This window comes from Bartonella alsatica, assembly GCF_013388295.1.
GTDB lineage: Bacteria > Pseudomonadota > Alphaproteobacteria > Rhizobiales > Rhizobiaceae > Bartonella > Bartonella alsatica.
On the sequence record NZ_CP058235.1, the window covers coordinates 1,409,729 to 1,467,399 of the forward strand.

At 35.9% G+C, this 57,671-nt stretch carries 39 protein-coding genes, 1 tRNA gene and 1 pseudogene (1 of these 41 cut by a window edge); 20 read left to right on the top strand and 21 right to left on the bottom strand.

Translation table 11 applies throughout. The annotated features are described in order from the left end of the window. Positions 1-755 precede the first annotated feature (755 nt). Positions 756-830 (top strand) — tRNA-Gln (locus HWV54_RS05780). A 2,518-nt stretch (positions 831-3,348) separates the two neighbouring features. On the opposite strand, the gene HWV54_RS07095 is transcribed toward HWV54_RS05780, so the two are convergent. The 5 genes from HWV54_RS07095 to HWV54_RS05805 all read right to left on the bottom strand — a co-directional run bounded on the left by HWV54_RS07095 (position 3,349) and on the right by HWV54_RS05805 (position 10,762). After that, positions 3,349-3,693, bottom strand: a complete 345-nt coding sequence (locus HWV54_RS07095) for an efflux RND transporter periplasmic adaptor subunit (protein ID WP_246271234.1) — start codon at positions 3,691-3,693, stop codon at positions 3,349-3,351. 2,365 nt (positions 3,694-6,058) lie between these two features. Next, positions 6,059-6,844, bottom strand: a complete 786-nt coding sequence (locus HWV54_RS05790) for a DUF1499 domain-containing protein (protein WP_005865803.1) — start codon at positions 6,842-6,844, stop codon at positions 6,059-6,061. A 621-nt stretch (positions 6,845-7,465) separates the two neighbouring features. Then, positions 7,466-8,005, bottom strand: a complete 540-nt coding sequence (locus HWV54_RS05795; protein ID WP_005865801.1) for a DUF1254 domain-containing protein — start codon at positions 8,003-8,005, stop codon at positions 7,466-7,468. Beyond that, positions 7,998-8,594 carry a DUF1214 domain-containing protein gene (locus HWV54_RS05800; RefSeq protein WP_005865799.1) on the bottom strand — a complete coding sequence of 199 codons (597 nt, stop codon included), beginning with the start codon at positions 8,592-8,594 and terminating at the stop codon, positions 7,998-8,000. The genes HWV54_RS05795 and HWV54_RS05800 overlap by 8 nt, the downstream gene beginning before the upstream one ends. A gap of 17 nt (positions 8,595-8,611) precedes the next feature. Next, a complete protein-coding gene (locus HWV54_RS05805) occupies positions 8,612-10,762 on the bottom strand; it encodes a transglycosylase domain-containing protein (protein WP_005865797.1) in 2,151 nt (716 codons plus the stop codon). 339 nt (positions 10,763-11,101) lie between these two features. Between HWV54_RS05805 and HWV54_RS05810 the strand changes: the two genes are divergently transcribed. The 13 genes and pseudogenes from HWV54_RS05810 (at position 11,102) to HWV54_RS05870 (ending at position 28,056) form a co-directional block, all read left to right on the top strand. After that, a complete protein-coding gene (locus HWV54_RS05810; RefSeq protein ID WP_005865794.1) occupies positions 11,102-11,338 on the top strand; it encodes a hypothetical protein in 237 nt (78 codons plus the stop codon). Between the two features lie 18 nt (positions 11,339-11,356). Then, positions 11,357-12,025 (top strand): response regulator transcription factor, encoded by a 669-nt coding sequence (locus HWV54_RS05815; RefSeq protein WP_005865793.1) that lies wholly within the window; start codon positions 11,357-11,359, stop codon positions 12,023-12,025. After that, the gene (locus HWV54_RS05820) at positions 12,022-13,437 is read left to right on the top strand and encodes an ATP-binding protein (protein ID WP_005865791.1); all 1,416 of its coding nucleotides are present in this window, start codon (positions 12,022-12,024) and stop codon (positions 13,435-13,437) included. The genes HWV54_RS05815 and HWV54_RS05820 overlap by 4 nt, the downstream gene beginning before the upstream one ends. A 288-nt stretch (positions 13,438-13,725) precedes the next feature. Continuing rightward, positions 13,726-14,460: a tetratricopeptide repeat protein gene (locus HWV54_RS05825; RefSeq protein WP_005865790.1), complete on the top strand. Its 735-nt coding sequence runs from the start codon at positions 13,726-13,728 to the stop codon at positions 14,458-14,460. Positions 14,461-14,634: 174 nt separating this feature from the next. Further along, positions 14,635-15,114 (top strand): cytochrome c maturation protein CcmE, encoded by a 480-nt coding sequence (gene ccmE / locus HWV54_RS05830; RefSeq protein ID WP_040296393.1) that lies wholly within the window; start codon positions 14,635-14,637, stop codon positions 15,112-15,114. Between the two features lie 7 nt (positions 15,115-15,121). Further along, positions 15,122-17,101 (top strand): heme lyase CcmF/NrfE family subunit, encoded by a 1,980-nt coding sequence (locus HWV54_RS05835; RefSeq protein WP_005865786.1) that lies wholly within the window; start codon positions 15,122-15,124, stop codon positions 17,099-17,101. 1 nt (position 17,102) lies between these two features. Next, entirely contained in the window at positions 17,103-17,510 is a 408-nt protein-coding gene (locus HWV54_RS05840; protein WP_005865785.1) for a cytochrome c-type biogenesis protein, read from the top strand. Positions 17,511-17,748: 238 nt separating this feature from the next. After that, complete coding sequence (locus tag HWV54_RS05845; protein ID WP_005865783.1) at positions 17,749-19,257, top strand: Do family serine endopeptidase; 1,509 nt, start codon at positions 17,749-17,751, stop codon at positions 19,255-19,257. Between the two features lie 81 nt (positions 19,258-19,338). Beyond that, on the top strand, positions 19,339-20,025 hold the full coding sequence (locus tag HWV54_RS05850) for a response regulator transcription factor (protein ID WP_005865781.1): 687 nt from the start codon (positions 19,339-19,341) through the stop codon (positions 20,023-20,025). Continuing rightward, on the top strand, positions 20,022-21,404 hold the full coding sequence (locus HWV54_RS05855) for a sensor histidine kinase (RefSeq protein ID WP_005865779.1): 1,383 nt from the start codon (positions 20,022-20,024) through the stop codon (positions 21,402-21,404). Before HWV54_RS05850 ends, HWV54_RS05855 begins: the two co-directional genes overlap by 4 nt. 95 nt (positions 21,405-21,499) lie before the next feature. Continuing rightward, a pseudogene (locus HWV54_RS05860) lies at positions 21,500-24,405 on the top strand (bifunctional [glutamine synthetase] adenylyltransferase/[glutamine synthetase]-adenylyl-L-tyrosine phosphorylase). Positions 24,406-25,099: 694 nt separating this feature from the next. Beyond that, positions 25,100-25,948 carry an outer membrane protein gene (locus HWV54_RS05865; protein WP_005865762.1) on the top strand — a complete coding sequence of 283 codons (849 nt, stop codon included), beginning with the start codon at positions 25,100-25,102 and terminating at the stop codon, positions 25,946-25,948. A 1,583-nt stretch (positions 25,949-27,531) separates the two neighbouring features. Further along, positions 27,532-28,056, top strand: coding sequence for a methylated-DNA--[protein]-cysteine S-methyltransferase (locus HWV54_RS05870; RefSeq protein ID WP_005865761.1), 525 nt, complete (start codon positions 27,532-27,534; stop codon positions 28,054-28,056). A gap of 7 nt (positions 28,057-28,063) precedes the next feature. On the opposite strand, the gene HWV54_RS05875 is transcribed toward HWV54_RS05870, so the two are convergent. From HWV54_RS05875 to thiC, 9 genes are all read right to left on the bottom strand, one after another. Further along, the gene (locus tag HWV54_RS05875; RefSeq protein WP_005865759.1) at positions 28,064-30,385 is read right to left on the bottom strand and encodes a sensor histidine kinase; all 2,322 of its coding nucleotides are present in this window, start codon (positions 30,383-30,385) and stop codon (positions 28,064-28,066) included. A gap of 287 nt (positions 30,386-30,672) precedes the next feature. Continuing rightward, the gene (pepN, locus tag HWV54_RS05880; RefSeq protein WP_005865758.1) at positions 30,673-33,300 is read right to left on the bottom strand and encodes an aminopeptidase N; all 2,628 of its coding nucleotides are present in this window, start codon (positions 33,298-33,300) and stop codon (positions 30,673-30,675) included. 69 nt (positions 33,301-33,369) lie between these two features. Beyond that, the gene (locus HWV54_RS05885) at positions 33,370-34,197 is read right to left on the bottom strand and encodes a uracil-DNA glycosylase (RefSeq protein WP_005865757.1); all 828 of its coding nucleotides are present in this window, start codon (positions 34,195-34,197) and stop codon (positions 33,370-33,372) included. Positions 34,198-34,659: 462 nt separating this feature from the next. Beyond that, a complete protein-coding gene (locus HWV54_RS05890; protein WP_005865755.1) occupies positions 34,660-35,418 on the bottom strand; it encodes a hydroxymethylpyrimidine/phosphomethylpyrimidine kinase in 759 nt (252 codons plus the stop codon). Beyond that, positions 35,409-36,014: a thiamine phosphate synthase gene (locus HWV54_RS05895; protein WP_005865753.1), complete on the bottom strand. Its 606-nt coding sequence runs from the start codon at positions 36,012-36,014 to the stop codon at positions 35,409-35,411. Before HWV54_RS05895 ends, HWV54_RS05890 begins: the two co-directional genes overlap by 10 nt. Next, a complete protein-coding gene (locus HWV54_RS05900) occupies positions 36,011-36,784 on the bottom strand; it encodes a thiazole synthase (RefSeq protein ID WP_005865751.1) in 774 nt (257 codons plus the stop codon). Before HWV54_RS05900 ends, HWV54_RS05895 begins: the two co-directional genes overlap by 4 nt. A 4-nt stretch (positions 36,785-36,788) precedes the next feature. Further along, positions 36,789-36,986: a sulfur carrier protein ThiS gene (thiS, locus tag HWV54_RS05905; protein WP_005865750.1), complete on the bottom strand. Its 198-nt coding sequence runs from the start codon at positions 36,984-36,986 to the stop codon at positions 36,789-36,791. Between the two features lie 3 nt (positions 36,987-36,989). Further along, positions 36,990-37,940 carry a glycine oxidase ThiO gene (gene thiO / locus HWV54_RS05910; protein ID WP_040296451.1) on the bottom strand — a complete coding sequence of 317 codons (951 nt, stop codon included), beginning with the start codon at positions 37,938-37,940 and terminating at the stop codon, positions 36,990-36,992. Between the two features lie 4 nt (positions 37,941-37,944). Beyond that, complete coding sequence (gene thiC / locus HWV54_RS05915) at positions 37,945-39,771, bottom strand: phosphomethylpyrimidine synthase ThiC (protein WP_005865746.1); 1,827 nt, start codon at positions 39,769-39,771, stop codon at positions 37,945-37,947. A 1,705-nt stretch (positions 39,772-41,476) separates the two neighbouring features. Here thiC and HWV54_RS05920 point away from each other — a divergent pair. Beyond that, positions 41,477-42,457 (top strand): phage tail protein, encoded by a 981-nt coding sequence (locus HWV54_RS05920; RefSeq protein ID WP_005865744.1) that lies wholly within the window; start codon positions 41,477-41,479, stop codon positions 42,455-42,457. Between the two features lie 1,272 nt (positions 42,458-43,729). Here the strand turns inward: HWV54_RS05920 and HWV54_RS05925 are convergent. The 5 genes from HWV54_RS05925 to HWV54_RS05945 all read right to left on the bottom strand — a co-directional run bounded on the left by HWV54_RS05925 (position 43,730) and on the right by HWV54_RS05945 (position 50,037). Beyond that, positions 43,730-44,524, bottom strand: a complete 795-nt coding sequence (locus HWV54_RS05925) for a heme ABC transporter ATP-binding protein (protein ID WP_005865743.1) — start codon at positions 44,522-44,524, stop codon at positions 43,730-43,732. After that, positions 44,517-45,617, bottom strand: a complete 1,101-nt coding sequence (locus HWV54_RS05930) for a FecCD family ABC transporter permease (RefSeq protein WP_005865741.1) — start codon at positions 45,615-45,617, stop codon at positions 44,517-44,519. Before HWV54_RS05930 ends, HWV54_RS05925 begins: the two co-directional genes overlap by 8 nt. A 10-nt stretch (positions 45,618-45,627) precedes the next feature. After that, complete coding sequence (locus HWV54_RS05935) at positions 45,628-46,530, bottom strand: heme/hemin ABC transporter substrate-binding protein (RefSeq protein WP_005865739.1); 903 nt, start codon at positions 46,528-46,530, stop codon at positions 45,628-45,630. A gap of 17 nt (positions 46,531-46,547) precedes the next feature. Then, complete coding sequence (locus tag HWV54_RS05940; RefSeq protein WP_005865737.1) at positions 46,548-47,591, bottom strand: hemin-degrading factor; 1,044 nt, start codon at positions 47,589-47,591, stop codon at positions 46,548-46,550. 268 nt (positions 47,592-47,859) lie between these two features. Continuing rightward, a complete protein-coding gene (locus tag HWV54_RS05945) occupies positions 47,860-50,037 on the bottom strand; it encodes a TonB-dependent hemoglobin/transferrin/lactoferrin family receptor (protein ID WP_005865735.1) in 2,178 nt (725 codons plus the stop codon). Positions 50,038-50,282: 245 nt separating this feature from the next. On the opposite strand from HWV54_RS05945, the gene HWV54_RS05950 reads away from it, so the two are divergent. Beyond that, positions 50,283-51,065: an energy transducer TonB family protein gene (locus HWV54_RS05950; protein ID WP_005865733.1), complete on the top strand. Its 783-nt coding sequence runs from the start codon at positions 50,283-50,285 to the stop codon at positions 51,063-51,065. Positions 51,066-51,185: 120 nt separating this feature from the next. Here HWV54_RS05950 and HWV54_RS05955 read toward each other — a convergent pair whose 3' ends face one another. Continuing rightward, a complete protein-coding gene (locus HWV54_RS05955) occupies positions 51,186-53,291 on the bottom strand; it encodes a lytic transglycosylase domain-containing protein (RefSeq protein WP_005865731.1) in 2,106 nt (701 codons plus the stop codon). Positions 53,292-53,522: 231 nt separating this feature from the next. Here HWV54_RS05955 and dapA point away from each other — a divergent pair, with 231 nt between their 5' ends. Together dapA and smpB are read left to right on the top strand one after the other, a co-directional pair. Continuing rightward, positions 53,523-54,407: a 4-hydroxy-tetrahydrodipicolinate synthase gene (gene dapA, locus HWV54_RS05960; protein ID WP_005865729.1), complete on the top strand. Its 885-nt coding sequence runs from the start codon at positions 53,523-53,525 to the stop codon at positions 54,405-54,407. A 17-nt stretch (positions 54,408-54,424) separates the two neighbouring features. Next, positions 54,425-54,901, top strand: coding sequence for an SsrA-binding protein SmpB (smpB, locus tag HWV54_RS05965; protein ID WP_005865727.1), 477 nt, complete (start codon positions 54,425-54,427; stop codon positions 54,899-54,901). A 61-nt stretch (positions 54,902-54,962) separates the two neighbouring features. Here smpB and HWV54_RS05970 read toward each other — a convergent pair whose 3' ends face one another. Further along, positions 54,963-55,631: a uracil-DNA glycosylase gene (locus HWV54_RS05970; RefSeq protein WP_005865724.1), complete on the bottom strand. Its 669-nt coding sequence runs from the start codon at positions 55,629-55,631 to the stop codon at positions 54,963-54,965. 483 nt (positions 55,632-56,114) lie between these two features. Between HWV54_RS05970 and rpoZ the strand changes: the two genes are divergently transcribed. Next, positions 56,115-56,513: a DNA-directed RNA polymerase subunit omega gene (gene rpoZ, locus HWV54_RS05975; RefSeq protein ID WP_005865722.1), complete on the top strand. Its 399-nt coding sequence runs from the start codon at positions 56,115-56,117 to the stop codon at positions 56,511-56,513. A 108-nt stretch (positions 56,514-56,621) separates the two neighbouring features. Beyond that, positions 56,622-57,671, top strand: the beginning of a protein-coding gene (locus HWV54_RS05980) for a RelA/SpoT family protein (RefSeq protein ID WP_005865720.1). 1,176 nt of this gene lie beyond the right edge of the window; 1,050 of the gene's 2,226 nt are visible here — the first part of the coding sequence; it begins with the start codon at positions 56,622-56,624; the stop codon falls past the right edge of the window.

Below are 57,671 nucleotides of genomic sequence, written 5' to 3' on the forward strand. Positions count from 1 at the left end.
ATCAATTAAAATGACATGGGTTTATATAAGTTTGTTTCTGCAAAAATTTACAGACTCTTCACTTAACGAAGAACGCAAATATCTTCTTTTAAGGGGTAAAAAGTAATTAACACTCAGTTTATGTAATATATTATTTAAATTTTTTTCAACATCCAATATTATGCAAATGTCTTCACCTATTTTTGCAAAAGTTTTATTAAGTTATTGCGTTACTAGTATACCATTTTTTGAAAATCATAATTTTTTCAAAGAAGTAGAAGCAGTTTTCTTTTGCAGATACCATTGATTTTTTCGCACAAACCTACAATATTTTGTAAGTCAAGTATAATGGGCATTCTACACATATGAGCCAAAAAGAGGATTTTTTACGATGATCATAATACGTTTATGATGTATTATTTCATTTGAGTGGTTTTGGGTTTGAATGCGTTAAAAAAAGACACTATATATAGGCTATAGGCGGTGCTGATTGTTAAATACGTTAAAAATACAAATTCAATTTTTGCTGTCAGTGGAAAATGGAATAAGAAGATAAAATGGCACAATACAAAAAATGTAGAATAACTAATAGGTAATCAGTCCTTGTTTTAGATGTATAAAATACGTACAAGTTTTTGTTACGAATTTTGCATCAATATGACATGAACAAGACTTGAAAACTTTTAAAAAATAAGAGCTTTGATTTTCAGATATTGCACACTCTCACGGGAATCGCTATAAGGTACGCAGGGGGAGATGTGGGCATGTTGTTCTTTTGGGGTATAGCCAAGCGGTAAGGCACCGGTTTTTGGTACCGGCATTCCCTGGTTCGAATCCAGGTACCCCAGCCAGTGTTAGTAAAACATTATGAGGCCAATCATATAAAAGTCCGGGAATTTTAATTTTACTGATTTAATTTACTGAGTCTTTTAACTTATTTTCCATCTATCCTGGGCTTTTTTGTAGTTTTTAAACTGATTTAATTGCTAATCGCTTTATATTTATAATTGACAGAGGACACGCTTTTCGTTTTAGAAGTGCAAATTTAGAAGTGTAAATGAGCACAAGTTTTTGTTATGAATTTTGTTCCTATCAGCTCTTGTAGTAAAAGTGGCGTATTATCCTTGGTTAAGCCAAAAAGTATTTTGAGTGTCAAACTGTTGCTCTTACATTGTTGGACGGAGTGTTACTCGCTTTCTTAATCAATTGCTGTATTGTTTTTTAGTTTCTGCTATATTTGTTATTCACTCCAAGAGGTTTTTATAAAAGGAAACAATTGCACCAATTCAATCTTACTATAGCACAATACCTCTAAGGGTCGTTTACCTATCCTCACCACATTGTTTCTAAACCTTTGTTTTGTTTTCGGTTCTTTAAAATTTTCAGTACCAGTATCATTTTTTCGTTAATATTTTTCGCCCTATCCATATGGTTTAGATTTCAGTATTTAATTATCACTTCTTTTGATCGCTTTGGATGAAGAGATCTATCTTAATACGCACCAATGTCACTTTCAATCTTTTGGGCTGAAAAGGTTTCCTGTATCGTGGTGATATTTATCTGGGCAGCTACTCTACTGCTTAACAACTTTAAGTTGCGATATAACGAGAATTAATTTTACATATAAAATGCTTTAGTCAATGGTTTAAATAGCAGCTAAATCAACGATTAGATGAAAGATAGTGTACATTATGCGGAAATAAAAATAGCTTTAAAACTTGTTGATTTATGAAGCATTATGATAGTTTTCTCCTCGTTTAATAGGGTTGCAGCATTATAGTTTCCAAATTCATTCTTTGGGTTTTAAAAGGCGTGATGTCCGTTTAAGTAAAGCGGCAAGGACAAAGCTTCAAGAGGTTTTAGAAAGCATAATCAATCCGCCAAGCTAACCATAACCCTTCATATCAAGATGTTACGCTAAAAATATCACCCGTAGTAGCGCCTTTAGACAATATAATCAGTTTGATCATAAGAAAATATCCCCTCAATAATTGATTTTCAGAAATTTTATTCATAAGAGTGTATGGGAGAGGGAAGACTCAGATAATTCATTTTCAATTGATTTACAAAAGCTATGCGGATAGATTTTGTACTCTATAGCAACACCAATGGGTGATTTTCTGTGCCTCATCATCTTCATTACGCCGAATAGCATAGTAATACTTCTGGTTGGGAAACATATGCTACTGCATGTCATATACCATACCAGCAGCATGTCCATGGGGCGCTACGCAATCAGTAGACCACATCTATTCTCCATCTCGCTAATTAGTATCAGGCAAAGGCTTGCCCTTCTCAAGTATAGATTGATTGATTTTTCTCGTCTAAAAAAGCTCAAATAACAAAGGCATAAAATTCTTCGCACTCATTTTTATAGAGCTTGTATTACCCAGTTTGTAAGGCTGATCCTATATTGAATTCTATATCCCAAATTCGCCAATGGCGATATAAGGGGGACGTATTAAAACGATAAAATTCTCAAAGCTGTAAGAGAATGGCCGATAATTTTTCATTTACACACATTACCTTTCCTGTAGGGATTATTCTAAAATTTTGGTGATAGGCTCAAAGAATAAGAAATTAAGGCTGTCTTTCTGTAATAACATCAGCTGTCACAGTCATTTTGGGAATAAATTTCAGCTTTTTACCATCCAAGCTGATATGATCTTGATTGATTTTGATCAAAGAAGTGTAGGTACCATTAATTTCTTTATCATGGCGTGCCGTAGCTCACCCACATTAACTACTGTACTGTAAATAGAGCCGAAACATTTAGGTGGAAAGGCAGAAAACTTTACTTAAGCACATTGCTTACTTTCCAAAAAAACAATGTTTTGATTATCAAAAAACGTTTCAACAATAAAGGTCGCCCATGTCAGAACCAATACGTAAAATTTACCTGCCTCTACAAGACCACTCAAAGTGTGGATACTTAAATCATTAATGTGTCTATCAACGAAGGCATAGAGTGATAAGTGGTCACGGCGGTATTGAGTGCTGTCAAGCTTTACTTTTAAATTCTGAAACATTATTCTGTTTCGCACGAAAATTGCTAATAACGAGCAATTTCATCGGAAATGGGGTTTTGTCGTTGCTGGTGGAGAATATCTATTTCGGCGGCGTTTTCTTCCGAACGCTTTTGATTGGTTAAAATTTCATGCTCCACATTTTTAAGGTCATGTAAACGCTCTAAATAAAGTGGCTTGGCTAATGACTTTTGTTTCCATCAAGCTTTTGGCAGCTTTTAGTTTGCCTTGGCTTAATTGATAATCATCTGCTAGTTTATTCAATTACGCATATTGTGTAGCACCACTGAGCACGACGCGATCAGATTGGGCTCATTTATCTTGTAGAGATTGAAGAGTAGCGCTAATGAGTTTTTTTCCCTTCCGTTTTTGCAGTCTTACTGCTGGAGGGAGGAATTTGCAGATAAGCAAACCCTTTACTTACAAAGTCTTTATCCAGAGCATCACGTTCACTCAAAATTGTTAAAATAGCTACTGCGATTTGTGCTTGAAGAGTGTGCGGTGCGATATCCGCTTGAACACTTGCGCGTTCATTGAGTGCTTCGCGTTGATCCAATTGGATAAGGAGATCGCCTTGATGAATAAGTTGTCCTTCTTTGACGAGGATTTTCTCAATACGACCTATATTTGTGCTTGAATCAGTTGAATATAAGCTATGGGAATAACCTTCTTTGCTCTTGTGAAACAATTTCTGTTTTTGTGACAAGATTTCCAATTACAATAAAAAGAAATAAAGCGATCAAAACAGCAACTACCATGTGAAGTGTTGGTGACAAAGGACGTAAGCGAGGAGTCTTATCCACTATTTTTGCTTTCAAATCAGTAAAATTAAATACGGTTGCATGCTGAGGAAAAAGGTCACGTTTGTGAGTACTTACAAGAACGATGTGCTTTTACGAAAGCTTATATAAATGCCCACAATCTGTGCACTGATAGTATCATTTTATGCAGAAATAGGTTCATTTAAGATAAAATGGTGTATTTTATCAGAAAGAACAAGCTAATACTAAGCGTTAACGTTGTTCACCTGATAAAAAATACCTTGCTCGTCCATTTGTGTATTCAAGCCCTTGAGGCAATTAAGCGATTAAATCATAGCAAACACTAACATAAAGTGCAGTGTTGATTTCATCTTTGGTGGCATCAGGTTTTGCAAGACACATATTCTCAAGAATGCTTCTAGAAAGAAGGCACGGATTTTAGGGAAAATACGAGATTTTTTTACACATGCTACGGACATCAAAATTTTATAGGCCTTGGCTCTTAATCAATATTTACTCACTTGTTGGAGAATAGAAACCACAAAATAGCTTTGCTAAAGTTTATTTTCCACAGCTTGAAGAACCAAGTCACATAATGGGATGCCTAAGACGTAAACAGATATCAAGATAGTTAATAATTGGCTTATCTCTATAAGAAAAACAGATATGGTTGGCTTCAAAATAAGGCATTTTGATAAGCTGAAGGGGTAAGTTTCTCCTCTTCCCATCCTCATGGGGAGTTAAGAATATCACCCAAACGAAGACGAAAAATTTTTAGGTGTTGCCATTCTTTCCATAAAGAGGCAAGGCTTAATATAGGACCAGAAATATTAGCTAGCGAAAAGATAAAAGGCAATAAATTGCCCTAGCGTGATTTGATTTTGAAAAACTGCTTGAGCACCAAAAAAATAACAAAAATGGTGAAAAGATCGCTAAAAATGTGACTCATGGCTCCATTTAGAAGATGCAATTTAGCAGTTGTGATGCTTTGATCCAAATTACGAGTTAAAGTTTTTTGCGTACGTGTTGTATCGTCTGGTTCTTTCACATGCACTTTGATAGTTTCAAGATTGATAAAACTTTTGATGAGATGAGATTGATGGGCTACTTGCAGGGAGTGAAGGTATGGCGTAATTGGCGACGTAAAAAAGAACCGACCAATACTAAGACTCCATTTATAAGGGCAAGATGATGAGAACAATAAAGGTCAGTTGCGAACTGATGAAGAAGAGTGCTGCGAGATAAATGATAGAAAAAAGAACATTCAAGACAATTATTGCGATAGTTTCCGTTAAAAATACATATTATATTAAACTCTTCGAGGCGTGTAAATAATTTCCCTACTTGCCAAGTAGGTAAATACAGGTAGTGAGAAGCTTAACACATGGATGTAATACGGTATCCAGATTCTAGAGTTAGCCGATTGGCTAAATAAGTCCTAAAATAGCCTGTGAGAGAGCTAAGAACTGTGCTAAACAGCATGATAGCAATATAAGGACAACGATAGCATAGAAGCTTTTTGCATGCTGGAAGAATAGAATACGGTCAATAATTGCTTGAAAAATAAAATGATTAACCAAGCCAAGAAGACGCAAAACAATGACAACGAGATTGAATTCGATGACATAATGAATAGTATTTCTTAATGGCTTTTGTGAACCAAGAAAAGGATACTATCTTTTCAGGTTGATTGCTCATTCATTTTTATGATTTTGTTAAGAAAAAGCTACGCTTCATGTATCATGTTTCAGCAACATTGTAAATAAAACTATATTCTTGTTACAATTTATGTTTTATAAATAACAATATACAAATAATATATTGTTATTTATATTTAATTTTTAGAGAAATTATTTTTTTCATTTGAAAACAATATTTTATATATGAAATTTTTTCTTTATTATTATTGATTTTTTTGTAACTATATTAATTTACATCAAATTTTAGATAAATATAATATTCTGCTCTCATTAAAAAAATAAACCCGTAGGGGACGCTTATTGTTACCTTACTATAGAATTTCTCTTCTTATCCTTATAATAAAATGTCTCACCATAAAACGTCGTATGCGTAAAATCATTTGACTATGGTATCTTAATTTAGAATTCGATATTTTTATCCATAGATCACGCGCTAGAAAGAACCTATAAATTACTTTGAGTAAGATCAAGAATTTAAGAGTGTGTTTATGGGTGTTGAGAGATGGTAATTGGTTTATTCGTTTCCGCTTGTCTTAAAATTTATTTGGGAATTAAGCTGCGTTACTAAGAGAGTATATCTTACTTCTCAGCTTTACTTCTCATCCTGAGAAAGAGGGAGTAAAGCGATTTCTGTATCAAGTGCTTCCATAAAATCGATAATAAAAGCCGCATTCGCACCAAAATCTCTTGGCAAATAACGTGAAGCAGAACGCATATCAACAAAAGTTGTATCTCCTTCATCGATTAAACGAATAACAATATCCGAAATAAAGCCAAGGTAAAAAGACTTTGCTACTGTTTCAATATAAAGTTCATCTTCTTCACCTTTAAACTTTTTTTGAGCTATAACTGGCCAATCATAGGCAGCTAAAACATTAAGAACGGATTCGCGAATACGATCAGGCGAACCGTCATAACGGCGTCCCGACATTTCCGGCCATTGTGACATCTGTAATGCTGCTTGTTCAATCAAAACACTCTTTAATGGTAAGGCATCGCTAGGACGTGCGGTACGAAAAAAGGTTGGTGGCCTTTGTATATCAGTAGAAACGTCATGAAGAGCTGGTAAAGTAAACCAAAATCCCCAAAATAACACTAATGGTATGGCTGTGGTCAGCGAATAAATAATTCCTCTTAAAGCTTTCATTCCACCTAGAGCACCATATACCCACAAGCTGTAAAGTGCTTTTACAGCGAAAAAAAGAGAAACAACCACACAGCAAGCAGAAATTATTATCAAAATCATAAAGACAGTTACATCAATTACCGAAAAGCGTTGTAAAAGGATTGAAAATAACAAAATCAAGAATGCTAATCCGCCAAAGCGGGGTGACCATACTGCTGCTCTTGAGATTAACCTAACATATTTTTTTTTCATGAAGTTTTCTTTCCCTCAACTGTAAATCCTAAGCAAAAATTCTCTTCAAATTCCAGATTTTACAAAAAGCTTTTAGTTATACAACAAAAGTAAAGCACTTATTTTTGAGATCAAGGATGCTTGATGACCATCAATTTCCAGTAATTATTCTAGCTCATTCATTAAGGGCAATAATCATTTTCTCTATAGTTTATAGTCAGGCAAATTTTATAGGACTAGTTTTAAAACACATAGAAATAAATTTAGATGATAAGCTTTACAGTTTCTATAAGTGTGTTTGTTCAGAATTTTAAGCTATCTTTTACTTTTTGATCAAAAGAAGAGTTTTTTATCGGATATGATATGATTCTGTGAAACAGAGGTTTTATTCTATTTGATATTTATAATTAAATGCTGTTTTTATCTTCTTGTATAGGAGGTTTGTGTTTCAACAAAGGATTATTGTGGAGAGTATTATGTATGATGTTTTGTCTCAGAAAAATGCAATTATTTAAAAGTTATAGTGAGAGTTGCATTCTTATTCTGATATTATGTCGATTACAGTTGAAAATAACTATTTTGATATGCTTTTGTTTACTCTTATAGAAAGAAACATGTATATAGTTAGAGATTACTGCACTTTTATGCATTCAACATGCGACAGGTTGCAGATGAAAAGAAGGCTTCGCTTTCTTTCTGTGCAAGTAAAGAAGGAGTAAAGATACGTAATATAGCAAAACCTTTATTCAAATTTTTAGCGACTAAAACTGAATTGATATTGTTTTGAGGCTTTGACTGTTTGAGTTCTATGATATGTATCGGTTTTCCAATGATGAGGTCGAGGGTAGCATTAGGGGCTGTGTGGTCATTAAGGCTGTAGAAAATAATTCCATCGTATGTGTAGGCTGCTAGTGACCAAAATTGTGTTGTCTTTAAAGCTTTTAAATGAACAGGGCCATTTTCGAGATCAAATCTGCAGACTTTAAGAACAAAGAGTGGATCAGTTGACTGTTGAATAGGGTTACTCGCTTCCAAGTCAACGAATTGATAAGAAGATCCCGATTTTTTAAGCTCTATCCATATATTATTTTGTGCCCAATAGGGTATTAGAAATAGAACACAAATATGAGTAATGATAGCACCAATGATTGCAAGAAGCGCGATATAAATAAATCTAGTCACAGTTTTTGTGTCCTGATAGAATTCGTTCTACAGAGGGCATCGTAAGTTTTTGTAATGCCGTTGCAGAGATGATTGAGGTATCGTACAAAGTAAGAATAAGTCCAAATTCTTTTTGACTGATAGTTGCAAGCCAATTGCCGATTTGTGGTGTTGGTGCGATGTTGATGTGCAATGAGCCATCATTTTCATAGGTAACATTATCAGTATAGAGTTCGAAAGGTATTTCTTTGGAAGAAGTATAAGGTTTGAGGGATTTGTTGGCTGTATAGATGGTAAAGAGACGGGCTTCAGGGATGTGTCCTTTGAGTAAATAATGGCAATAGGAGCGTAATGGATGCCCGTGGTTATCTTTCCAAATTTGGAAAATAAGGCCCTCTGTGCGTCCCATTGAAATTGCACCTCGTTTGGCAGCACGCGCGCGCGTATAGGGATCAGTATTGGATGTTCCAATTTGAGGGTAAGCACTCCATTCTCCAATCGTGAAGCGTCCAAAATTGTTAAAGAAATTAAGTATATAGTGAACACTCAGTGTTCCACATAAAATTGAACAAGCAAAGATGAAAAGGGGAATAATGATCTTAATAAACATTGTAGGATATCTCGAATTCAAAGCTTTGAAGCCCCAATAGGTTCCTTTTTCAAAGAGATTGCAGATAACTTTTTCAGGTCATTGTTAATCAGATGTACAATATCTAGTGTTTCAGAGGAGAGTGTATAGGGTATTGGGGATGCAAGTACAGAATCATGGTTGGAGGGATGTGTTGGTGGTTGATAAGGGAGAAGAGAATCTTTTACGCCATATAGTTGTTTAAGCATAATATTTTGATGTGCAGAAAGCATAATACGGTGCCATATCATGGCAGGAAGACCACCACCAAAAGCACGATTCATTGGTGAAAAGTCATCATTGCCTATCCATACAGCTCCAGTGTAATTGCCAGTAAACCCAACAAACCATGCATCGCGATAGGATTGTGATGTTCCAGTTTTTCCGGCAACAAGGGTCATAGGGAGAGCAGCACGTTTTCCTGATCCTCGTGTTGTAACTCCAACCATCATTTGGTTCATATAAGCTGCTGACTGACGACTGAGGACTTGATGTGGTTTGTTACCGTTATGTTCAAAGTCCCACACCACCTGTCCATTTATTGTCCTGATTTGCGTGAAACCATGACGATTTCCAGCTTTTCCTCCATTAGCAAAGACATTAAAACCGGTTGCTTGATCCATAGGGGTCATATTGGATGTACCCAGGACCATAGTTTTATGTGATAAAATGTGTGCATGAATCCCCATATTTTTGATAAGATTTATGATGGGTTGAGTATCGCGGTTAAGATATTGATAGGTAAGATAGACAGGTACTGTATTGATAGAAAAAGCTAAAGCTGTTGCCAAATCTATTTTACCAAGATAATGACCAGAATTGTTTTTAGGTGACCACCCTCCCCAATTGATGGGAGCATCTAAGACGATTGTGGAGGGAGATAGACCATGTTCCATTACTGCTGCGTAGACATACGGTTTAAATGAAGAACCAGGTTGTCGACCACCTTGTGTTGCTCTATTAAATTGGCTTTTATTATAATCAACTCCTCCAACAATTGCACGTACAGCGCCGTTATTGTCAAGTATGACGGTAGCGGCTTGTGTGACGCGGTATTGTTGACCATATTGCTGTAAGTAATATGCGATTGATTTTTCTGCTGCTTTTTGGATATCTGGATCAAGAGTGGTTTGAATAGTTAAAGTATGACTCGGCAGTTGGTCACGCATTTTTTTAACTTCATCAAATGCCCAATCAAGAAAATAATCAGGATGATTATTTTCTATTTTTGTAAGTACTCTGGCGGGATGACGATGGGCATTGACAATTTGTCCCTCAGTCATTAAACCGCTGTTAACAAGATTAGCAAGTACTACATTGGCACGTGTTTGGGCAGCAAAGAGGTGGTTATGAGGAGCATATTTAGTTGGGGCTTTGAAAAGTCCTGCTAACATAGCGGATTCGCTAAGGGATATATTACCTATGTTTTTCCCAAAATAAAATTTTGCAGCTGTTGCAATACCAAAATTATTTCCTCCCATATATGCACGGTCAAGATAAAGCTGCAAAATCTGTTTTTTGCTGAAGTTTGCTTCTAACCAAAGAGCAAGATAGGCTTCTTTGATTTTTCGTGTTATAGTTCTCTCATTTGTTAAGAACAAATTTTTAGCAAGTTGTTGTGTAAGGGTTGAACCACCTTGAACTACACTTTTAGCTTGTATATTTTGCAAGATTGCTCGTGTGAGACCTTGCAAGTCAATTCCCCAGTGATCGAAAAAATGACGGTCCTCTGTTGCGAGAACAGCTTTAATAACATAATCAGGCATTTTTTCAACGGGTACAAACACAGTTGGTAATGCGCCACGGTGACCTATGGGATTTCCGTAGCGATCTAGAAAAAGAATGGAAAATTTTTTAGGTAAATACCAATCTTTTTTTGTTAATTCGAAAACAGAAATACCAACAATGGTGAAAAGAGTAAAACTAATCAATCCTAATGACAGTGTTTCATTTAAAATTTCTACTATAAAGCGTTTCCATCCACGGGTATGAAAATATTGTGAGACTATTTTTGCTCTGTTCCAGAACAAACTGTTCGCAGAGCAGATGCGATAAAGTGCTGTGTCAAACAGTGCATCTAATTCAATGAGTGCTGGGCTATGAAATGATCTATTATGTTTTTCTTCTTTTTTTTTAAAAAAATCAAACATTTAAAGAGAGCCTATAACAAAGAAATGCAACCAAACAAATCTATAATAATATATGGTACAGAAGTAATTTTTTGCTATAGTACTAACAGAGAAAGTGTTTAGTTTAGAATGAAGGCTATTTATTGTAGGCTATGTATTAAGATTTTACGATTTGTTTAAAAATCTTTCTTTGTATCATTTTATTAATTATTAAAAAGCTTTTAGGTTGAAATTTTTAAATTTTGTAATATTATTAAAACGCTATTCTGAAACAAAATAAATTATTCCTCAAGCATTTTTAATAAACAAACATTGGTTGTTTTATATTCAAAAAAGTAGATAGAATAGATTGAAATATCTATGATGAAAAAAGTTTTCTTATTCGTGATGATAACAGCTTTTTTAGGAACAGATTCTGTTCTAGCTGCTGGTTGTACCGAAGTGGGCAAGGGGATAGCTACTCAAAAGAATGGAGTATTGGTACGTTCAAAACCAGTTGTTCAAGATGGAAAGGATATGTGTATGATTGTGGTTGTTGTGCCAGCTCGTGATGGTGAAAAGCTGCGCCGTGTTGAGGTTTTCGTTCCCGCCGATTAGTGTTTGGCAGATGTTGTGATGCGTATTTTAATTGTTGAAGATGATCGGAATCTCAATCATCAATTAGCAGAAGCTATAAGAAGTGCAGGTTATGTTTCAGATAGTGCTTTCGATGGTGAAGAGGCTTATTTTTTAGGAAGTACAGAGACTTATGATGCTGTCATACTCGATATTGGTTTGCCACATATAGATGGAATTCGTGTTGTTGAAAAATGGCGACAAGAAGGATGCACTATGCCTGTCTTAATGCTAACAGCACGAGATCGCTGGTCTGATAAAGTGCTTGGCATTGATGCTGGTGCTGACGATTATGTTGTTAAGCCATTTCATTTGGAAGAAGTGATGGCCCGGTTGCGGGCATTAATTCGTCGAGCTACTGGCCATGCTGCAAGTACGTTATGCTGCGGTAGTGTTTTGTTAGATACTAAGACCTCTCGTGTTTTTGTTGATGGTCAGTTGATTAAATTAACATCCTATGAATTCAGACTTCTCTCATATCTTATGCATCATTGTGATAAGGTGGTTTCAAGGACAGAGCTTATTGAACACCTTTATGATCAGGATTTTGACAAGGATTCCAATACGGTTGAAGTTTTTGTAGGTCGGTTACGTAAAAAGCTTGGGGTTGATTTGATTGAGACCATTCGTGGAATGGGTTATCGAGCAAGAGCACCAGGTGATCAATGAGTGTCCTGAAGAACAAGAGCTGGCTTAAGGAAATATTTTTTCTCGTTGGAAAGTCTCTCAGCTTACGCGTTATGATTTTATCAACATTATGGGTCGTTATTTCTCTTTCTTCGATTTCTGCAGTCAGTATTTTATTTTATCGGCGTTCAAGTGAACAAAGCCTAGAGCGTATCCTTTCTGTTCAGCTTTACAGTCTTATTGCGGCAGTGACTGTATCACCTGAAGGGAATTTAATGGGAAGTTTTGGGATTGATGATATTCGTTATTCAGATCCTAAATCGGGGTGGTTTTGGGAGGTTATTGCTATATCATCTAATCTACAAGGAAGGCTTACATCTCCATCATTGGGAACTGGGAGAATATTTTCACCAAGTGATGCTGATATACCTTTTGACAACAAATTCTTTCGCTCTTATCGGATAAAGGGGGAAAATGGTCAGAAGTTACAAGTGATAGAGAGTGACGTAGTTCTTGATAATCAAAATCATATTGCGCGTTTTCGTCTTGTCGGGAATATTGATGAGGCACATGCACAAGTTCGGGAATTTAAACGCACTTTACAAATTTTTCTTTGGAGTTTTGGTATAGGTAGTGTTCTTATCAATATCGCTATCATTTTCTTTAGTTTCCAACCATTGAAGCTTATCCGACAAGCATTAAATGATATTCGTGAGGGCAGGGTTAACTACGTGAATACGGATTTAGTAAGCGAAGTTATGCCGTTGGCACAAGAGATGAATGCTCTCATTAGTAATAATCAGCGTATTATTGAACGGTTTCGGACACAGGTTGGTAATCTAGCTCATTCCTTGAAAACGCCGTTGTCAGTTCTTGTGAATGAGATTGATAAAATGTGCGGTGAACAGGCTCTTTTATTGAAAGAGCAAGTGCAAATAATGCGATCTCAAATAAATCATTATTTACAGCGTGCTCGGATTGCTGCACAATGCGATAGTGTCGTTTATCATACTTCTGTCCGCAGTGTGATTAATCGTCTGATACGGGTTATGGAAAAGCTTAACCCTGAAAAACAATTTCAATTTGTTATGGATGTCGATGATATTATTTTTTCTGGTGAACGAGAAGATTTAGAGGAAATAGTAGGGAATTTAGTTGAGAATGCTGCTCAGTGGTCTCACACGAAAGTTCTTATCTCCTGCCGTTTAGAGAAAAATATTGAAAAAACAGAATGTTTTAGTATTTTTGTAGAAGATGATGGTATTGGTTTAACAAAAGACAAAATTGATGAAGCTTTGAAAAGAGGATGTCGACTTGATGAAAGTAAGCCGGGAACGGGGTTAGGATTAGCGATTGTTTCAGATATGGTGAATGAATATGGGGGCAGTCTTTTTTTATCGCGTTCTGATTTGGGTGGGGTATGTGCAAAAGTTGTATTAACAAGATGGGGATGAATTATTTTTTCTTTTTTAGAGCATGTATATCGAAGTTTGTAAGTGTACAGCATTGTTATTCCATGATATAGAGAGCACAGAGCTATTTTAGAATTCTAAGAGCTATATCTGTATTAAAATTAAAATAACATTTTATGCTTTTGCTACCTATGAGAAAAATGAATGATGGACTTTACATTGTTCTCCATAAGAAAATGGGATTTATCATTTTATATTGGTGCTTTTGTGCATAAGGAAGAAGTATAAATTGGCTAGGTTTTTTACTTTTCATATTGTTAGCAGAATACTATGCTCTTATTAGTTTTAGCAGCATTTTTTCTCACTTTTCTCGCAAGTATTCTTTTCTTTTTGTTGCATCACTATGGGACAAAAAAAGAGTTAAATGTTCAAGACATTGATAATAATAACAGCTGTGTATATTCGATTAAGCCTAATAAATCTTACACGCATTATAAAAATGGCCATATTCTTAAAGCGTTGAGTATTTTGTTTGTCATCTTTGTGACTTTGAGCATATACGGTCTTACAGGCGATCCAAAAGTTAAAAGTTATTTTTTTAGCGAACTGATGCGTAAGGATCCCAAAACGCTTAGTAAGCGTGAAGAGCTTGTTCGTCTACAAGTGCTTTTTTTACGTTTACCTTATGATGGCAAATTAGCAGATGCGTTAGCAGTAGGGTATCTCGAGGAAGGTCATTTTCAAGATGCAGTGAACATTTATTTAGATGCACTTCGCTTAAATGGAGAATCGGCACAGCGACTTGTTGGGTATGGGTTGGCATTGGTTGGTTATGAAGGCGGAATTATTACACAAGAGGCACAAAATATTTTTCAAAAAGCTGTGGTTTTAGCGCCAAATGATTTTTATCCTCGTTTGTTATTAGCTGAAGCGTTTCATCAGGCAGGCAAGACCGCACAGGCAGTGCAATTTTTACAAGATTTTCTTAATACAATGCCTGAAGATTTTGTGGGACGATCACGTGTTGAAGCCATGATCGTTCAGTTACGTGATGCATCCGATTAAAATATTGAGAAAAGTGATTGTGCCATTCTAGTTATTAGGTTAGAGGGGATACTTAAGAGTGTTAAAGATATTGGATAAAAAGTTGCGTCCGTATGCAAGATATGCCAAGTTATCTTTGAAAAATAAGGCATGTGAATAATAAATTATACACCGCATAATTTTCGTAGTCAGCTTATGAACAGTTACCCGTTTCATACCTTTTCTTCATTGAGAGACGTTTTACAGCAGCGAAAAAAAAATCGTTTGCTGATAGTTCTATTATGTTGTTTGGTTATAGCAATTGGAACCAGTCTTATTATGTATGCAATGCGTAATACGGTGAGTTTTTTTCGAATGCCGTCTGAAGTCACAAGAGAAGATATTCTCATGGGACGTTCTTTGCGTTTAGGAGGTTTTGTTGAAAAGGGAACAGTTGAATATGTAGGAAAGATGAAAGTTATTTTTTTCGTAACCGACAACGTAAAACACGAAAAAGTTATTTTTAATGGTATCTTACCGGATCTTTTTCGTGAAGGTCAAGGTGTTATTGTAGAAGGATATTTTGATAAGCAGGGTTTTTTTATCGGTACGCGCATTTTAGCAAAACATGATGAGACTTATATGTCTAAAGAAACAGCTGATCGCTTGAAAAAATATTACAGTAGGGAGAAATAATTCGATTGTGCTCGTTGAATTGGGTCATATTTTTTTAGCAGCAGCACTTGCAGTGAGTTTATTGCAAGCATTCTTACCTTTTTTAGGCATTTTATGGAGGGAGCGTTCGTTAATGCGAATAGTTGTTCCTCTAACTCATATTACTTTTACATTATTATTCTTATCTTTTTTGATTATTGTCTATTCTTATATTGTTTCAGATTTTTCTGTTTTGAATGTTGTTGAAAACTCTCATTCAGAAAAACCCATGCTGTATAAAATCACTGGCGTTTGGGGCAATCATGAAGGATCTGTATTATTATGGATTTTAAGTCTAGCTTTTTTCAGTACATTAATGGCACTCTTTAGCCAACATTTACCAGAACAGTTTAAGGCACTAGTTTTAATCTGCCAAAGTTGGATTACAAGTGCTTTTCTTTTATTTACCCTTTTTATGTCCAATCCATTTTTGCGTGTTAATCCACCGGCATTGCAAGGAAAAGATCTTAATCCTCTTTTACAGGATATTGCATTAGCGATCCATCCACCACTTCTTTATTTAGGTTATGTTGGTTTTTCACTTTGTTTTTCTTTTGCAATAGCTGCATTAATTATGGGGCATGTTGATGGTCATTGGGCGCGTTGGGTTCGTCCTTGGCTTTTACTTGCTTGGTGTTTTTTAACATTAGGTATTATGGTTGGATCTTATTGGGCTTATTATGAGTTAGGATGGGGTGGTTACTGGTTTTGGGATCCGGTTGAAAATGTTTCGTTTATGCCTTGGCTTTCAGGAACAGCTTTTTTGCATTCTGTTCTTGTTCTTGAAAAGCGAGAAACATTGAAAAATTGGACTTTATTTTTGGCTCTTCTTACTTTTTCTCTTGTTCTTATGGGAACTTTTCTTGTTCGTTCTGGTCTTTTAATGTCAGTGCATAGTTTTGCTGTTGATCCAGCACGGGGACAGGCAATTCTTGCTATTTTGTTTTTTTTTACAGGAGGAGCTTTTTTTCTTTTTGCTTTGCGCGTACCTGTTTTGCAAAAAGGGAGGTTATTTCATCCAATTTCGCGTGAAGGTTTTATTGTTTTAAATAATTTATTACTCATAACAATAACAGCGACAGTCTTAGTTGGTACACTCTACCCTTATTTTATTGAGGCATTAACTGGCCAAAAAATTTCTGTAGGTGCTCCCTTTTTTAATCTTACCTGTGGGCCTTTAATGATCTTATTGTTATTATTGGTTCCATTTGGATCAAGGATAGCATGGAAACGTGGTGATTTCCTCGCAGTTTTTGAACGGCTGTGGTTTGTTTTTACATTAGTTGGTATAGTCTATTTTATTACATTTTATGCAACTTCTTTACGTGATATTTTTGCTGCTTTAGGAATTGGTCTTTCAGCTTTTGTTTTCTTAGGCAGTTTGGCTGATCTTTGGGAGAAGAGTGGGTATCACAAGACAACTTTTGGGGTGCGGATTAAGAGGTTTATTGGTTTACCATGGCCCGTTTTGGGTGCGGCAGTGGCGCATATGGGGCTAGGCGTTACATTGTTTGGTATTATCTGTGTGGCAACTTTTGCGCAAGAGCGCATTCTAACTATGCACATAGGAGATATGGTAACGATAGGGGATAAAATCCTTCGTTTAGATGAAGTGCGCGATGGCATTGGTCCAAATTATTCGGCAACGGAGTTTCATTTTACAATACATGAAAATAAAAATGTTATACGCAGCGTAACAGCATCAAAGCGGTTCTATTCAAGTCAAAATACGTCAACAACGGAAGTTGGTATTCGAAATTATGGCTTATCCCAGTTATATATTGTGCCGAGACGTATAGATGACCGAGGATTTATTTTGCATATATTGTGGAAGCCTTATATAATATGCATTTGGTTAGGAGCATTGATGATGGCTATGGGAGGCTGTTTTTCTCTTTTGGGTTATTGGTTCCGCATTGGGGCGCATAACAGAGTGCTTATTGCTTTAAATTTCCTAAAAAGACATTGAGATGAAAAATGTATTGCTTTGGATTTTATTTTTTTTAACCGTATTTTTTCCTTTGCGGTTAGTGATAGCAGTGGAGCCGGATGAAATTTTAAAGGATACAGTGCTTGAGTTACGTGCACGAAATATTTCATTACATTTGCGCTGTCCGATTTGCCAAAATCAAACAATTGATGATTCAGATTCTCTTTTAGCACGTGATTTACGACTTTTGATTCGGGAACGATTAAAAATGGGGCATACTAATCAACAAATTATTGATTTTCTTGTTGAGAGATATGGTGAGTTTATTCTCTTGAATCCGCCATTTAATAAAACAACCTGGTTTTTATGGTTGTTTCCTTTGATAATGATCGTTATTAGCACAAGCACCATATTTTTTCGGATAAGACAATGCAAACACAAAAAATAATGATCTTAAATACCGATGCAGAGAAACAGTGAGAATACTGTTGCGTTAAAAAAGATGTTATATGAAAAAAAATTTAGATCAGTTAAATTGGTCATTCAGCCTTATTGATCAGGATGTATTATTGTGTACTTAAATCTTACAAAACTTTAACAATTTAGACAGAAAACGGTAAGGTGTGCTGTTTTATAAGGAGTCTGACTTGGAATAAAAAATATGATTAAATAGGAGCATATACCAAATGGTTAAAAAAACTTTCTTTAAAGCATTAGTCGCAGTAAGTTTTTCTGCTGCATTGGAAAGTGCACTGTTTTTTAGTGGCTGTGGATCAAGTTTGTGGACGACGACGGCTAATGCAAATTCTGTATTTACTTCGTTAATGCAACAGCAAGGATTTGCAGATATTGTTTCTCAAGTGAAACCTGCAGTTGTAGCAGTGCAGGTGAAGAGTGATAAAAAGGAAGACCGTTTCTTTAGCAATTTTTTTAGTGGTCCAGGAATTGACCAATTACCAGATCAACATCCTTTGAAAAGATTTTTTAAAGAGTTTTATGATTTTGATAAACCTAAAAATAAGTTTCCATCGCGTTCGAGTAAACTCCGTCCTATAGCTTTTGGGTCGGGTTTTTTTATTTCGTCTGACGGTTATATTGTGACTAATGATCATGTAATTTCTGACGGTACAAGTTATTCTGTTGTTCTTGACGATGGCACAGAACTGAATGCAAAGCTCATTGGGAAAGATCGACGAACCGATCTTGCAGTATTGAAAGTAGATGAGGAAAGAAAATTTTCGTATGTTGATTTTGGTGATGATTCAAAGCTTCGCATTGGTGATTGGGTTGTTGCTATAGGTAATCCATTTGGTCTTGGTGGAACTGTAACAGCAGGGATTGTTTCTGCACGTGGACGTGATATTGGCACTGGTGTTTATGATGATTTTATTCAGATTGATGCTGCTGTTAATAGAGGAAACTCAGGCGGTCCAACTTTTGATTTGAATGGTAAAGTTGTTGGGGTTAATACAGCAATTTTTTCTCCTTCTGGGGGCAATGTTGGAATTGCTTTTGCTATTCCGGCAGCGACAGCAAAACAGGTTGTGCAGCAACTTATTGAAAAGGGTTCAGTGCGGCGTGGTTGGCTTGGTGTACAGATTCAACCTGTAACGAAGGAAATTTCTGATTCAATTGGTTTGAAAGAGGCTAAAGGTGCTTTAGTTACTGATCCGTTGAAGGGCCCTGCAGCGAAGGCTGGTATCAAAGCAGGTGATGTGATTATTTCAGTGAATGGTGAAAAGATTAACGATGTTCGTGATCTAGCAAAGCGTATTGCAAATATTGAACCAGGAGAAATAGTGACTTTAGGTGTTTGGAAATCTGGTAGGGAGAGTAATATTAAGGTTAAGCTTGATTCAATGCCTAAAAATGAAGATAAGGAAAAGGGTTCAAAATATTCAAATGAACGCAGTGATTCAGATGAGATATTGGAAGATTATGGTTTGATTGTTGCTCCTTCTGATGAAGGTTTAGGGTTGGTTGTAACTGATGTGGATTCAGATTCAGACGCTGCAGATAAGGGAATACGTCCTGGTGATGTTATTGTAACAGTTAATAATAAACCTGTTAAAAAGGCTTCTGATATTACTGATACAATCAAGAATGCCCAAAAGCTAGGACGAAAAGCCATACTCCTACAAGTGCGAACAAAGGATGAAAATCGTTTTGTTGCTCTTCCAATTTTCAAAAAATAGTATTTTGTTGTTAGTAGGGCAGAGGTTTTGTAGATTTCTGTCCTACAATGCGATTTTATAAAAATAACGGAGATACGTTTTATGAAGATACTCGTTATCGAAGATGATCGTGAGACGGGACGTTATCTCGAAAAGGCTTTTTTGGAAGTAGGACATTCAGTTGATGTCGCGTATGATGGGGATACTGGATATGCCTTAGCTGAAATGGAAAATTACGACGTAATGGTTATTGATCGAATGCTTTTGCATCGTGATGGTCTTTCTATTATTACTGAATTACGCGCTAAAGGCAATGAAACACCAGTTCTCATCCTTTCAGCTTTAGGGCAAGTCAGTGATCGTGTGACGGGTTTGCGTGCAGGAGGGGATGATTATTTGACAAAGCCTTACGCTTTTTCTGAACTTCTTGCCCGTGTTGAAGTGCTGCAAAGACGGAAAAATCCTAAAGAGGCAGAAACAGTTTATTGTGTCGGCAATCTTGAGCTTGATCGGTTAGCGCATACAGTGAAACGAGGTAGTAGAAATATCGTATTGCAACCACGAGAGTTTCGTTTACTAGAATATTTAATGCGATATGCTGGTCAAGTTGTAACACGTACTATGCTTTTGGAAAATGTTTGGGATTATCATTTTGATCCGCAAACAAATGTCATTGATGTTCATATATCCCGTTTGAGAGCAAAAATTGAAAAAGATTTTGATGTCCCACTTCTCCATACTGTGCGTGGAGCTGGTTATATGCTGAAAGCACCAGATAATAAGACATGAATCATTTGATCAATATAATGCGCACAACTGCGTTAAGGCTTTCCGCACTATATATTTTATTGTTTGGATTGGTGGCAACAGGACTTTCTATTTATATGACGGATTTTTCTGCTTCGTTGTTAACGGAGCAAACGGAGCAAGCTTTACATGAAGAATTAAGGTATATCGAAGATGCTTATAATTATGGTGGACTTCCTTTATTAATACGCACTATTGATTATCGTTCACGACAACCAGGAGCTTTTCTTTATCTTGTTACTGACCATATGGGGCGTATTTTAGCAGGTAATGTTGCACGTATTGAATTAGGTCTTTTGAAGCATAATGGCTTTATTGCAAATTCTTTTTTATATTCACGTTTTGGTGAACATGGCAAAACAGGTGAACATCGAGCTTTGGCAATCGTTGTTGATTTGCCCAATGCTATGAAGGTTCTTATAGGACGGGATTTAGATGAACCAGAACGTTTTGCTGCGGTTATTCGTAAAGCAGTCATAATTGCTCTTGCGGCAATGGTTGGAGGGGCTTTACTCATATGGTTTTTTGTTGGTAGGCGAGCATTACAAAGGATTGATCATGTTACAGCCGCCTCCCAACGTTTGATGGGTGGTGATTTCAGTGGACGTTTGCCTGTTTCAGGGGTAGGGGATGAGTTTGATCGATTGTCTGCTAATCTTAATGTTATGTTAGACCGCATTGAAGAATTGAATATTGGTTTACGTCAAGTATCAGATAATATTGCTCATGATCTGAAAACACCGCTGACACGCCTTAGAAATCGGGCTGAAGAGGCACTTTCTGGGCAAAAGACAAATCTTGAATATCGTCAAGCACTTGATGATGTTATTGCTGAATCAGATCAACTTATTCGTACTTTTAATGCTATTTTAATGATTTCACGCATTGAAGCGAGCAGTACAATTGAACATCTTGAAGTTATGAATATGAAGCTGATCCTAGAAGATGCTGTTGAACTTTATGAACCTTTTGCTGAAGAATCAGGTGTTTTGCTTTGGTTAGGGGAAACATTTGATAAAGAGCTGAAATTGAATCGTGAGCTTGTTGCGCAATCGATTTTTAATCTTATTGATAATGCGATCAAATATGCTTCTAAAGATGGAAGGAAGGCGAAGGTCTGCTTATCGATGGAATATCGTGGTAAACATTTATTAGTTGTCGTTAGCGATAATGGTCCAGGAATTGCAGCAGATAAACGTGAAAAAGTAATGGAACGATTTGTTCGCCTTGAAGAAAGTCGTACACAGCCGGGTTTTGGTATTGGTTTAAGTATAGCAAAAGCTGTTATGAAATTTCATGGAGGTGAACTGTTACTTGAAAATGCAAACCCAGGACTTAGGGCTATTTTATTATTTCCCTAAATTTTTTGTTTAATTGTTTGATATACATCTGCCTAATTTTTCCTTGGAGTATAAAGCAATAAAAAGAAAGCAAAAATGTTTTTCAAGGAAATGTGATGAAAAATGCTTTTTTAAAAACGAAGCTTCTTCCTTTATGTTCCCCTGATGACGGTGTTCCTCAATGGCTGAAAGAAATTGAAGAACAAGGAAGAAAAGAAAATTTAAAATCACTCGTTTCCTCTATTTCAGACAAGGGAAAACAAATTGATTTTATACGCGCAGTTATAACCTTATCGTCCTTTTTGCGTGAGGTTTTAATCGCCAATCCTTCGTATCTTAGCCCCTTGTTAAATGTTAATATAAAAATAAGACTGGGCGAAATTATAAATGATATTACGCTTATTGATAAGGGTGAATCTAACACGAAGCTTCATTGATGGCGGCTTTAAGGGATAAAAAACGGGAAGCACATGTTCTCATTGCTTTAGCTGCTTTGAGTGGTGTTTTTACTTACCAAGTCTCATGCGTTTGGTTGACACGTTTGGGAGAAGCCGTATTAGGAGTAGCTCTCCGTTTTTTCTTAAGAGAAGCACATGATCACGGTAAGATAAATTTGTCGAACCGTGAGGATCTGGAAAAAGATTGTGGTTTAATCATTTTAGGAATGAGGAAACTGGGGGCAGAAGAACTTAATTATTCTTCTGATATTGATCTTATTGTTTTCATTAATGAAATGTCACCCCATATTGGTAATCTTTCTGAGAGTATCGATCTATTCTCTAAAATGGTCCGTCGATTGATCCGTATTATTCAGAACGTACAGCAGAGGGCTATGTGTTTCGTCTTGATTTTCGTCTTCGACTAGATCCGAGTTCAACTTCTTTGGCATTAACGGTGAAGATTGCATTACGTTATTACGAAGGACGTGGATAAAATTGGGAGTGAGCAGCTATGATTAAGGCACGTCCAGTTGCTGGTGATAAAAGGGCAGGCTTTAATTTCTCAGAGAGCTTTTTCCTTATATACGGCGGAAATATTTAGATTATGCTGCTATTGTTGATATTCATTCGATCAAACGTCAAATTCACGCTTATAAAAATTATGGTCAAATTACGGCGTATGGCCATAATAACATAAAGTTAGGACGAGGCGGTATTCGTGAAATCGGTTTTTTGTCCAGACACAACAACTCATTGCTGATGGGCGCTTTCCTCAATTGCGTGGGCGCCAAACAGTTGCAATGTTAGCAGAACTTCACACACTTTGTTGGATTAGTGAGAAAACAAGAAATAATCTTGTAAAAAGTTATGCTTTTTTACGAAATGTGGAACACCGTATTCAAATGCTTGCTGATAAATAAACACATGTTCTTCCAAATGATGTTTCTCAATTTACGGGTGTTGCATATTTGATGGGTTATCAGGAGAGTAGCAGTTTTATCCGCGATTTATTAAAAACGCTTCAGGTTGTTAAAAAACATTATGCTGCTCTGTTTGAAAATGAGCAAGAACTTGTTTTAGAAATTGGCAATTTGGTTTTTACAGGTGAAGAAAATGGTCCGGAGACATTAATAACATTAAGCCGGTTAGGTTTTGAAAGAGCGAGTGATATTTGTCGTATTATGCGCACACTTTATTGTGGGCGTTATAAAGCAACGCAATCCGTAGAAGCGCGTGAGAAATTGACGAAATTAACCCCTGCACTTTTGAAAGCTTTTGGTGCGACAAAACGAGCTGATGAAGTGATGTTGTGTTTTGATAGTTTTTTACAAGGGTTACCTTCAGGAATTCAGCTTTTTAGTCTTTTGCAATCTAATCCCTCTCTTTTAGATATGTTAGTGCTTATTATAGGAGCCGCTCCACATCTTGCAGAAATTATTACACGTAAACCCCATGTTTTTGATTGGAAAGTTAGATCCAACCATTTTTTCAGAATAGCCAACAAAAACTTATCTAAAGAAACGCCTTGAGTCTTTTTTTGAAGATGTTCGTTCTTATGAAGAAATACTTGACCACTTAAGGTTTTTTGCGGAAGAGCAACGTTTTTTGATTAGTATTCGGATTTTGAATGGTGCGATTACGGCAGAAAAAGCAGGTTTTGCTTTTACTGCACTTGCTGATCTTATAATTGAAAAAGCGTTTGCGGTAGTTCAAGAAGAGTTTTTGCCTCTTCATGGCAGTATTAAAGGGGGGAGGATGGCATACTGGGAATGGGTAAACTTGGAAGTCGTGAATTAACAGCTGGTTCAGATATTGATCTCATTTTACTTTATGAACATAATGAGGATGCGGAAATATCTGATGGAGAAAAACCTCTCTATATTTCTCAATATTATACTTGTTTGACACAGCGTTTTGTTGCAGCTTTATCTACTCTTACAAACCAAGGGGTTCTTTATAACGTTGATTTGATATTGCGTCCATTAGGTAATAAGGGGCCTATTGCTGTTTCTTTTCAATTTTTTAGGAACTATTATCGCAAGGAAGCGTGGATATGGGAACATCTTGCTTTAACACGGGCACGAGGTATCACTGGAGATTCTGATTTTTTGTAGAAGTTAGAAAATGAAGTTTGTACAATTATTGCTTTTCCTCGTGATAAGAAAAGTGTCGCAAGAGCAGTATGTGAAATGCGCACTTTGATTGAAAAAGAAAAACCGCCAAAAAATCGATGGGATTTGAAAACGATGCCTGGTGGCATCATGGATCTAGAATTTATTGCCCAATTTGCTCTTATTACGCATGTGATTGAGTTTCAAATTGGAGCAACTACAGCAGATATTTTGTCTCATTTGCCTAACAGTTTTCTTAATCAGTCATTTATTTCTAATTTACATTATGCTTATAGTCTCTATACAAATCTGAGGCAAATTATACGACTTTGTTTAAATGATTCTCTCGATCCTGATGATATGCCACCTGGATTAAGCGATCTTTTGTTAAGTAGTGTTGGGGAACTTGATTTGCTTCGTATTGAAAATTTAATTGAGGAAACTGGGAAATCGGTGTGTTCAGTTTTTTAACATGTAATGAATATTGAACATATTTTATAGTAGTTTATGGAAGAATTATATAGAATTGTGAGGTGAATTATAAAAATTATTATAGAATTATTAATAAATTTCATTAAACTAAAAACATTTTTTATTTATATTGATTTTTTTATATTTTATTTAATCATGTATTTCAGAAAATCAGATTCTAAAATTTCTACATTTTTATGAATAATACTATTTGTCAACTTTTTTATTTAATGCATGAGATCACTCAATTTATATCGAAAAGCATATCAAATCAGACACATTCATGAATTTAGAATTGCTACAGGGTTTTTTCAAAAGCAAATGGCTAGCAATGTCTTTATTGCATAAATTTATACAGGATATTACAAGGCTGTAGATATATATTGTTTTTTACTACATTGATAATGAAATTAGAGAGAGAAATAAGATAGAAATTTTTATTAAATAAGTATTTTTTTCAAAAAATTGAAATTATAATTATCTTCATAATGCCAAATAATTAAATAAAATAAATAACAGTAAAAAATATAGGAAATTTAAACAACTATTACAACATTGTTTATGAAAATTTGCTTGGCTTTTTCAATAAATATTTATTTTTTCTGTAACTGTATTATTTTTACTACATATTTTTTGAAAAAAATATGAGAATATAGAATTATTATGTGTCACATTAGCTTTTAGGGGAGCAATTATGGCTACAAAATATTTAATCACAACATCTATTTTTTCTTTAACTTTAGTTTCTGCAGTACAGGCAGCGGATGTTGCTATACCAGAACAACCGGCACCTGTTATTGCAGCTCCTGCTTTTTCTTGGACAGGATTTTATCTTGGAGGCCAAATTGGTAATTTTTCAAGTAAAATCAATGCAAGTTATTTAAAAGAAGAGAATGCAGGGAAATGGATTCCGGTTAGAAAGGAACATTTACCTAAACTTTCTGGTTTTATCGGTGGTATTTATGCAGGTTCCAATATTGATGTCGATAATGGTTTTATTATAGGTATTGATACGGATATAATGTGGTCTGATAAAAAGAATACAAGAGATCTCGGTTCGTTAAAAGAAAATCAAAATGGGGAAAAAGAAAAAAAATCAGCTAAATTAGTTTTAGCAAGAGATTCTCATGAAGACAATAATCACGAGAATGAGCATCATGCAGCGGTATCTCCTGAAACTATGCGTCATACTTTAAAACAAAAATGGACTGGTGCTACGCGGGTGAGATTTGGTTTGTCTGTTGATCGTTTGATGCCTTATGTTGCTGGAGGCATTGCTTATACGCAGCTTCGTAGTATTTTTGCCAAGGAATCTGATGTAGAAAGTAGAGCAATTGATTTTTCTGATTGGTTGCATGATGAAAAAAAGACTATGATTGGTTATACCCTTGGAGGAGGTGTTGATTTTGCAATGACTGATAACGTTATTGTGCGTGCAGAATATCGCTACTCAGATTTTGGTAAGAAGAAATTTGTCCATGATAAAGTTGAAATGGGTTACAAAACAAATGATTTCCGTGTTGGTGTAGCTTACAAATTTTAAGTTATTATAAGATTAAATATCAAAAAGTCCCATTTTCGAATGGGGCTTTTATTTTCAGATATATACTGGAGGATGTTTTAAAAGAGGAGCTAGCATCTTATTTTTCGTTGTCATAAAATTTTCATTTAGACAATCTAAAAAGAATTTTAAGTTAATGAGATCACGCTCGTAATATAATTCAACGAATAGGATGGCTAATATTTTAAATCATTATTGAATAGTCGATGTTTGAATATTTTATGATTGTTAATAGAAATAATATAAGATAATATTATTGAAATGCATTATGTAGATAGCTTTATAAGGTGGTTGTTAGAAAATAGTAGAGAGCAATTCAAGAGGTGATCAAAACAGAGAAAATATGATTACCTACTAGTCTCTTAAAATAGAAACTATAATTTTTTATATTGCATGGTAAGAATAGCAAATATGAATAATATTTTCTCATTTCAGGCTTTATTAAGAATGAAAAAATCAGTTATTTACACATCGCAGTAAGAATTAATCTTTAGACAAAAACTGTTTTGGAACGAGTTAAATAGAGTTTTATAAGTCATCTTAATGCAGGATATGGAGTATTATTGGAGGATAATAAAATAGCGTAATAGTTTTTGTTTGTGACTCCCTTAGATAAGAGATTTAAGGTATCAGTAATCTGGTGTATAGCAGGGTATAGTGCCAGAAAGAGGATTCGAAGCAAAGTAAAGATGTTACTTGTGAGCAAGAAAATCCATGAACAAGCAGCACAATAGCATGCTATTTCGGGGAAAGTTTATGATCTCATAAAAAAATGCAAAAAGCAAAAACAGAACGCATTCTGTATTTTCTACTATTTTTAAAATAATGCTGTAAATACGAAAAAATTGTGAAGCTGAATTAGAAAGAGATTATAAGATTGTAAATTGGTTCTATCCCTTTGAAGCTTAATATTCTTTTCCAATAAAAATATATATAATATTCTTATTTTAAGTTACCATACAAAAGCTGATACAGCGTGTAAAGTATTCAACTTATTTGAACTCTGTTTCAAATAAAGTGAAGTCTCTTAAACCTAAACTGTATACTTTTATAAAAAAAGCAGTTGATAGCATTAAAGGTTGCAGTAAACCTATAAGGTGCGGTAACAAAAGAGATGCGTTTAATTGGAAAAAATATATCAGATTATTTTTAATAATATGCTATTATATAAAGTATTCTTTGAGTGTGGCCTGTAAATCTGGGGAATTTTCATTTTTTCAGAATTTTTTTTATGTTCTCTATCGGAGAGAAATAATATCTTCAAAAAAGATAAACAATGTTTTGAGCTTTAGTAAAATGTCTATTAAATTTGTTCTAATATACTAAAATTACACGCTTTAAGACGGTTATCATGTGATTTATTATAGTTAGAAAACTTTTAACATAAAAGATAGCGCTGCTTCTTATTGTTTTCTTACATAAAATAATTAAAGTATGATTTTGAGTGAATGGTTAAGGGATTAATTTCAGGGTACTTTTGTTTTGCAAAGAGTATGACGAGAAAAATTTCTTTGCCTTATTTCATTTATGGTGTTTAAATCTTTAGAAAATATAAAAAAGACAAAATGCTAACTATTCCTCAACAAAGAATGATTTGTTTGCAAAACGTTTCACTAGGAGGGCTTTTGGTGGCAAAGTCTCACAAAGGGATTTGTAATATAGCCTTAGGAGATACTACAAAACAATTATTACAGCAATTTGTAGCGCGTTTTGGTAATGTACAACAAGTGGATGATGACGGTACATTTAAGAAAGAAGTTGCACATGTTGTAGCAATGGTAGAAACTCCTAAGTTGGTAAGAAAAAATGATTTCCTCTTAGATATAAATGGTACGTTTTTTCAGAAGAAAGTATGGATGGTATTGTGTAAAGTGCCATGTGGTGAAACAATTTCATATGAAGCGTTAGCGCAACACATTGGTATGCCAAATGCTTTTCGAGCAGTTGCTAATGCATGTGCACGGAATGAATTAGCTTTAATCATTCCGTGCCATCGTGTGGTGCGCAAAAATGGTTTTATTTCTGGATATCGTTGGGGAACTTGGCGGAAACAGATTTTGCTACAACGGGAAAAAAATGGGGATATTTAAAACGGATTTAACTTTGTTTAATTGGCATTGTAATGATTACAGTTGTGCCTTTCATTTCTTTAGAGATAATTTCAAGTTTCCCTTTGTGTAGTTCTAGCAAAGAGCGCGAAATGGCTAATCCAAGACCTGATCCAGTATGAGTTTTCGTGAGTTGATTTTCAACTTGTTCAAAAGGTTGTCCAAGTTTTTTTATTGCTGATTGAGGAATGCCAACACCTGTATCTTTAATTCTGCAGACAAGGTTATTTTTTTTCTTGAAAGCAAAGATACCAATATTTCCACCCGAAGGTGTGAATTTAACAGCATTAGAGATGAGGTTTAGGAAAATTTGTTTCATGGCACGGCTATCAACTTCTGCATACAGTTCTGGAGCAATATTTGTTGTAATAAAAATATTTTTTTCTTGAGCCTGTGGCGTAAGTGTTCGTGCTGCTTCACTAATGATTGGTCCAAGATCAATATTTTTACAATCAAGGGTAAATCTTCCAGCTTCGATTTTGGACATATCAAGGATATCATTGATAAGGGTTAGAAGATGGGTTCCTGAGTTGTAAATGTCATGCATATATTCTTTATAGCGTTGCGAACCAAGAGGACCAAAGGTGGATTGTAACATGATATCTGAAAAACCGAGAATAGCATTAAGAGGAGTACGCAATTCATGGGACATATTGGCTAAAAATTCTGATTTAGCTTTATTAGCACTTTCAGCACGCTCTTTTTCTGCTTTCAGACTTTTATTAAGTTTTTCAACTTCTGTTGCACGTTGTTGAGCGTTTCCTCGAGCACGTTTAAGTTCTTGAATAAAAGAAAAAAGACGTCTTTCACTGTCTTCGAATTTTTCCTGTTGTTGTTTAAGTTCAGAAATATCTGTACCAACGCAAACAAGTCCTCCATCTTGGGTGCGGCGTTCATTAATTTTGAGCCAACAACCATCTGCAGTTTGACGAATGCTGGTTAAATTACCAGTACCATCGTCTTTGAGAGGGTATTCATTGATTGCAGGGCGGGCCATGGCTTCAACGGTTGCACGTTGGATTCCTGAATGTAAAACTTGTTGAGGGATAGCTGCATATTCACAAAACTTGCTATTGGACATGACTAAACGTCCTTCTGAATCCCATAATACAAAAGATTCTGAAATATTTTCAATGGCATCACGGATACGAAGGTCAGCTTGTGCTGTTTCTTCTGCAAGCTGACGCTGTTCACTAATATCAAAAGCAATACCAACCAAATGGGGTTCTTCTTCATCCGTAACTTCAGCACGAATGCGCATCCATACATAATGACTGTCGGCATGACGCATGGGAATATTGATATCGATATGCTTTTTTTTACCACTCATTAAGTCTTGAGCAAGATCAAAAAAATTGGCATCATTGGGGTTGATAATGGCGGTAATTTGCGCAATGGAGAGCAGTGCATCTTGAGGCACATAACCTAGCATTTCATAAATTGCTTTTGACCAGTAAACACGTCCACTTGCCATATTCCAATCCCATAGTCCACAGCGTCCACGCATCATTGCCATATCAATGCGGTTTTGAATTTTTTCTGAAATGAAGTCTGTATTACGTGCTCGCACAATTTGATTATAATAAGCACAGAGGAGAGCTAAAATAACTCCGGTAGTTCCTATGAATAGAGTTATAGTTAACGAGAAAAATTTTCTCCATTCCATGTAGGTGTGTTGTGTTTTTTCGCTGATGAAAACGCCATATTGTCCATTATCTGTTTTCTGAAATGCAGCGAGAGCAGGGTCATTTTTACCTATTGTAATTTTCATAATTTCAGTATGTTGTCCTAGAGATTGTAAAGCAATGCTTTCAGAGGTAAAATCCTGTAAGGTTTTTCCTAAAATAATCTCTGGGCTAGATGAAGCTAGAACAGTGCCTTTTTGATCGATTATGGCAATAATAGTATTGGTATTGATTAAGCCTTGATTGTAAAAGTTGTTAAGAATATTTTGTAAATGGTTATGTGAAAGAGTAGCAACTTCTCTTTTCTTACTTGTTGCAAGTAATTCACGATCAATTGTATTGCTAATATGAGAAGCTAGAAGAGTGAGGGTAGAACGTGTGTTTTTATCAATCGTATGGCGCCAATCATAGATTGATATAAAACGAACTGTTGCCAGCACAACAAGAAATGAAATAATGGTAAATGGAAGCAAACGTCGCAACCAAGGTTCAATAAAGAGAAGTTTTTGATAGGCTGAGCCAAAAAGCAGTTTAATATGCTTTGTCCGCTCTTTATGATTTTGAGCACTCGACTTTGAATCAGCATACATATCCGTTGGCGCATTATATGCGTCCAGTTTAACCATTTCTCATTCCTTTAATTATGGAATAATATGTTTTAAAAACTGCTTTAATATTCATAATAAAATCCCGTAAAGTGCAATGAATCAAAACAGGAGTCTTCTGTCCAGTCTTTTTTTTAAAAAAGTAATTTTACTTTTACTGAGTGTGGATTATGGAAATAAAAAGAAAATTTAACATAACCTCTAAACAGATATTTTATAACCTGTCTAAAGACTTATTATGATCGAATATTTCATTGATATTATTGTATAAGAAATATTATAACATACTGATTATAAATATTTTTATTTTAAGCGAGGAGACGAGAGATGATTTCAGCTACATCGCTTGATAAGTGGGGAGCTTGTGCAATTGTTCTTAATGCGATTTCAAGTTTTTGTTGCCGAATAGTTTCTAATTGTCGCCAAAAGCGCATCATCGTTAATAACCGTGAAGCGAGCTGTGGATTTTTTTTGTCAATTTTCAAAATGATTTGACAAAGAAAATGATAAGATGCACCATCAATTCTATTAAAACCCGTTAGGTTATTAGAGGCAAAAACACCAATCAAGGCTTGTACACGATTGGGATTATTTTGTGAGAAAAGCGGGTGCTGCATGAGTTTTTTAACATGGCCAAGTGTTGATTCACCCGCAACCATTGCTTGAATAGAGAACCATTTATCCATGACCAAAGGATCATGGTGATACCGGTTTTCAAAATCATTTAAGATATTTTGCGTTTGCTCACTTTTATTAAAGCGCTGCACTAAAATAGTTATACTAGCCATGCGATCAGTCATATTATTAGCTGTGACATATTGTGAGGCAGCACGATTTGGTTTGGATTCAGCGATGGAAAGATAGTCTAGCATAATATTTCGTAATGCTCGTTTCCCAGCTTGTGCAGTGTTTGGTGAATAAGGCTCATTGATTTCCATTTGCATATAAACTTGTGTGAAGAGCTCTTGATGGGTATGGGCGATAGAAACTAAAAACTGATTGCGCACATGGTGAATACGCTCTGGATCAACATTTTTTCCGATTACATGGGCGAGTTCAATTTCGCTTGGTAAACTTAAACAAAATGCCCGAAATTCTGGTTCAAGGCTTTCATCTTTAATGATGGTTTCGATCAATTTTAGCAAAGAAGAGGGGATATCCTCTTTTGCTTGTGTTTTATTTTGAATAGCTTTAATCAGGGCGTGCATCATTAAACGGTTAAGCGATTGCCAACGATTAAGCTGATTACTGTCGTTTTGTGCAAGAAAGAAAAGTTCATTTTCATTGAATGGAGTTTGTAAATTAATAGGCGCAGAGTAGTCTCTAAGCAGTGATAAAACAGGTTTTTCGCTTAGTCCCCTTAATGTGAATGTTTGGTTTTCTTTGGAGAGTAGCATAACATTTGATCGAATATCTGCATCAGTCTCATAGGTAAGAGATTCCCCGTTGTGTCCTAACAGGCCAAAAGCGATAGGGATAAGCATAGGTTTTTTTATATTTTGTTTTGGTGTTGCTGGAATATGTTGTTTGGCGTGAATCGTTAAAACCCCATCGCTATAATGGTAGTCAATTTCCACATTAGGCGTGCCTGCTTGTTCATACCACAACATAAATTGTGAGAAATCTTGATGAGAGATTTCAGCGAAGCAGGCGATAAAGTCCTCAATTGTACAAGCTTGCCCATCGTGGCGTTGAAAATAGAGATCCATTCCTTTACGAAAAAGAGCAGGACCTAAAATAGTATGCACCATGCGAACAATTTCTGCACCTTTTTTATAGACAGTTGCGGTATAAAAATTGTTGATTTGGCTATATTGATGAGGACGTACAGGATGGGCGAGTGGACCAGAATCTTCAGTAAATTGTGAAGCTTTTAATGTTTTTATATTTTCAATTCTCTGTAGGCTACGAACATTTTGCTCTGAAGAAAATTCTTGATCACGGTAAACAGTTAAGCCTTCTTTTAAACAGAGTTGAAACCAATCACGGCAAGTAATGCGATTACCGGTCCAATTATGGAAATATTCATGAGCAATGACACGTTCAATATTTCTATAATCATGATCGGTTGCAGTTTCAGGATCTGCAAGAACATATTTATCATTAAAGATGTTAAGTCCTTTGTTTTCCATTGCACCCATATTAAAGTCAGAAACGGCTACAATATTGAAAACATCAAGATCATATTCGCGCCCAAAACATTGCTCATCCCAACGCATAGAACGTTTGAGAGCATCCATTGCATAGGTTGCACGTTTGGTCTTTCCTTTTTCCACATAGATAGCAAGTTCGATCCGTCGACCAGATATGGTGATAAAATAGTCTTCTAACTTGTCGAGGTCACCACCTACTAAAGCAAAGAGATAAGATGGTTTAGGATAGGGATCTTCCCAAATAGCAAAATGGCGATTATTCTCAAGAGTTCTTCTTTCAACAAGATTACCATTAGAAAGTAAGATAGGAATTGTTTGAGAATCCGCTTCAATTTTTACCGTATAGGTGGAAAGAATATCTGGACGATCATAATAATAAGTAATACGACGAAAACCTTCTGCTTCGCATTGTGTACAATAAACACCATTTGAAAGATAAAGGCCCATGAGTTGGTAGTTGCTTTCAGGATTCAACTCAGTGATCAATTGCAATGTAAAAGGGGCCGCCGGTGGAGAGCTAATTTCTAAACGTGAAGGAGTAGCTTTATAAGCATTCTTAGACAATGTCTTCCCATTAATAGCAACGGAAACTAATGTAAGATCATCACCAGAAAGCACAAGGGGTGTTAATTCTTTTGTATTGTGACGGGGGGCAATAGACAATGTTGCTGTAACAGAGGTTTTTGTTGGTGCCAAACGGAAGTGCAGTTGTGTTTTTGAAATATCGTAAGGAGTTGGTTGGTAGTCTTCTAAACGATAAACAGGTATTTCTGATTGTTGCATAACTTTTACCTTTTAGTATAGAGATAAGGATTAAAAGAGCCTTTTTTAAAGACAAGAGCGAGTGGAGGATTATAAAAGACTCTCTAAACGGTTTTTTACTTCTAAAAAGTCTATCCATGTGAGCTTTTTTTGACTCGGCGTTCGGAGAAGGTAAGCAGGATGAAAGGTTGGCATAACAGGTATTTTGATGTTGTTTTCACCTTTATAAGTAAGCCATTTCCCCCGAGTACGGATAATTCCATTTTGAGCTCCGGTAAGAAACTGTGTAGCAACTCCTCCAAGCGCTACAAGAATGCGAGGACGAGCTAAATGAATTTGCCGTTCAATAAAGGGGCGGCATAACGCAACTTCTCTTGGTGTTGGTGTGCGATTTCCTGGTGGACGCCAGGGAATAGTATTGGCTATATAAACATTATTTCTTGTTAAGCCAATTGATGTGAGGATTTTAGTTAATAATATTCCTGCTTTTCCCACAAAAGGAATTCCTTGTATATCTTCTTCTCGTCCTGGTGCTTCTCCTATGAGCATGAGCGGGCTTCCCGCTGTTCCATCTGAAAAACAGGTATTTTTTGCTGTTAATTTTAATGAGCACCCATTAAATGAAAGAAGAGCAGATTTTAGTTCATCAAGTGTATTCGCACTTTTTGCTATCTCTATAGCGGAAAGTTCACCTTGTATGGTGACAGGATTAAGCAGTGGATGATTGTCTAACTTTATAGTCGGTGATATTTGTTGATTATGAGAAATATTTACTGCTTGTGTTGCTTTTTTTTCTAGGAAAGTAGTTTGACTAAAGCGATCAATAGGTGAATCTTCTAGAACAGCATCTACACCACTTTCTTTATAAAAGTTTAAGAGTTCTTCATATGAAATTGGGCACGGTGTTCTATTTAACATTTTATCTTTTCTAACGTTCTAACGACTATGAATAGTTCAGACCATATTATCCTTTAAGCTTTTTGATGTGTTCATTTATAATTTATGTGTGTTCATTTATAATTTATGTTTGAAATAATGATAGCCTCTTTTTTTGACGAAAAAAACTATAAAGTAAGGCTATTCACTATTGTATCATTTTTCAATGTGTTATCTTATCTGTTAGGAAATAGTGATTACCTTATAATTAAGAAATTTTTATAGAAGCTGAGTGGTATAAATTGAGACACACAGACAGTGATATTATAGATTTAAAATAATAAGATAAATTTATAATATTATATCTATGATTACAAAAAATAAGGAATTTTTATTATAATATTTTATAGTAATATAAGTATTATTTATAAATAAAGATACATTTATTTTAAGAAAATAGTCATATTAAATTAAAAATTAACAACATAATGTGATATAATATTTTTAATAGTAATTTTTATTGTGATTTAACAGTAATCTGTGAATATATAATTTTGCATTTTTTATGGCTTGAATCATAGATTCATTGAGTGCCAAATGCGCTGCAATAGCACTTGAAAGAATACAACCTGTTCCACGCATTGTTTCCCTTAAACGCGGAGTAGAAATATTTATGGTTTTAGTTTTATCAATGAAGCTATCTGTTGCAAGGGGACCATCTGCATGTCCTCCTTTTACCAAGATAGAGCGTGGACCAAATGACAAAAGCTTTTTTGCTTGTTGTATCGCTTCTTTATGGCAAGACGCTAATGGATTTTGGCTGAGAAGAGCGAGCTCTTCTCTATTCGGTGTTAAAAGATTAACGTGAGGGAGAAGTTTGTTGGTTATAATTTCTATGATTTTTTCCGTTGTTAGTTTTCCTCCTGAAGAGGCAACAAGTACAGGATCGAAAATGACCGGAATGTGGGGATAGTTTTCTAATACATTACAGATTGCTGCTATAATTGCTTGGGTTCCTGTCATGCCGATTTTTATTGCATTTATTGGATTAGCCTCTAGAGCTACGCTCATTTGTGCAGCAATGAGTTTTTCATTCATTGGAACGATTTCAGAAACGTGGTTGTCATCTTGTACGTTAACGCAGGTGATGGCTAAATTTGCTTTTATTTGAAAATGTGTTGCTGTTTCTATATCACGGACAATACCAGCACCTCCTGTTGGATCGGTTCCTGCAACAATAAGAATAGAAGGCTTTAACGCCATGCTTTTGTAACCTTTATCCACTGTTGGACACGTTTTTCAGGCTTTTTATGAAGAATAATATCGGTTACAACGGCAGTACTATTGGCTCCTGCTTTCAAAACACCAATTGCGCGTTCTGGTGTTAGACCACCAATGCCTACTAAAGGTAAAGCGCCAACCCGCTTTTTCCATTGTTTGATTTTTTCTAATCCCTGAGGTTTCCATTTCATTTCTTTTAAGATTGTCGGATAAATAGGTCCCAGTGCAATATAGTCAGGATGAATAGATAGTGCTATATCCAATTCCTTTTCATCATGTGTGCTAAGGCCAAATTTTATACCATTTTTACGAATTGCAGAAAGATCAGCTTTGCTTAAGTCTTCTTGACCAAGATGAATAAAATCGCATTTTTCATCAATTGCTATTGTCCAATAATCATTAATAATTAATTGTGCTCCCAATTTATCGCATATACTTTTTGCATGCTTAATATTTTGACTAATTATTTTAAGGCTTTCATTTTTCATACGCAATTGTATGAGTTTGATACCAAGAGGGACTAAACGTTCAACCCACTTTGCATTATCAACAATGGGGTAAAATGGATCCAATTTCATGAAAATACTGCTTTCCCAATAACTGGAGTTGAAGGAATAGCTACATTGCGTGCTTCAAGAAGGCCTGCTTTATATCCCATACGCCCTGCCTGAACAGCTTTAGAAAATGCTTCGGCCATTAAGACAGGATCACCTGCTTTAGCAACTGCGGTGTTAATAAGCACTGCATCATAACCAAGTTCCATAGCAACAGTTGCATGTGATGGACGTCCAATGCCGGCATCAATAACAAGAGTAACATCAGGAAGGTAGGCGCGAATAGAACGCAATCCATCGGTATTATGAGGGCCTTTGGCAGATCCAATAGGAGCACACCAAGGCATAATGACTTGGCATCCAACGTCCAGGAGCTTTTCAGCAACAATAAGATCATCTGTTGTATAGGCAAAGATTTTGAAACCCTCACTGTTTAGAATTTGTGCTGCTTCGATTAGGGCAAAAACATTTGGCTGTAAGGTATCGGAATTACCGATGATTTCGAGTTTAATCCAAGACGTTTTAAAGAGATCTCGTGCAAGTTTTGCTGTTGTAACAGCTTCTTTAACAGTGTAACAACCAGCAGTATTGGGAAGCACTCTTATATCCAGTTCTTTAAGAAATTGCCAAAACTGTCCCCCTTGTTTTCCACCAGCAGTTTCTCGGCGCAACGCAACTGTTACAATTTCTGTACCGGATTTATGAATAACATCACGAAGGATTGCTAGTGAAGGATATTGTGCTGTACCTAACATAAGACGAGAAGAGAATTTATCTCCATAAAGATTCAGCATAGTTTTATCCTCCTTGCATTGGGCTTAGAATTTCAATTTTATCTCCTTCACGTAAGACAAATTGGTTGCGTGCTTCTACGGGAATAACTTCAGCATTAACAGCGGTAGCAAGCCAATTTCCTTCATAGCCCAATTTTTCAAGCAATAAATTGAGAGTAATAACTTCTGTTTGGATTATTTTACCATTGACAAATATTTGCATGCTTTACTCCAATGCCAATTTTATTGCTCGTTTTGCCATTTCTGGAGCTAAAAGAAAACCATGTCTATAAAATCCATTAATAAAAATGTAGTTACCATATTTGTACACAGAAGGGAAGTTATCAGGATAACATGGTCGTATACCAACGCCGGATTCAATAATTTGTGCTTCGGCAAAAGCAGGATGCAAAGTATAAGCTGCATTGAGTAATTCCATCATTGATCTCACCGAGATAGCACCATCAAAATCACTTTCAATCATTGTGGCACCAATCATAAAAATATTATTTTGTCGGGGAACAACGTAGAGAGGAAACCGTGGGTGAAGGAGGCGAATTGGACGCGAAATTTTAATATCCATGCTGCGTACGAGAAGCATTTCGCCGCGTACGCCTCGTATATTTTTGTCTTTTCCTAAACGTGCTATTCCAGTTGCATCAATGATAATATCAAAATTTGTTTCAGATGTTTCTACATCTATAAAATTTGCTCCATTTTTTATAAGTTCTTCTTTTAAAGTGATAAGCGCTTTACGAGGATCAAGATGTGCTTCATTTTCATAAAAAAGCGCGTAGTTAAAACGTTCTGCAAGATCTGGTTCAAGACGCGCTATGTCTTCGTTATTTATAGATTTATGATTATGTGTACGCACTGAAAACTGTTTAAGCTCTACCGTATCCCGTGTAGGAGCGACAACTAAAGTACCTTTTCGTATGACAAGATTAGGAAGCGTTTTATGCCACCATTGTATGGCTTGTATGCCAAGATCTTCAACAATTTGTTCAGCATTTTCTCTTTCACAGTAAGGCGCTAGCATTCCTCCTGCATACCAACTAGCAGTTCCTATAGGAGAGTGAGGAGGAGCTGATAGAGTAACAGAAATTCCTTTTTGTTGCAGCATAAAGGCAACAGTTAATCCCCCTACACCTGCACCTTTAATAAGAATGTTCTTCAATTGTTTACTCGTTTTTTTGAGCAGAAATAGCATCTACATAAAGGTCACCATTTTTTTGATATTTCTCAGCCATAGCATTCATACCTTCATCTTTTGTTTTCCTTATTGCTACTGCCTCACGAATATCGTGGGAAATACGCATAGAACAGAATTTTGGTCCACACATGGAACAAAAATGCACCAATTTATGGGCTTCTTTAGGCATTGTTTCATCATGAAAGGTGCAAGCTGTTTCTGGATCAAGAGAAAGGTTGAATTGATCATGCCATCTAAAGTCAAATCTTGCACGTGAAAGAGCATTATCGCGCAATTGTGCTCTAGGTAAACCTTTGGCAAGATCAGCAGCATGGGCAGCAATTTTATAAGTGATTACACCAGTTTTAACATCATTTTTATCGGGAAGGCCTAGATGTTCTTTAGGTGTTACATAACATAACATGGCTGTTCCAAACCATCCAATCATAGCAGCACCAATTGCTGAAGTAATATGATCATAACCAGGAGCGATGTCAGTGGTAAGAGGTCCCAAAGTATAAAAAGGCGCTTCATGACAAAGATCTAATTGCTGCTCCATATTTTCTTTAATTTTATGCATTGGAATATGCCCAGGCCCTTCAATCATAACCTGTACGTCTTTTGCCCAAGCAACTTTTGTCAATGCTCCTAAAGTCTTAAGTTCAGCAAATTGGGCTTCATCATTGGCATCGGCAATAGAGCCAGGGCGCAGTCCATCTCCTAATGAAAGAGAGATATCATAAGTGCGTGCAATATCACAAATCTCATCAAAATGCTCATAGAGAAAACTTTCTTTGTGATGATGGAGACACCATTTTGCCATGATAGAACCTCCACGTGAAACGATACCTGTTACACGGTCAATAGTTAGAGGAATAAATGGTAATCTTAAGCCTGCATGAATAGTAAAATAATCAACACCTTGTTCTGCTTGTTCAATAAGGGTATCGCGAAAAATATCCCATGTTAAATTTTCAGCAATACCTTGTACTTTTTCGAGTGCTTGATAAAGAGGAACAGTCCCGATTGGAACTGGAGAATTTCTAATAATCCACTCACGAATATTGTGAATATTCCGTCCTGTTGAGAGATCCATAACCGTATCTGCTCCCCAACGAATAGCCCAAACCATTTTATCAACTTCTTCTGTCATAGACGAAGTAACTGCTGAATTGCCAATATTGGCGTTAATTTTAACACGAAAATTGCGTCCAATAATCATTGGTTCACATTCTGGATGATTAATGTTTTTTGGAATAATGGCGCGTCCGCAGGCAATTTCATTACGAACAAATTCAGCAGTATAAACTTTTGGTATTGGTTCATTAAATACTTTATTTGATTGCACTTTTGGTTGCTCTTTTATTGTGAATCCTTCATTTTCTCGTATAGCCACATATTCCATTTCTTCGGTAATAATACCTGTACGCGCATATGCCATTTGTGTAATTGCGTTGCCATTTTTTGCTCGCAAAATAGGGCGCTTTAGTTCAAAGCTTGGTGTATGAGAGGTATCATCAGTCAATCCATTATCTTCAGGTTTAACTATTCGTGCAGGATAGGATTCAGTATCAGCGCGTTTAGCAAGCCAGGGTGAGGCAATTGCTGGCAAGCCTTTTGTAATATCAATGATCATATCTTTATCGGTATATGGGCCAGAAGTATCGTAGATGTTGAAAGGTTCTTCATCGCAGCCATTAGTTAGTGAAATTTGACGTAATGGGACACGGACATCAGGAAAAAGAGGGCTTTGTTGATAAATTTTGTGTGAGGCGGGAAAGGGGCTGCAACTGATTGATGGAATCTTTTTCTGCATAAACTTTTTCCTTATAAACACATAGTTCAAAAACAGGTTACGGTATTAGTGGGGATATATCTAAATCATCAATCACACACGTTTAAATGAAGAGGCTATAATATTATTTTTATACCAAGACACTTCAAATAAAAATCAAGAAACTTTCTTGAAAAAATGGTGCAGTCAGTCTCATAATATTTATATTACCCCCCACTTAAAGAGTTTTTATTTGAGAGAACATGGTTGGCTTAAATGTTTATATTGTCAATCGCAAAGATATGTTTTTAACGATTTTTATATGCTTATCAGAAATGAAAAACAGAAACTATAAAATAGCCAACAACAATATTAAAGCTTGTTATAAAAAACAGTGATATTGCTAAGGTGAGCAGATTTATAGCTGAATACTTCTGTTAATTTATTTTTACTTTTGTATAGTTCTCGTGCTGAACTAATGACTAGTTTTCTAAAGTTAACTCCTTTTTTATAAGAAATTAGCCCTCTTTTTATAAAAAGATGTCAGACTGTTTGCTATTGAGTGAAAAGTGCTTTAAGCCGTGATGTGAAATAGTAGCACAATTATTATTGGTCATTTTCTTAATTGTGTATTAGGTTTTATTCTCTGATCAGTTGCAAGCCTTATAGAATATCTACCAAATGTGTTGTTCAGAAGATTTATTGCTCTTGCAAAAAAAATCTGTATATAATAAAATGCGCTAATTGTGCTAAGTGGGGAAGGGAGCAATAAACAATTATAGAGCGTTGGTTTTCAAAGATCAACGAGACGCACTTTATAGAACAAAGAGCGGAGGCTTAAGCCTTCTATTTTTCAATTTACGTAAAGACACAACATATCCTTCAGATTTGAGGAAGGTATGGAGTAGATCATTGGTATATTTAGGATATATTATTCCTGGATTAAGTCGAAGCGTGAGGAATTTACTATATTGAATGCCGTTCTTTATGAGGCGCTGGACTGTGAACAGGAAGTGCTCAAAAGGGTATTAGTATTTATCTAGAGAATTTTTCAGGAAAAAATTTCATGAGACAGGATATGTTTTAAGAGGTATCTGTGTGCGAATAGAAACATGTTGGATAGAGTAAAGAGTCTGGAAAGAACTTTTAAAATTTGTTTGATACAGATAACAGTTAAAATTTAAATGAGGGTGAAGAAGAATAAACTATGAAAGTTTGCAACTACAAAACAAGAGATAGAGACTATTTGTTCAAAATATGAACAAAAAAATAAGTAGGATAGTATAAAATATTTTTTATGAGAAAGTTTTTAACTTATTAAAAATACGATGAAATTGAATAGGTCTCATGGAGATTTCAAATACGTTAGCAGTTTCTATGAATCTGATGAACTGTTACAGTCAAGGATGGTTATTTGCAATCTATCCCAAGGGATTTTATGAACAATAATTATAAATTTTGCAATAATCTAGAAAATTTGAAAATATAATCACATACCTATAGCGAAGTATCGGCGATAATAGCTGTGAGATAATTGCATTGCAAGTGGGTGTACTCGTGCTTGTGTTATAAAAAAGACTGGGGCGATTTAATTTATTTAATTGGGAGGAGCGGAGAAAAATAAATTGAATAAACATAGAAAAGATAGAAGTACATGATGTATCAACTAATGGTAGAAAGAGGTCTGCACGTTGGTGTACAGAAAAAAAATTACTAGAAGAGTTATTAAGAATAATGGGGGATTATAATGTCTAATATTTATGATTGGTCGCTAAAGGCTGATGAAAATGCTAATTCAGATAATATCATTAATTGGGCTGAAGGTCAGCTACCTAGTTCTGTAAATGATAGTGCACGGGCGATGATGCAACGTGTGCGTGAATATCTTGCGGATAGTGGTGGTTCTATTGATTCAAATTTTATGGTGAATGCAGAAGATAAAAAGACATTAATCACGTTGAAGACAGTTTCACCTATAAAGAAATACAAAAATGATATTATCATACGTTTTAAAGCCTGTGGTGTGAACATTGGTACTACGACAATAACTGTTAATAGTATAGGAGAGAAGCAAATCTATAAAGCCACTGATACAGGTGTTATACCATTAGAAGGCGGAGAACTACAAACGAATGGTATTTATGAAATAGTGTATAATGGCAATGTTCCAATGGAAGATCATGATGGTTGGTATTTATTAAATCCGACACCTCTTCCGCTACCAAAGGTAGAAACTTTTCCCTGCGGATTTATTGCGACATTTGCTATGCAAGAAGTGCCAAATGGCTGGCTTTTATGTGATGGTGCGACTTATGAACGAAAAGATTATCCACGATTGTTCAAGGCAATAGGCGATAAATGGGGAAAAGAGAGCGATACAACTTTTAAAGTTCCAGACTTTAGAGGCATATTTTTACGTGGCTTTGATGATGGTCGCGGCTTAGATACAGATAGACAATTTGCAGATGAACAGCACGATAGCATTAAATCCCATACACATATTTGTACTATTGAAGAGGCAGGTGAGCATAAGCACACATTTCAGTATTTTGGAGTTGGTTGGAATTCTGGTGACATTGGCAGAAGGAACCCCTTTTATTGCCGTGAATCTAGTGCAGATACCACACAATCAGCTGGCGCGCACACACATAAGGTAACTCTTTCCTCAACAGGAGAGGTAGAAACACGACCTGTTAATGCAACAGTTGTTTATGCTATAAAATCATAATATTTGGGGATAATTAATAATCTATCGACTATCTACGATATCATTGACGCGGAGCAAGTCCGCGTTGTTTTTTATGCAAGTAATAAGAAGATTAACCTGTGGTTAATAAGATATTGAAGATCGGTAAAAACGCTCTTTAAGCGATCAAAAAACAATTTCAAAGACCTTATAGAGCCGAGTACATCGATTATTACAAGAAAAAGCGAATTGTAAATTACTTTTTCTTCATAAGTATATGATTTGGTAAAAAAATACGTAAAGGTTGTTAAAAAATTAGTTTTTCAGCAGTTTGGAATATACCTCTTCGGAATGCGTTTTTGAGAGTATACGAAATTAGGACATTGTTTAACGCGGGATAAAAGAACACCATATTGTAATGTCTTGCATTTCTTGAAGAACAGCACACTATTGTGCTGCTAATCGCAGTTATAAAAAATTTCTCACTATACTCTCAATTCCATCTCTTAGTGCTGTCCGAGAAGGGTATAATGCAAGGTTTTTGAACAGAACCATTCTTAGTACTTATAAAATGCCAGATCAACACTATTATTATAATTTTTTTCCTATGTTACAATTATTCTTTCATTCTATCGGTTCATAAGAGATCTGTATTGGTTCATTTTTAAATGTGTTTTATCCACATACCAATGTTTTTTGTGATGTACCAATTTTTTTCATTATAAAAAGGGAGAAAAATAAGAGAATATGATTATATGCATTGTTCTCATTCAAGAGAGGAGACGATAAATTATAAGGGTAAATGAATATCTTTTTTGTTTACAACAACATATAAAGCTCATGGTTTTATGGAGAAACAACATTATAAAGTTATAATAATGTGCTATCGATTAAAAAGAGATACGAGATTTCTATCAAATATTTAGTGAAACAACAACAATGACAAACCTGTCTTTATAACTGCATCATTATAGTGGTATTCGTTTGTATCTCTTATGTTATTTCTTGTAAAAAATCAGAGTGGTAGAAATAGCAAGATAATTCTTATGTATGTTATAAAAAAAGACGTGATGACACAACAAGCTATAAAATGTTTTTATCAAGTAAAGTCTTGAAAGCTCTTTAGCAGACACGTTTTTTTTCCAAAATATTTTTAGAAGCGTACGGTACCCTTTCAAAAATAACACAGCCAAATGTACCGAAAAGAGTTTATTTAAAAACAAAACCATTTTTAAGCGCATCTTTGCATTTCATTTTATTATGCATTTTAACTTTTTGATTTAAGTAAATAAGTTTTTTGAAAAACACGCTATATCATGAACAGGAAGCTGTTTGAGGCAGTATGAACGGAACATCTGCTTTAGGTAATTCAGAAACGATTAAAGCGCAGTGATAAACATCACGTAGGTTTTGCGTTGTCAAAACGGCAGAGGCACTTCCTTTGCAATAAATTTCTCCTTGTTTTAACAATATCATTTTATCTGCGTAATGTGAGGCGAGATTGAGATCATGGAGGACAGCAAGAACGCCACCACCACAACGGGCAAAATTTTTAGCAATATCCATCACAATAAGCTGATGTTGAATATCCAGGCTAGCAATAGGTTCATCTAATATCATCCAACGAGAAACTCCATTATACACCGGCTCCCAAACTTGGCAAAGAATACGAGCAAGTTGGACTCTAGCTTGTTCACCACCTGATAATTGATGATAATATCGGTCACCATAGTTAGTAAGTCCGACGCGTTCTAAAGCTTTTTGGATAAGATTTTGCAATTCTGTTTTTGCAATGGTAAATTGGTTTACAGAAAGACCAAGTTTTACAACCTCATGAACTAAGAATGGAAATGCTAGCATTGTTGATTGTGGTAGTACAGCACGCATCTTTGCCATTTCGTAAGTTTTTGTTTGGCTAACATCATGACCATTTAAGGTCATTTTCCCACTATAAGGAATTTCTCCACTCAGTGCTTTGATGAAAGTACTTTTTCCAGATCCGTTTGGGCCAATAATGATTGTAAGAGCACCACTTTTAGCTTGAAGAGAGATATGGTTGAGAATCTGTTTTTTTCCGCATTGAACACAAATATTACTGGCCTCAATCATAAAAATTTGTTCCTCTTTTGCATATAAGGATCCACAGAAAAAAAGGTGCACCAAAAAGTGCTGTAACAATTCCAATTGGCAATTCTGCAGGGGAAACAATTAAGCGTGCAAACGTATCAGCAAAAATCAGTAGTGCTGCCCCTAAAAGGGCAGAATAAGGAATAAGATAATGATGGTCAGGACCAATCAATTGACGCAAAATATGTGGAACAACAATACCAATAAAACCAATGCCACCACTAACGGCAACTGCGCTACCACACATTAAGGCAACAAGGAAAATAGCAATCTTTTTAATTTGTTGAATATGGAAACCAATATGACCCGCAACGGTTTCTCCAAGAGCAAAAGCATTAAGCGCTTGCGATAAAAGGGGCGAAAAAAGAAGACCAATAGATATAAAAGGTAGAATAAGCCAAATTTTGGACCACGTGGCTCCCGCAAGAGAACCAAGACTCCAAAAAGTAATATCACGTAATTGTTGGTCATTTGCGATAAAAATTAATATTCCAACAACAGCACTGCTTAAAGCTCCAAGAGCGATACCCGCGAGAAGCATTATTGCAATAGAGGTAAAACTATGATGCGTTGCTATTGTGTAAAGAATAATTGTTGATAGAAGGCCACCCAAAAAGGCACCTATGATAACATTGTAAAGCTCTAAAAAAGGAGCTAAAGAAGCAGGGAAGGCAATACCAACAACAATTGCTAGAACAGCACCAAGACCAGCACCTGCTGATACACCTACAATTCCAGGATCTGCAAGAGGGTTGCGGAAAAGCCCTTGCATGAGAACACCAGAGACAGCTAATGATGAACCAACCAATAATCCTAAGATAATACGGGGAAGCCTAATATCGATAAGCACGAGATAATCACGCGTTCTACTACTCACTGAAAAGTTTTGTGTAAGCATTACATAAAGAAAATCAAAAAGAGAGACGTTTGAAGCACCATACAAAAGTCCACCCAAAATACTTAAAATAAGGATTATGATGAGACTTAAAAATACAATCTTTCTCAAAATTGCATAGTTTACTTTTTTATTCTCTTTTATTTCAGGTGCATGCACTCCATATGTATTATTTACCATTTAATTTCTATCAGCTCTTACCATTTTGTTTTTCACCATAAAGTATATTAATAAGTTCTCTCGATGCGTCTGCAGTACGTGGACCAAATCCTAAAAGATACATAGCATCCATCTGTTTAATAGCATGATTTTTTGCAGCATTTGTTGCTTGAACTGCTGGTATAGCTAAAATCTTTTCAAGGTTAGTAGATTTCCCATCATGCTTTACAAGTAAAATAACATCCGGGTTTGATTTCAATAACGCTTCACTATTTAGTAATTTGTACCCTTTGTAATCAGTGATGGCGTTGATACCACCTGAAAGCTTTATCATACCATCGGCAGCTGTATCTATTCCAGACGCCATAACACGGTCATTTTGTACGGATAGAACAAAAAGAACACGTTTTTGTTTTGTTACTTTTGATAAAAGTGCGTCATTGTCTACAAAATCACGGCTTACTTTTTCAATTAATGCAGCTGCTTGTGCTTCACGGTGAATGGCTTTACCAACAATGCGAATCTTTTCTATAACACTTTCACGAGAATAGTTTTCTGGTACGATCACTATAGGAATAGAAGTTTTTTTAAGAATATCAATTGTTGAAGCAGGACCACTTCCTTCAACAAGTAAAATGCCTTCAGGAGCAAGTGATAAAACGCCTTCAGGTGACAGAGCACGCATATATCCAAGTACAGGTAGTTTGAGTGCTTCTTGCGGATAAACGCTTGTACTATCACGAGCTACAAGTTGATCTTGAGCTCCTAATGCATAAACGATTTCTGTAAGAGAACCACCAATAGAAACGATTCGTGCATTTTCAGAAAAATGTGTTGTAGGTTCAGCGATTGCTAGTTGAGAAAAACTAGGAAGAAAAAGTAGTATAAAAACAAAAAAAATACCTGATAGTCTACACAAAAAAAGTGTAACCATGGTTCGACCTTACCTTTCTATGCACTCACTGCTTCTTGACATGGAGAAAGATTTCGCAATAATAAGCGCCAATCTTCACGTTCTTTTTGACCTTCCTTTCGCATACCAAAGAATTGAACAATCATTTCACCATTTTTATCGAAAACTTCAAGTGAACTTACATAACCATCACTAATAGGTTTGCGGACATGCCATACGCTTTCTATACCGGAAATGAGTAAATGCAGGTCAAATTTTGAATCAAGAACATTTAGCCACGGACCTGTCTGCTTAATATTTTTTACTTGTCCGCTAAAAATTTGAAGACATCCTCTGTTACCAACAAAGCACATAATAGGTATTTCCTGCTCTGCGACTTTCTTAAGCATCATTTCAACGGCTTCTATTTTTAATTCATTGGCAAATTCACGACCAACATATTTTACAGCATCATATCGATTAATTTGAAACTCAGAAATAATCTTATGGAGTTGGTGTACATCAGTTATTTTCCGCCAACGGTTGCGAAACTGTTCCACATCAAATTCTTTAGTATCAGGTTGAATTGGAATAGAAGCAGGAAGAATATTAAGAGCAGATGACTGATCTTCATGAAGCAATTTTTCAACAAGTTTACCCCATTCTTCCATATTCGTGGTATCTTTAGAATAGATTTTTAAGATAGCAACACCATATTGATCAAAGAATTGCAGACTTTTTGTAGGCTTTCCAAGAATAATTACGTCATGCTCAAAACCGAATTGCCATTGTTTTGAAAAAATACGCAAGTCGATTTCACCAAGTGTGATAGGGATATGCTGATTTTGAACAATTTTTCCAAAACTTCCTGTTATTTCGTGAACAGCATATTCATTACGAGTCAATGCCATTACTGTCCCAAGTCGAGGAGCATTTTCTAAGAGAGTAGTAACAGCAGCTTTTAGTCTTTTTGCTTTTCCAATTGTACAATAGGCAGCAAGAAGTTCTGCTTCAGATATACCAATAGAGACTGCAAAATCACGATCTCGCATCTCTTTTTTTTCTTCACGCAAACGAATAATCACCTCGGTTGTATACGACATACACTTTCCTTAATGTTACTTTCGAGAGTTAACCTTTAAAATTTTACAATTCCAAAAGAATAGGTTAAACCGTTCTCAACGAACGGTTCAATCCATCACCAAATAAACTCTTATTATCAACAGCAGAGCAACCAAAAACTGGTAAACCTGGAATAGTGAATGCTTTTTTTGCAAGTCTTTGTGATTAAAGAACAATGAGAGTAGAAACACAATAACTCATCCTTTTACCGATACAATTTCACATTGACCCAATGGTTAACAGAAATGACTAAAACTTTTGAACAAACGACACTTTCAAATTACGACCCGGCTGACTATAATAATCCTTTGGTATTGTATTATCAGCAGAAGGAAGATCTGATACATTCCAATATTTTTTATTGAAAAGGTTATAAATACCAGCTCTTATAACGGGTCCTTTTTCACCAAACGGTTTCCACCACCCTGATATATCGACAATTTTATATCCTGGAATTTTTTGGTAGTCAGATTCTTCAGCAACTTTGTCGCGTTTAGCTGCTAAAGTAAATATAGCATCCGTTCCCCAAGTTTCTTGCGTATATCCCAAACCGATAACCGCTTTCAAAGCTGGAATTGAATTAAGAGCTTCATTTTTGTCAAGATCTTTTCCTTGCGAATAAGAAAGGGAAAAATTACCATGGAACCCTCTATGAAGAGCTAAATGTACTTTTGCTTCAGCACCCAAAATACGGACGCGTGAACGATTTATATAATGTCGACGTGCGAATTTAAATTCTTCTGATGGGCCTTTATCTATGGTATCTATGAAGTTTTTGTATTGATTAGCAAAAACACTTAGCGAACCACCAAAATTTGCATTCCCATACCGTACACCAACATCATATCCATTGCTTGTTTCAGGCTTAAGATCGGGATTCCCTTTCACATAATAAAGAGATGGTTTGATATAAGAAAGGTAGAGTTCTGAAACACGTGGTACGCGAAAAGCTTGAGCCCATTGGGCATAAAATGTCATTTGATCATGAACATCCCATTCCATGCGTAATTTAGGAGAAAAACGTGAACCCTTTCTTTCGGAAGGTTGTTTATCAGAAATGAGAGCTTTTTCATAGGAGGACGTTTTTTGAGGAAAGTGTTTATACCAATCATAACGAATTCCAGATGTTATACGGAAACGGTTATCAGCTAAACTAATTTCATCTTCAAAACCAAAACCAAAACTGTAGCTATTCGTATCTGGTGAATCTGATTGATTAGCAGGTAAAAAGGCGCAAGCGTATACATTTTCCTTCAAATGACAATTGTCTTTACCAAACATATAATGGTGGAATTTAGATAATAAAATATTAGTAGCAAACTTTAATGTATGGCTTTCCAAACCAATATGTAGCGTTTTGAGAGCATAAGCATTAAAACCATAATTGGTATCACGCACTAAATTATCTCTCAAATAATCTCCTTTCGGTGCTTTAACACGAAACCCACTCATAATGTGATTATTTGACTGTTTTTGCCAATAAAGCTGTCCGCGAAACGCATCAAAAAGTGTATGTCCATTGCTGTTATAGTCGTAAGAAAGAGAAAAACGCTCACGGTGTTTAAGGTCTTGATCATAAACGGAACCCAGGGCATATCTTGTAGATGCATTCAATGAATGTGTGGTTCTATTATAGCCAAAACGTTCTGCTGTAAAACCAAGCCGGTGGTTATCATTAAAATATTGGTGAATTTTAAAAAGCAAATTATTCTGGTCAAATTGAGCGGGATTTTTACGTGTGCGTTCTTCATAACCATCTACGGTTCCCATATTTTTGCGCTCATGACCTTCTACATAAGATCCTTGGAAAAGAAAAAATGTTTGGTAATTACGTACAGCAAAAGCTTGATTTACACGCCAACTGTTATCCACAGAATGATAACTGCTTTTTATAAGACTTCCCCAATTCTTTCCGTCAGTAACAAGGTCTTCAGGGTTAAGAGTGCGCAAAGCAATAACGCCTCCTAGAGCACCAGATCCATAAAGACTAGAATCCGATCCTTGAATAATATCAAGCATGGAAAGTGCTTCAAAGTCAAACGTTGTGTTTCCACTGTTTCCCCGTACTATATCTGAAACCCATGGAAGAACAATGCCATCTATCGTTGTAAGAACACGGTCTGCGTCTAAACCACGAAGCACAAAACTGTTCTTATTTGTATTATAGGTTATAGATGGATCAAGACGATTAACATCATGAACATCACTTATTTGTTTGTTACTAATATCCTTAGCAGTGATACGATTAGTCAGAATGGTTGCTGAACTTGAAGCATCCTCTATTTTCTTTCCTTTAATGACAATCGGTTTAAGCTCAGTTACAGCATCTTTATTGCTGTTCTGCGCAAAAACAAATGAAGGTATACAGACTGACAACGCACTTAAAATTATATAGCTCTTATGGATATTTTCTCGTCTTATTCGCATAACACATCATAACCTTTTCTTAAAACGATCCCCTCTCTAGTTTGAAACTTTACATACAAGAACGCTCGACTCGTCGATGATAAATTAACCAGCCAAGCAAAGGCAATTTGTTTTCAGTACAAAACTATGGTGAAACCATATTAAACATGATAAAATCAGTCAAGAAAAAAGTTGCAATTTTAAAGTAGCCTGTTTTAATAAAGTTGAGCACCAATATTAAGTTTAGAATAGCAGCAAAAGAAACTATGATTTTTGCAAATATGAGACGATTATTAGCTCTTTGGGTTGGTGGGTTTATTTGTGCTTTCTCTTTGCATATAGCATTGGGAGCACAGTTTTACTTCTACAGTATTGGTGTAAGTAGTGGCACACTCTCATCCCCGATTATGCTGACTTTTTCTCAAGAGATTCTCTATCCGGATGTTGATATAAATTCGCCAGATATTGATACAGAATTATCCAATACTAGTACAGAGCTAGAAGTGTTTCAGCCTGATTTTTCAGGGCAAGAGGCAGAAATGTTAGAAGCAGTGGATGAGGTTAAACCAGAAGAGCTTCAGCATACTGTAAAAAAAGATGAGTTTGAGATTATCAAGTCTTTGGAAGAACCTTTACCACAAAAGGCAGAACATAAAGCGTTTGCCAAAGAAATGATACCGATATCAAAAACTATGGTAAAACAGTCTACTATAAAAATGGCGCGTCCATCTACCATCAGTCAAGGCGGTGATGCAGCAGCACGTGAAGATATGTTGTTAATAGAATGGTTGGCAAAGATACAGGCGCAATTAGAAAGGCAAAAAAAATATGTTGTGAAACAGCGTGTCAGTCGCACAAAAGGAACGGTAACGTTAGAATTTAAAGTGAGTAAGCAGGGGAGTATTTCTTCTAGCCGTGTTATGGTCTCTAGTGGTGATCCTAAACTTGATCGGTTAGCTATGGCAGCACTTCAACGTGCGGGCTCTTTTCCTCCCCCACCTCTATCAAAAGTCAACAAAATTATAAGAGTATCATTGATATTTAGCTGATTTTCAGGGGAAGTTGGTTAATTTTTCCATATCTTATGTTGATAATTGCTACAATATTGTGGTTTATGTATTGAAAAACAAGAATGAACGACTTTAAGATGGATCGAGTTCGTATTATTTTCATCGGCCAGCAAGAAGATCGGCTTGTATATCTGTTTTTCCAGTCAGTCTTGCTTTATAAACCCCATAATTTTCCATAACACGCATCACGTAATTACGTGTTTCTGTATAGGGAATACGTTCAATCCAGTCGATGACTTTATCCAGAGATTTCCCTCGAGGATCACCATAGCGTTTTATCCATTCATCAACACGGCGGGAACCTGCATTATAACCAATAAGAGTCAGTATATAGGATCCATTAAAACGTTCTAATTGTTCGTTTAGAAAATAGGCGCCTAATGTAGCGTTATAACTGGCATCACTGTTTAATTTTTTTGGTGACCATGTAATCGAATACTTTTTTGCAAGTGTTTTTGCTGTGGTAGGTAGTAATTGGAGTATGCCTTGTGCACCTGCTTTTGATATGGCTGTTGGATTAAATTCACTTTCTTGACGTGCAATGGCATAAACAAGCGCTTGTTTTGCACCAGAAACATTTACAGAGGTTGGTATAGCACCTACAGGATGGGAAAGTGCACCAACATTTTTACCTTGAAAAATAGCAGTTTTTCCGATTTTAAGGCTGGTATGATAGTCGCCTTTCTTTTCTGCCATCATAGCTAGAAGAGCTAACTCACCAGGACTTTCTATTTTTTTGCTGAGTTCTCTATAAAAAAATTTAGCTAAATTAGCGTAGCCGGCTGCTTCAAGGCGTTGAATTGCTTTAATGGCTTCTCGTTCTCTAAAACGTTGTCGTTCAGTGGCTGTTGGCTTTGGAAAAGAAATTTCGAGCTTTTTTTTGTTAAGTCGTGAAGCTGCTAATTGACCATAATAAGTTGCACCGAAATGCGCTGCACGATGAAAATAATTCTGAGCATTTTTATGTTCACCTAGAGTTTCTGCTGTTCGTCCCATCCAATAATATCCACGGGATGCAGAAAGAGGTGCAGAAGATAATTGGGGAATACGTGAAAAATGGTGCATTGCCAATTTGGGATTGTGAAGAAATCGGAGCGCATACCATCCTGCATGAAATTCAGCATCTACTGCTAATAACGATGCCATATCATTGTGCATAGTAACGAGTTGATAAGCATTTTTAGGTTTGTTTAAATCGATCATTTCTCGAGAAAGGGCACGTCGCTCTTTCCACAATGCATGAGGGTTCATAAGACGTAATACATCTTTTGATGTGCTCATCATGAGTGTTGCAGCTGCATCATATTGTCCAGTTCGTCTAAGATGGCGAATTTGAGCGAATTGTAAGAGAGGATCTTTTTGCCATGATCGCTCCACAGCACGTAATTTTTGCATGACTCTAGGATCATTATTTTCAACGGCCACAAAAGCGTTAAAAAGAGATTGAGCATGGGCTAATTTTGCAACGCGTTCAGCTGAATCGAAGTGATGAGCATAAAGCATGAATTGCATGCGTTTCAAATGATCGATAGGTTTTAAGGTAGTACTTGCATTTTTAAGAATAAGTTCTTCTTCTTTTGCATTGAGCTTTGCTTTATGCCACCATGGTGCAATGATCTGTCGAGCGCGGGCGATTTGTCCAGTTGCAATAAGTGCTTTAGCGAATAGAGCCATACCTTGTGCTGTTAAGGGGGGATGACGAGAAAATTTTTGAAGGATTACGTGTGTGAAATTGGTTTCATTGATAAAAGCACGTTCAGCATTACGTTGCATAATATCTATTCCTGGCCATCCTTTTAGCTCTTTGATTGCAATGAATATTTCAGAGCTTGGTATATTATCTTGGCTTGATATACCGATTGCCCATGTCAAAATATGTCGGTCAAGGCTATTCTTTTCCAGTGAATTACGAAGATTTATTGTTTTTGCAATATTGTTGTTTAAAAGTGCATCTAACCCAACTTTAAGTTGCTTGAGAGAAGAATTGCGATTGAGCGTAGAAGAACTGTGGGTTGTCGTATGAAACTGTTTAAGAAGTTTCTGAGTTTCTTTTTTTATGACAAAAGAAGTGGGGCGAGCCAAAGGAATTGGTACTTTACTGTGCAAAAGGAGTGTTTGTGCACATGCATTTGAAAATAAAATTGTTGTTGCCAATGTAAATACAGTAAAGGTTTGTACAAAAAAGAGAGCAGAAGATGCACGCATGAAAAAAACCTTGAGACCTAGTTTTGGAAAATACTCAAGAATTTTTAGAATAGAAGCATGAAAAACGGGTTAATGTAAGCTTGATATTTTAAAGACAATGTTCGGAATTGAAGGAGTATATGTTAAATTCTTGTGAGAGTTATTGTGAAATTCATCTTGCTTCAATAAGAGAGCAAGATTATGCTCTATTATTGGGTAATTAAATAAAGAGAACATTACAGGGAGTTTATCATGCTTAAGGGAGCTGTGACTGCGCTTATCACACCGTTTGATAATGAGGGGGCTATTGATGAGAAAACGTTTTGCAATTTTGTTGAATGGCAGATTGCACAAGGTATTAACGGTGTAAGCCCTGTTGGGACAACGGGTGAATCACCCACTTTAAGTCATGAAGAACATAAAAGGGTTATAGAATTATGTGTTGAGCAAGTTGCGAAGCGTGTTTCTGTTATTGCTGGAGCAGGATCAAATAGCACAAGTGAAGCTGTAGAGCTTGCGCAATATGCGCAAAAAGTAGGTGCAGATGCGGTTTTGGTTGTCACTCCTTATTATAACAAACCTAATCAGTCTGGTTTATACACCCATTTTTCTTCCATTGCGAAAGCTATTTCTATACCTATTATAATTTACAATATTCCCGGTCGTTCTGTTATCGATATGGCTGTAGAAACTATGAGAGATCTTTGTCGAGATTTTAAAAATATTATTGGTATTAAGGATGCAACGAGCAAAATTGAGCGTGTTAGTGAACAACGTGAGAAGTGTGGCAAGGATTTTGTGCAGCTTTCCGGTGATGATTGTACAGCATTAGGTTTTAATGCGCATGGAGGTGTAGGATGTATTTCTGTTTCATCCAATGTTGCTCCAAAGTTATGTACAGAGCTTCAGGCTGCTTGTTTGCGTAACGATTATAAGACAGCACGCGAATTAAATGATCGTTTAATGCCTCTCAATCGTGCAGTATTTATTGAACCCAGTCCCGCAGGTATTAAGTATGCTGCTCAAAAATTAGGGATTTGTGGTAGTACTGTTCGCTCACCGATTGTTCCATTAGCAGATACCACAAAGAAGATTATTGATGCGGCTCTACGTCATGCAGGCTTGCTTAAAGAATAAAATGATATAACATAACCATGAATAAAAAAAGGATTTCACCAGTACGAAAAATAATTGCTGATAATCGTAAAGCTCGTTTTAATTATGAAATTATCGATAATCTTGAGGTAGGACTGGTATTACAAGGAGCTGAGGTAAAGTCTTTGCGCTCTAATCATGCGAATATTGCTGAAAGTTATGCTAGCTTTGAAAATGGGGAGTTATGGTTAGTGAATAGCTATATTCCTGAATATACACAAGCTAATCGTTTTAATCATGAGCCACGTCGTTTGCGTAAGTTATTAATTTCAAGACGTGAAATGGCACGTTTTTTTAACGCGACTTCTCGTGAAGGAATGACACTTGTTCCTCTCAAACTTTATTTTAATGAAAAAGGGCGTGCTAAGTTAGAAATTGCTCTGGCACGTGGGAAGAAACTTCATGATAAGCGCGAGACAGAAAAGAAACGTGATTGGGGACGTGAAAAAGCAAGACTTTTAAAAAGATATGGATAAACAGATTGGTTTGTATATCCTTTTTATAGTACTGCTAATTTATAGTACTGCTAAAGAGATTTCAGCATTGATCCAGGTATATTCTTGCTGCTTGAAAAATTTGATGGAACATGGTGTCGGTTAAGCGACCAGTATTGGTGTTATAACGTGAGCAGTGATAGCTCGAAAAAATGCGTAATCTACCAATATTGTTTATTTTTCCATGGCCAAAAGGATGGGCCAAAATTTTTGCATTGAGGGCACGGAGTGTTGAATGATGTGCAATGGAGCCTAAGGTAATAACAGCTTTAAGTTTTGGAAGATTTGTTAAAAGAGGCGAAAAAAAATATCGGCAAGTGTTAATTTCTGCACTAGTTGGTTTATTTTCTGGAGGAACACAACGAACTGAGTTAACAATTGCTGCATCAATCAACTCAAGACTGTCATCTACTCTTTCTTCAAAGGTGCCTTGGGCAAAACCAAACTTTTTTAAAGTGGAATAAAGCAAGTGCCCAGCATAATCCCCAGTGAACGGGCGTCCAGTTCGATTTGCTCCACGTAAACCAGGTGCAAGACCAACAATGAGAAGGCGCGTTGTGATTGCGCCTTTATAGGGAAAGAATGGACGTACTGGTGCATTATGCCAGCTCGGCTCTTTGATGCGCCAGTCAGAAATAAATTTGTGCAAGCGTGGACATAAATTGCAATTTTGTGATGGTTCTGGGCACAACGATATTAATTGGCTATTCATAGGTAGGCATTAAACATTTTTTATAAAAATTCTTTTGAATTATATGACGGGTCATATTTTTGTAAACAACTATAAAGTTATTTAAAACATAATTTAACATAAAAGATTGCTGATTGTTTTCCAAAGAGAAACAAATGTTCATTGGTTTTTTAATAAATAAGGTTAGGGGTAAATGCGAGGTTTAATAGGATAAAATCTCTTATTTTTAAAGAATGAATTCATCAAAATTGAAGAAAAGTTTGAACAAGTGAATGTACTTTTTTGTTTGAATTCAGCACGTATGGAGCTTTTTATTTTAGAGTTGTACTGACGATTGACTTGGGCAAGTTATACACTCTATATAAAGATTCCCAAAAGTTTTTAAATATGCTCTTGAAGCAAAAAATATCAAAGTCTGCATTGTTTTTCTTGTGTTTTATTTTGTTTATTGTATATACTCTACACCTGTTAGGAATTTTTTTAATCTTTAAGAAAGAAGCATAGATGGCCCGCGTAACGGTAGAGGATTGTATTGATAAAGTCGATAACCGCTTTGAGTTGGTGCTTTTAGCTGGGCATCGGGCGCGACAGATTTCACAGGGTGCACAGATTACGGTTGATCGTGATAATGATAAAAATCCTGTTGTTGCTTTGCGTGAAATAGCAGAAGAAACATTATCTCCTGCTGATTTGAAAGAAGATCTTATTCATTCGTTGCAGAAGCATGTGGAGGTAGATGAGCCAGAAATAGTAAATGAATATATTTCTCATTTGGATGAATCTGAAAATATTTTTGGTACATCATCGGAAGAAGAGGGTTGTTCGTTTGATTATATGTCGGAAGAAGATCTTTTAGCAGGTATCGAAGGTTTAGTTGTTCCAGAGAAAAACGACGATTATTAACTGCGGTGATTTATATTGTGGTAATGGATGTACGCTATTATGCGGTAAGGGATTTTTCCGTCTTTTTGAATAAGGGTTAGGTTGTGAGAAAATAAAGGATATGCTCGTATGATGCGTCAGTGTGAACTTGTTTGGCGTGTTCAACGTTACAAGTCTGACGTGGATGAGGCTTTGTTAAATAAAGCCTACGATTATGCAATGCGCAAGCATAGTCATCAGAAGCGTGCTTCAGGTGATCTTTATTTTTCTCATCCTTTAGAAGTAGCCGCTATTTTGACAGATATGCGGTTGGATGAAGCGACAATTGCTGTTGCTCTTTTACATGATACGATTGAAGATACAAGCGCTACACGAGCAGAAATTGATCAACTTTTCGGATCTGAAATCGGTAAGTTGGTTGAAGGGCTTACAAAACTTAATAAGCTTGATCTTGTATCGAAGAAAGCAGTACAAGCGGAAAATCTTCGTAAGCTTCTTATCGCCATTTCTGATGATGTCCGTGTTCTTTTAGTCAAACTTGCTGATCGTCTTCATAATATGCGTACGCTTGGTGTTATGCGTGATGATAAGCGTCGGCGAATTGCTGAGGAGACAATGGATATTTATGCACCACTTGCTGGCCGCATGGGTATGCAGGATATGCGTGAGGAGTTAGAAGATCTTTCTTTCTTTTATTTAAATCCAGAAGGTTATCGTACGATTACTAATCGCCTTTCTGAGTTATCAAAACGTAATCGTGATTTGCTTTCCACTATTGAAAACGAATTGACAAAACTTTTTTTCGAGCATGGCATTAAAGCGGATGTTAAAAGTCGTCAGAAAAAATCTTATTCCGTTTTTCGCAAAATGGAAAGTAAGGCACTCTCTTTTGAACAATTATCCGATATTTTTGGATTTCGCGTGATTGTTGAAACAGTGAATGATTGTTATCGTGCTCTTGGTGTTATTCACACGATGTGGCCAATGGTACCTGGTCGTTTTAAAGATTATATTTCTATACCAAAGCAGAACGATTACCGTTCTATTCACACAACGATTGTGGGACCATCGAGACAACGTGTTGAACTGCAAATTAGAACTGCTGCTATGGATGAAATTGCTGAATATGGTGTTGCGGCACATTCCATTTATAAAGATCAAGGTTCTAATTATTCTGCT

What these genes read in the sequence shown, in the direction of transcription:
- HWV54_RS05815 (WP_005865793.1), top strand. Translation starts at nt 11,357, where the DNA reads ATGCGTATTTTAATTGTTGAAGATGATCGGAATCTCAATCATCAATTA.
- HWV54_RS05895 (WP_005865753.1), bottom strand. Translation starts at nt 36,014, where the DNA reads ATGAAATTGGATCCATTTTACCCCATTGTTGATAATGCAAAGTGGGTT.
- HWV54_RS05870 (WP_005865761.1), top strand. Translation starts at nt 27,532, where the DNA reads ATGCTAACTATTCCTCAACAAAGAATGATTTGTTTGCAAAACGTTTCA.
- HWV54_RS05885 (WP_005865757.1), bottom strand. Translation starts at nt 34,197, where the DNA reads ATGTTAAATAGAACACCGTGCCCAATTTCATATGAAGAACTCTTAAAC.
- HWV54_RS05890 (WP_005865755.1), bottom strand. Translation starts at nt 35,418, where the DNA reads ATGGCGTTAAAGCCTTCTATTCTTATTGTTGCAGGAACCGATCCAACA.
- thiC (WP_005865746.1), bottom strand. Translation starts at nt 39,771, where the DNA reads ATGCAGAAAAAGATTCCATCAATCAGTTGCAGCCCCTTTCCCGCCTCA.
- HWV54_RS05845 (WP_005865783.1), top strand. Translation starts at nt 17,749, where the DNA reads ATGGTTAAAAAAACTTTCTTTAAAGCATTAGTCGCAGTAAGTTTTTCT.
- HWV54_RS05955 (WP_005865731.1), bottom strand. Translation starts at nt 53,291, where the DNA reads ATGCGTGCATCTTCTGCTCTCTTTTTTGTACAAACCTTTACTGTATTT.
- HWV54_RS05840 (WP_005865785.1), top strand. Translation starts at nt 17,103, where the DNA reads ATGAAAAATGTATTGCTTTGGATTTTATTTTTTTTAACCGTATTTTTT.
- HWV54_RS05940 (WP_005865737.1), bottom strand. Translation starts at nt 47,591, where the DNA reads ATGTCGTATACAACCGAGGTGATTATTCGTTTGCGTGAAGAAAAAAAA.
- HWV54_RS05875 (WP_005865759.1), bottom strand. Translation starts at nt 30,385, where the DNA reads ATGGTTAAACTGGACGCATATAATGCGCCAACGGATATGTATGCTGAT.
- HWV54_RS05790 (WP_005865803.1), bottom strand. Translation starts at nt 6,844, where the DNA reads ATGAAAAAAAAATATGTTAGGTTAATCTCAAGAGCAGCAGTATGGTCA.
- pepN (WP_005865758.1), bottom strand. Translation starts at nt 33,300, where the DNA reads ATGCAACAATCAGAAATACCTGTTTATCGTTTAGAAGACTACCAACCA.
- HWV54_RS05945 (WP_005865735.1), bottom strand. Translation starts at nt 50,037, where the DNA reads ATGCGAATAAGACGAGAAAATATCCATAAGAGCTATATAATTTTAAGT.
- ccmE (WP_040296393.1), top strand. Translation starts at nt 14,635, where the DNA reads ATGAACAGTTACCCGTTTCATACCTTTTCTTCATTGAGAGACGTTTTA.
- HWV54_RS05820 (WP_005865791.1), top strand. Translation starts at nt 12,022, where the DNA reads ATGAGTGTCCTGAAGAACAAGAGCTGGCTTAAGGAAATATTTTTTCTC.
- HWV54_RS05850 (WP_005865781.1), top strand. Translation starts at nt 19,339, where the DNA reads ATGAAGATACTCGTTATCGAAGATGATCGTGAGACGGGACGTTATCTC.
- HWV54_RS05805 (WP_005865797.1), bottom strand. Translation starts at nt 10,762, where the DNA reads ATGTTTGATTTTTTTAAAAAAAAAGAAGAAAAACATAATAGATCATTT.
- HWV54_RS05925 (WP_005865743.1), bottom strand. Translation starts at nt 44,524, where the DNA reads ATGATTGAGGCCAGTAATATTTGTGTTCAATGCGGAAAAAAACAGATT.
- dapA (WP_005865729.1), top strand. Translation starts at nt 53,523, where the DNA reads ATGCTTAAGGGAGCTGTGACTGCGCTTATCACACCGTTTGATAATGAG.
- thiS (WP_005865750.1), bottom strand. Translation starts at nt 36,986, where the DNA reads ATGCAAATATTTGTCAATGGTAAAATAATCCAAACAGAAGTTATTACT.
- HWV54_RS05930 (WP_005865741.1), bottom strand. Translation starts at nt 45,617, where the DNA reads ATGGTAAATAATACATATGGAGTGCATGCACCTGAAATAAAAGAGAAT.
- HWV54_RS05825 (WP_005865790.1), top strand. Translation starts at nt 13,726, where the DNA reads ATGCTCTTATTAGTTTTAGCAGCATTTTTTCTCACTTTTCTCGCAAGT.
- HWV54_RS05950 (WP_005865733.1), top strand. Translation starts at nt 50,283, where the DNA reads ATGATTTTTGCAAATATGAGACGATTATTAGCTCTTTGGGTTGGTGGG.
- HWV54_RS05810 (WP_005865794.1), top strand. Translation starts at nt 11,102, where the DNA reads ATGATGAAAAAAGTTTTCTTATTCGTGATGATAACAGCTTTTTTAGGA.
- HWV54_RS05920 (WP_005865744.1), top strand. Translation starts at nt 41,477, where the DNA reads ATGTCTAATATTTATGATTGGTCGCTAAAGGCTGATGAAAATGCTAAT.
- HWV54_RS05900 (WP_005865751.1), bottom strand. Translation starts at nt 36,784, where the DNA reads ATGCTGAATCTTTATGGAGATAAATTCTCTTCTCGTCTTATGTTAGGT.
- smpB (WP_005865727.1), top strand. Translation starts at nt 54,425, where the DNA reads ATGAATAAAAAAAGGATTTCACCAGTACGAAAAATAATTGCTGATAAT.
- rpoZ (WP_005865722.1), top strand. Translation starts at nt 56,115, where the DNA reads ATGGCCCGCGTAACGGTAGAGGATTGTATTGATAAAGTCGATAACCGC.
- HWV54_RS05970 (WP_005865724.1), bottom strand. Translation starts at nt 55,631, where the DNA reads ATGAATAGCCAATTAATATCGTTGTGCCCAGAACCATCACAAAATTGC.
- HWV54_RS05935 (WP_005865739.1), bottom strand. Translation starts at nt 46,530, where the DNA reads ATGGTTACACTTTTTTTGTGTAGACTATCAGGTATTTTTTTTGTTTTT.
- HWV54_RS05855 (WP_005865779.1), top strand. Translation starts at nt 20,022, where the DNA reads ATGAATCATTTGATCAATATAATGCGCACAACTGCGTTAAGGCTTTCC.
- HWV54_RS05865 (WP_005865762.1), top strand. Translation starts at nt 25,100, where the DNA reads ATGGCTACAAAATATTTAATCACAACATCTATTTTTTCTTTAACTTTA.
- HWV54_RS05800 (WP_005865799.1), bottom strand. Translation starts at nt 8,594, where the DNA reads ATGTTTATTAAGATCATTATTCCCCTTTTCATCTTTGCTTGTTCAATT.